This window comes from Belnapia moabensis DSM 16746 (assembly GCF_000745835.1).
Taxonomy (GTDB): Bacteria; Pseudomonadota; Alphaproteobacteria; order Acetobacterales; family Acetobacteraceae; genus Belnapia; species Belnapia moabensis.
In genome coordinates this window covers 1-46,445 of sequence record NZ_JQKB01000044.1, presented here as the reverse complement: position 1 = coordinate 46,445, position 46,445 = coordinate 1, and the positions used below count along the sequence as shown (strand labels likewise).

Sequence of the window (46,445 nt, the reverse complement as noted above, 5' to 3'; positions counted from 1 at the left end):
GAAGGCTCATGGCCAGCACCCCAGATGACCTGCGCGCCCGGATCGAGGCCTACCCCTGGCCAGCCGGGCGCGGTGGCATCGAGGTGGTGCGCGCCAACAGGGGCTACACGCTCTACAGCCAGCGCACCGGCGGACCTGTCGCCCGGCTGCGCCTAACCGGCCAGGGTGACAGAGTTCAGGTTCTCTGGTGGCGCCGCGAGGCTTGGGGCAACCCGGGCCCGTTCGGCCGCGAGGTCATGCCGCTCGACGACGCTCTCGCCTTTATCGCCGCCGAGGGCTTTTTCTGGATCCATGCATCATGACGAGATCGTCACAGCATGTGCAAACTCAAGCTTATCGCCTCGTTCAGAAACCAGATCGCCTCGTCAAAGCAGCGGATCTCGAGCAGGGCGGTACCGAGCAGCGCCTTCGCTGCGGGGTCCCAGGGCGTTGCCATCACCGCCGCTGCGGCATCGTCGATGCCCTGCTTCACCTCGCCGCGGGCAAGACGGATGCGGGCGCGGATCTGCCGCGCAGCAGACCATTCGGGATCTGCGGCGAGGGCCTGATCAGCCGCCGTCTCGGCCTCCGGCAGGCGCTCCAGCGTGGCGAGCGCCTCCGCCCGCATCAGTGCGGCGGCCGCGGCCAGCCCGGGCAGCCGGGCGAGCCGGTCGAGCATCGGCAGCGCCTCCTCCGGCCGGCGATCCTGCAGCAACTGGCGGGCGCCGGCATGGAGGCGGGCACCAAGCAACGCATCGGGCGCGGCGGGAATGGTCATCGCATTCCTCTCCTCAGCGCCAGAGCGCGGCGGCAAAGTGGTCGTTCATCTCGGCGATGAAGTCGAGATCGGGCTGCTCCGTCCCACATTCGCGCAGCACCGCCATGGCGACGCCGGCGATGCTGGCGCGCAGCTCGGTTGGCAGGGCGTTGCCCGGGTCGACCACCGCGGCCTGCACGGCATCCCAGAGCCGGCGGTTGTCGGCGACGGCGCGGGCGCGGGCGAGCGGGCCACCATCGTGGCTCTCGCGGATGGCGCGGTTGGCGCGGGCGAAGACCTCGGCCTCCATCTGCCGCGTCGACAGGCGGCGGCGATAGGCGGCGGCGCCGCGATTGGCTTGGGTCTCGGTCTCGGGGTTCATGCGCAGCATTCCTTCCTGGAGGGGTGCGCGGCCTCAGCCACGGGCCGGCCTCCTGCCGGCCTCGGCCGCCGCCTTAGCGGAACAGGCTCAGCAGCGTCTGCGGCGCCTGATTGGCGATCGACAGCGCCTGCGTGCCGAGCTGCTGGCGAATTTGCAGCGATTGCAGCGTCGCCGATTCCTTCGCCAGGTCGGCATCGACCAGCGCGCCGATGCCGGCCTGCTGCGCGTCCATCTTCGACTTGTTGTAGTTGATCTGGCTATCGATGAAGTTGGAGTAGCTGCCAAAATTGTTCAGCTGGCTGAGCGTGTTGGTGATGGCCGTCGAAATCTTGCCGGACTTGGTCAGCGCGTTGGAGGCATCGGCCCGCGACCAGGTATTGGCTGCGGAGTCCTCGTTGAAGATGCCGGTGATCGCCTTGTAGCCGCTGAAGCTGTAGGTCTCACCCTTGCCGTTGCGCACCACCTGGTTGGCGAGGGTGCCCGGATCGTCCAGCACGTTGGTGCCGTTGTAGGTCGCGTCCTTGATGAAGGACTTGATGTTGTTCGTCAGTTCCTTCGCCTGGTTCTGATACTGCGTCCGCTGCTCGCCGGAGATGGTGCCGTCGGCCAGCTTCACCGTCACCGTCTGCAGCTTCTGCAGGGTATTGGCGACGTTCTGCAGGCTGGCCGAAGTGACGTCGATCAGCCCCTTGGCGCCGCCGAGCTGCTCATTGGCCGAGGTGTTCGCCGCGATCTCGCCGCGCACGCGCTCGGCGACGGCGAAGGCGGCGCCGTCATCCTTCCCGTCGGCGACGCGATAGCCGGTGGAGATCCGCTTCTGCGTCACGGTGAGCGCTTCGGCGGTCTTGTTGAAGGAGGCCAGCGCTACCTGGGCGCCGGCGTTGGTGATGACGGAATTCAGCGGCATGCGGGTTTTCCCTCTGGTCGCTGGCCCGGCTCGTCCGGGACCATGCGAACAGTCTCCACCTCGGGAGTGAAAAGGCGGTTAAGGCGCGAGCCGAAATTACACGCCTCACCCAGGGTCGAAGGCATGGGCAATGAGGTCGACCGAAAGCATCGCCGGGTCGGGCATCGGTTTCGGCGTCAGCAAGGCCAGGGTGCCGGCACTGCCCGCCAGGTCGAAATGGCGAAGCAGCGGGGCGCGGTAGACGGCGCGGTCCCAGAAATCGTGCACCAGCAGCAGCGCGCCCGACGCAAGCCGCGGCCGCCCTGCCAACGCGGAATCGCCCGTCGACCAGCACGAAATCGACCTCGCCGGCAGCCTCCCAGGGGTCGCGCCAATAGGCGGGCCAGCGCGGCAGGCTGGCGGCATCGATGGGATAGCCCCAGGGCCCGGTCGGGCCGAGATCGACATGCAGCAGGCGCAGCCGGCCTTCGCCCATGGCGCAGGCATTGGCGGCGGCGACGCGCTCGAGCCAGGCGCGGTCGCTGTCGATGGAGAGCAGGCTGGGAAGGCCGGTGGCGAGCAACAGCCCGGTGCTGCCGCCGCAACCGAATTCCAGCCCGACGCGCCGGCCGGCGGCGGCGGCGGCGAGCAGGGCCTGCTCCTCCGCGCTCATGGCGGGGAACAGCCCGGTCTCGGTCATGGCGTTCACGCGGCGGCTCCATTCTGGGGCGCCGCCAATCTGCCGCCGCGATGGTTAGCGAAGCGCGAAGATCGCTAGGCTCAGGCGAAAAGAATGTCGCCCGGCGCCAGCGCCGAGACGCCGGGTAGCGCCAAGTTGTGCCCGGCGGCGTCGAAGACGATTAGGAGGCCGCCCTCCGCAGCCGGCGTGACGGCGAGGCTCTCTGCAGGGATCCCGGTGAAGATCAGATGATCCACCCCCGGGGTGAAACCCACGACAGTCGCGCCGCCGGCGCCGGGCGCCACCACCCATTGATCCGCCCCGTCGCCGCCCTGGAGGGTGGCCGAAGCCGCGACCGGCGCATGAATGACGCCATCCGCCGCGAGGCCGCGCGCATCGGCCCAGATCGGCATGCCCTGGTTGTCATAGACGGCATGGCCATGGCCGCTGCCATCCTCCCCGGCCAGCCGGCCGTACCCGTAGCCGTAGTAGAGCCGCGCATCGGCCGGCAGCGACGCGGCGAAGTCGAGCACCAGCGTATCCGGGCCGGTGAGCGTCACCGCGCGCGCTTCGAGCTTCGCCCCCCCGGCATCGCCGATCACGGTCCAGCCGGTGCCCTGCGCGGCATCGGCGTCGAGCGGGGCGAGGGCCTGCGCCGCGTCATGCGCCACGGTCAGGGCCAGCTGATGGTCGCCGACGCGGCTCGCCTGCACCACCTGCGGACCGAGGTCGTCGATCTGGCCGCCGGCCAGCGCGACCGGCGAGCCGGGCTTCGCATAGGCAGCCCATTCCTGCGCGAGGGAGAGAGCGAGGCGCTCGCCAGTCTGCATCTCGTCCGGGTTGGACTGGTGCGGCCCGCCATAGTCCCGGGTCTTCGAGTTCCCGTCGAGGTTGTTGAAGCTCATATCGGTGTCCAGCAGGCGGGCGCCGATGCGGGCGTTGAAACCCGGGTCGGCCGCCAGCTCCTCCATGCCGATGCGGATCGCCTGGTGGCCGGCATCGCTCCCATCGGAATAGGGAATGGCGCTGACGAAGTGGTAGGACAGCGCCGCAGCATCCTGGCCATAGGCGGCGCGGAGCTGCGCGGCCTCGCCGCGCACCGCGCCCTCCCACTCGGCCGGGGTCAGACCGGCATCCCGGCTGTCATACTCGCTGTGGAACCAGACGACGGCGGTCGGCTCCGCCTTCTGCGCCGCCGGCAGATGGCCGACATAGTCGAGCAGCCTCTGCTCCAGCCTGCCGGTGGCCCAGCCCTCATCCCCCGGGCCGGGCTTCAGCCAGTCGCCAAGCAGCGAGGTGCCGCTGAACACGGTATTCCCGCCGCGACCTTGGCTGGAATATTCCAGTTGTACCTTATCGGTGGTGCCGTCGAAGCCGAGCAATTCCTCGACCCTGTTCACCATCGCCTGGGCGCCGCCATTGTAATCGCCCATGAGCTGGGCGTTGGACTGGCCGCGGAGCAGGACATTCAACTGCAATGCTGTACCTCACGATGCTACCAATTCAGGCCAGGAACGGCCTTTGTGGGCGTCGTGATGGATCAATACTGCCGCTGCTCCTACACGCGATGCAGTGAGCAATTTAGGGTTGCAGCGCGGCGGAAAGGATCGCCCGCGGCGCCGCCTCGCGCCCCGCTTCCACCCGGAGCAGCAATTCGGCCGAGACCCAGGAGAGCGCCAGCGCCAGCATGCCGGCGAGGCAGGCCTCCTGCAGCGGCCCGAGGCCGACCACGGTGATACGGATGCCCCCCGCCACCGGCCCTGGCTTCGGGCGGCCCGGCGGCGGAGGGATGTGGTTTGGGTCCAGCGGATCGATTATCGGCATAGGCCAATGAGAACAAATACCGAACCTTGAATCAAGGGTTAATGTTCGCGGGACGTTCCCTAACCTTCCTTCGGCAACCTGATCCCGGTCAAGGCCTGGTAGGCCCGGATGACGAAGGCATCGTCCTTGCCGCCATGCCCCTGCGCGCTCGCCGAGATGAAGAGCTGCTGCGCCTGCGCCGCCAGCGGCGCCGGGAAGGCCACCTCGCGCGCCAGCTGCGTCACCAGCCCAAGATCCTTGACGAAGATGTCGACCGCCGAGCGCGGCGCCTCGTCGCCCTCCAGCACATGCGGCATGCGGTTCTCGAACATCCAGGAATTGCCCGCCGCATTGGTCACCACGTCGAACAGTGCCTGCGGCTCGATCCCCGACTTGATGCCGAGCGCCATCGCCTCCGCCGCGACGGCGATGTGCACCCCGGCCAGCAGCTGGTGCACCACCTTCATCGTGCTGCCGAGGCCGGGCGCCTCGCCGAGGGTCCAGACCTTCTTGGCCACGGCCGCGAAGACCGGCGCCGCCTTCGCCATCGCCGTCTGGCTGCCCGAGGCCATCACCGTCATCGCCCCGGCCCGCGCCCCGACCGCGCCGCCCGAGACCGGCGCATCGACATAGAGGAAGCCCATCGCTTCGGCCTTGGCCGCGAGCCGCCGCGCATCCTCCGGCGCCATGGTCGAGGAGACGATGAGCACCGCCCCGGGCGCCAGCCGCGGCGCGGCGCCATCCGGCCCGAACAGCGCCGCCTCCGCCTGCTGCGCGTTGACGACGAGAACGAGCACGGCCTCCGTCCCCTCCGGCACATCGGCCGCGCGGGCTGCGGCAATGCCCCCGGCCGCCGCGAATTCCGCCCGCGCCGTCTCGCGCGGATCGACGCCCGCGACCTGCATCCCCCCCGCCTTCACCAGGCTGAGGGCGGCGCCCATGCCCATGCTGCCCAGACCGATCACCCCGACGCGCATGGTACTGCCCTCCCTTGTCCGCTTTCGCGGCGAGGCTCAGGTGGCGCGGGGGCGGCGTCAAGCGCTAGCCTCCCCGACCGAAGAATCGGAGGAACCGGCCATGAACCTGCACGCCATGCTGCGCCGCCGCGCGGCCGAGGGCCGGCCCGTCACCGTCGGGGTCATCGGCGCCGGGAAATTCGGCTCGATGTTTCTCGCCATGGCGGTACGGATGCCGGGCATCCAGGTCGCCGGCATCGCCGACCTCTCCCTCCCCCGCACCCGCGACGCCCTCGCCCGCATCGGCTGGGAGGCGGAGCGCCATGCCCCCGCCTCGCTCGATGCCGCGCTCGCCACTGGCGGCACCCACCTCACCGAGGATGCGATGGCGCTGATGGCCGAGCCGCGCATCGAGGTCATCGTCGAATGCACCGGCCATCCGGCGGCTGGCATCCGCCATGCCCTCGCCGCCATCGCCCACGGCAAGCACATCGTCATGGTCAATGTGGAGGCCGATGTTCTCGCCGGCCCGCTGCTCGCCGCCCGCGCCCGGCAGGCCGGCGTCGTCTATTCGCTCGCCTATGGCGACCAGCCCGCCCTGGTCTGCGAACTGGTGGACACCATCCGCGCCATGGGCCTGCCCGTCACCGCCGCCGGCAAGGGCACCAAGTACCTCCCCGCCTATCACGAGAGCACGCCGGAGACGGTATGGGGCCATTACGGCCTGACCGAGGAGCAGGCGCGGCTCGGCGGGATGAACCCGCAGATGTTCAACTCCTTCCTCGACGGGACCAAGTCGGGCATCGAGATGGCGGCCATCGCCAATGCCACCGGCCTCGCCCCGCCCGAGGACGGGTTGCGCTTCCCACCCTGCGGCACCCAGGACCTGCCCCGCGTCTTCGCCGGCGCCGGCGGCGTCGTCGAGGTGATCTCCTCCCTCGAGCGTGACGGCCGCCAGGTCCTCAATGACCTCCGTTGGGGCGTCTACGCCGTCTTCGAGGGCGAGACCGACTACATCCGCCGCTGCTTCTCGGAGTACGGCGTGCACTGCGACCCCTCCGGCCGCTTCGCCGCGCTCTGGCGGCCCTACCACCTGATCGGGCTGGAACTCGGCGTCAGCATCGCCTCCGCCGCGCTCCGCCGCGAACCGACCGGTGCCCCCGAAGCCTGGCGCGGCGATGTCGCGGCGACGGCCAAGCGCGACCTCGCCGAGGGCGAGGTGCTGGACGGCGAGGGCGGCGCCATGGTCTGGGGCAAATGCCTCCCCGCCGAACGCTCCCTCGCCCTCGGCGCGCTGCCTATCGGCCTGGCCCATGGCGTGCGGCTGAAGCGGAAGGTGCCGCGCGGGGCGACGGTCGGCTGGGCCGATGTCGCCATCGACGAGTCGAGCGAGGCCGTACGCATCAGGCGCGAGATGGAGGCCAGCGCTCAGCCCAGCCGCAGCGCCATCAGCACGTCGTCATAGTCGCGCCCGGCGACGCGCAGCGCCCGTTCCTCCAGACCATAGGCGCGGAAGCCAAACCCTTCGTAGAGGCGGATCGCCGCCTCGTTGCCGGCTGTGACGGTGAGGCGCACCTCCTCGATGCTGCCGCGCGCCGCCGCCAGAGCCGCCCCAACCAGCGCGGGGCCGAGCCCGGTGCCGCGCGCCTCTTCCCGGACATAGACGCCCCAGAGCACCGCCTTGTGCCGCAGCTTGGCCGTCGCATGGCGCATCAGCCCCGCCATGCCGAGCAGCGCCCCATCCGGCCCTGCCGTGGCAAAGACCTCGTTCGCCGCCAGCCGCTCCGCGAACCAATCGAGCGGCCGCGCCGCTTCCTCGGCGAAGTCCGCGGCGAAGACCTCCGGGTGCCGCTGCAGCGCCTCCAGCCGCAGCGCCCGGAAGGCGGCGGCGTCATCGGGCCCGAGCCGGCACGGCGGGCCGCCCGTCACGGCCGGAAGGCGCCGAACAGCGCCGCCACGGCGCCGATGCGCTCCGGATGCCGCGCCATCTCCCACATCCCCGCCCAGCGCGCGCCATGCGTCGGCTCCACGCTGCGGCGGAATTTCTCCTGCAGCGCCGCCTCCGGCAGCGGCCGGTCCGGGTCACCCGGCGTCCCGCATACCACCCGCTCCCGCAGGTTGCCGTCCCGCAGCCGCAGCGTCAGCCGGCACAGCCGCTCCGCCGGCAACCGCGCCGTATAGTCCGGCTCCTCGACCACCCTTACCTTCGCCGCCAGCGCCCGCGTCGCCGGGTCGGCAATGGCCTCGGCCGAGAAGGCCTCGATCCAGGCATGCCCCCGCAGCATCCGCGTCGCCACGGTGAAGGGGATGGAGAACCGCCCCGCGATCGGCGCCACCGGCGCCCGCTCCGCCAGCAGCGCGGCGGAAGCGAAGGTCGCCACCTCGATCCCTGCGACATCCTGGGGATCGACCGGCGCCTCCGCCAGCAGAAGCTCTATGGCCTCCAGCGCCCCCTGCGTCTCGCGGCAGCAGCTTGCCTGCTTGAGGAAGCTCTCGAGGATGAACCAGCGTCCCTTCGCCGCCTCATAAGCGGCTGAATCGAAAGCCGAGCCCACCACCTCGCCGAACACGATGGCGGTGCCGCCCGGCTCCCCCGTCACCCCCGCCTCCAGCAGATCGACCGCCAGCAGCCCGTTCTGCGCCGCCGCCGCCGCATAGACATTGCGCACCGAGCCACCCCGCAGCGAGGCCGTCGCGCTCGTCGCCAGGCCGAGGCTCGCCGCCAGCTCCAGCGCCGCCCGCACCCGCCCCGCATCATACCCGCGCAAGCTGGCAACGGCCGCCGCCGCGCCGACCACCCCCCAGGTCCCATGCGGATGCGCCGCCGGCCGCAGCCGCATCGCATGGCCCACCCGCGAGCCCGCCTCATACCCGGCGATGACTGCACCCAGCAGCGCCTCGCCCGATGTCTCCCGCGCCGCCGCCTCGGCGAGCGCCGGCGCCACCGCATGGATCGCCGGATGCCCGCCCGCCGGGTAATTTCCCTCGTCCAGCTCCACCGCCGTCCCCGCGAAGCCGGTGAGGAAGGCCGCCATCGGCGCCGGCGCCGCGAGCCGCGTCCCGAGCAGCGGCACGCCCACGCCGGCATGCCGCTCGGCCATCGCGCGCACCTCCGGCTGCGCCTGCCCGGCGAGGATGGCGCCGAGCGTATCGGCCAGGATCAGCCCGGCATGGTCGCGGACATGGTCGGGGATGGGCATGGGGTGCGGCGCCTCACTCGATCCGCGCCAGCTTGCCCTCCCGCACCAGCCCCTGCCAACGAGCCACCTCGCCAGCATACCAGCGGCCGAACTCGGCGCCCGGCGCCGGCAGCGGCACCGCGCTCGCCTGCTGCAGCCTCTCCTGCACCGCGGGCGCGGCGAAGGCCCGAAGCAGCGCCGCCTCCAGCGCCCGCCGCGCCGGCTCCGGCGTGCCGCTGCGGACGAAGAAGCCGAACCAGGTGAGGAATTCGAAGCCCGGCACCCCCGATTCGGCGATGGTCGGCACCGCCGGGAAGGCCGGCGCGCGCGCCGCCGCGCTGATCGCCAGCGCCCGCACCGCCCCCGCCGTCACCTGCCCGGCCGAGCTGCCCATGACGTCGAGCAGGATGTCGATCCTGCGCGCGATCAGGTCCGGATAGACCGCGCCGGAGCCGCGATAAGGCACATGCGTCAGCTCCACCCCCGCCTGCGCCGCCAGCAGCGCCCCGGCGAGGTGACTCCCCGTCCCCGGCCCGGAGGAGCCATAGGTGATCGCCCCCGGCCGTGCCCGCGCCGCCGCCAACACATCGGCCAGGCTGCGATACGGGCTCTCGGGCGAGACGACCATCAGGCTCGGGATGGCACCCAGCCCTGCCACCGGCACCAGGTCGCGCAGCGGGTCGAAGCTCAGCCTTTGCAAGGCCGGCGCGGTCGAGAGCGAGATTGAAGCGAAGAGCAGCGTCGTGCCATCCGCCCGAGCCCCCTCCGCCACATGCGCCGCGCCGATATTCCCCCCGGCTCCCGGCCGCAGCTCTACCACCACGGATTGCCCCAGCGCCTCGCCCATGGCCGGGGCGATGGCGCGCGCCAGCACATCGGCCGAGCCGCCCGGAGCATAGGGTACGATCATCACCACCGGATGGTCCGGCAGGTTCGCCGCCTGCGCCAGGGCAGGCGCGGCGGCGAGGGCGAACAACATGCGTCTCTTCAAGGTCGTCATCCTCCCGGCTGGAGCGACGGCCGTTTCCTACCCTTGTGCGAGGCCCTCGCGCGCCCAGGCGGCGAGCTGCGCCTTGTCGATCTTGTTGGTTCCCATCAGCGGCAGCGCCTCCACGAACCAGATGCGCCGCGGGTGCATATAGGCCGGCGCATGGGCGAGGGAATGCGCCTTCAGCGCCGCCTCATCCACCTGTGCGCCCGTTTTACGGACGACGAAGGCGACCGGCTTGGTGCCCTTGATGTCATCCGGCACGGGGATGACGGCCGATTGCTCGACGGCAGGGTGCGTCTCCAGCACCTTCTCCACCTCGCTCGGGAAGATGTTCTCCCCACCCGAGATGAACATGTCGTCGACACGGCCAACCACGGTGAAGAACCCATTCTCGTCGACCGAGAAAACATCGCCGGTGACGTAGAACCCATCCGGCGTGACCGGCGCCCTGAGGTCCGGCCGGTTCCAGTAGCCATTCATCATGCCGGGGCATTTCTGCTCCAGTACACCCTGCGCGTTGAGGCGAAGCTCCACCGCCGGATGCGGATACCCGACCGAGAGCGGCGGCGTCGGGATGCCGTCGGGATGCGGCCCGAAGACCACCGGCCCGCATTCCGTCGTGCCATAGCCGTTGATGAAGCGTGCCTGCGGAAAGGCCGCCCTGATCGCCGCCAGCAGCGCCGGCGAGGTCGGCGCCGAGCCGCAGCGCACATGCCGCACGCAGGAGGTATCCGTCGACGCCAGCAACTCGCGTTCCTGCAGCAGCATCGCCATCATCGGCGGCACGCCGGTGATCCAGGTGGCGCGATGCTCGCCGATCGCGCGGATATAGGCCCGCGCCTCGAACTGCGGCAGCAGCACCACGGTGATGTGCGCCGCGCTCGCCAGCTGCGCCAGGGCAAGGCCATTCATGTGGTAGAGCGGCGCTGCGATCAACGCCCGCTCCTGCCGCATGTCGGCACCGGCCAGCCGCTGTTCCACAACCCAGAGATGCGACTGGTGCGACAGCACCACGCCCTTCGGCCTGCCCGTCGAGCCCGAGGTATAGAGGAACAGCGCCGCCTCCGCCGGCTCCGGCACCACCGCCTCGAAGGGCCCGGGGTCGAGCAGCGCCTCCCACTCCGCCCCGCCCAGGACGATGCCGCCCGACACCGCCCCGCGCCGTGCCTCGTCGATGAAGACGAGGCTCGCGCCGCTGTTCTCCAGCACGTAGTCGAGCGTCGCCTTCGGGAAGCGCCAGTTGACCGGCACGGCGACAAGCCCCGCCCGCATCGCACCGTTCAACGCCGCCAGGAATTCCGCCGAATTCGCGGCCAGGATGCCGACCCGGTCACCCCGCTTCAGTCCCCGTCGCAGCAGCCCGCGCGCCACCGCATTGCTCATCGCATCGAGCGCGGCGTAGCTGATGTGGCGCGCCTCGCCGGTTGAAAGGTCGATAAGCGCCGTCTTGTCCGCGTCGGCGGCCGGGTCGATCAGCGCGCCGAGATTGCGGAAGCCGGTCACTTCGGCGGGGCGGTGAGGTAGACGCCGCGGCCCGAGGCGCAGAGCTTGCCGTCGAGGTCGAAGATCGACGCCTCGGCGACCGAGAACATCCCGCCCTGCCGCACGATCTTCCCCTTGCAGATCAGGTCGCCCGGCATGGCCGGCCGATGGTAGTCGACCCTCATGTCCACGGTCGGGATGCCCCGCCCCAGCTCCGCACCGAGCGCCCAGTCGGCGGCGAGGTCCACGAGCGCTGCGAGGATGCCGCCATGGGTATAGCGCCGGTCCGGGTTCACCACCCATTCCTCGCGCCAGGTGGCGCGGATCTCGATCTCGCCCCCGCCGAAGGAGACCACCTTCAGCCCGAGCCACTGGTGATAGGGCGCACGGGTGACGAGCGCCTGCACTTCCTCCAGCGTCATGGCGTCACCACCACCTTGCCCATCACGCGCCGGTCGCGGATGAGCGCCAGCCCCTCCGCCGCCTGCTCCAGCGGCAGCACCTTGTCGATGACGGGATTCATCTTCCCCTGCTGGATCATCCCCATCAGCGAGGTGAAATCCTCGTTGTAGAAGCTGTTGCTGCCGATCACCTGCAACTCGAAGGTCCAGATGAAGCGCAGATCCTCCTTCGGGTCGAAGCCCGCCGTCGCGCCGCAGACCAGGATCTTGCCGCCCCGCTTCACGCAGCGCAGGCCCGGCCCCCAGGTCTCGCCCCCGGTGTAGTTGATGAGGACATCGACGCCGCCCTCGTAGCTCCGCCGCTGCGGCTTGCCAAAGCGCTCGATCGCCCATTTGGAGAAATCGACCTTCTGGTAATCGATCGCCTCGTCGGCGCCGATCTCCAGCATGCGCCGGCACTTCTCCTCGCCGCCGGCGGCGGCCACCACATAGGCGCCCAGCTGCTTCGCCAGCAGCACGCATCCCGTGCCGACGCCGCCCGAGGCGCCAAGGATCAGCACGTTGTCTCCCGCCTTGATCGTCTTGTGCGTCACGATCATCCGGTGCGCCGTGCCGTAGGCGACCGGCAGCGCCGCCGCCTGCTCGAAGCTGACGCCTTCCGGCAGGCGGATCAGCTGGTCGGCGGCGACGAGGCAGTACTCCGCCATGCCGCCATCCAGCATCTCGCCCATCAAACCCTTCTTCTTGTTGATGGGATTGACCAGCACCCTGTCACCGGCGGCCCAACCCTGCACCTCCGGCCCGACCTCGGCGATCTCACCCGCCATGTCGAGGCCGATGACGACCGGCATCGGCACCTTGATGCCCGGCATGCCCTTCACGGTGAAGACGTCATGATAGTTGAAGGATGAGGCGCGGACGCGGATGACGACATGCCCCGGCACCGCCTGGGGCGTCGGATAATCGCTCTCCAGCGCCAGCACATCGAGGTCGCCATGCTGGCGGAGTACGAGGGCTCGCATCGTCCCGGACCATCCTTCTTCGGCTTGGTCCGAAGACTGCGACGGGCGCGGCCGGGAATCAACCCGCCGCACCAACCAAATCAAAAGGCGAGTTGCACCTTCATTGCCCGGCTCTTGTCCGCCGCAAGCTCGAAGGCGGATACGGCCTCTGTCACCGGCACCGTCGCCGTCAGCAGCGGCGTCGGATCGATGTCGCCACGCGCCAGCACATCGACGGCAAGGGCGAATTCCTCATGGAAGCGGAAGGTGCCGCGCAGCGACACCTCCTTCGCCACGAGCGCCGAGAGCGGCAGGCCGACATCCCCGCCGAGGCCCAACTGCACGATCACAGCCCCCGGCCGCGCCGCCTGGATCGCCGAGGCCAGCGCCGCCCCGCTGCCCGAGGCCTCGAAGACCACGTCGAAATGCCCCTTGTCGAGCGTATAGGGCAGCAGCCCGTCCGGGTCCTCACTCATCGAGAGCGTGCGGTCCGCCCCCATGCGCCGCGCCGTCAGCAGCGGGGTGGAATGGAGGTCCGTCACCACCACCTCCCGCGCCCCGGCATGGCGGGCAACCGCGATGGCAAGATTGCCGATCGGCCCCGCCCCCGTCACCAGCACCCGCGCGCCCAGCATCGGCCCCGCCTGCCGCCCGGCATGCAGGCAGACGGCGAGCGGCTCGGCGAAGGCGGCAAGCTCCGGCGTCATCCCCTCCGGCAGCGGCACCGCGCGCGCCGCCTCGCAGACCAGGCGCTCGGAGAAGCCGCCTTGCACATGCGGCATCCGCATCGCGCTGCCGTAGAAGCGCATCTCCAGGCAGTGGTTCGGCCGCCCCGCCAGGCATTGCCGGCAGGCGCCGCAGGGCAGGCTCGGATTGACCGCGACGGCCTGGCCCGGCGAGAGTCCCTGCACCCCCTCCCCCAGCGCCTCGATCACGCCGGCGATCTCGTGCCCGAGCACCATCGGCTCGCGCAGCCTGACGGCGCCGAACCCGCCATGCAGGTAGTAATGCAGGTCGGAGCCGCAGATGCCCCCTGCCTTGATGCGGATGGCGACCTGGCCTGGGCCCGGCGCCCCCGCCTCGCGCTCCTCGACGCGAAGATCCTTCGGGGCGTGGATGACGACCGACTTCACGGCCTGATCTCCGTCGGCAGGGGCCGGCCGGCGAAATGCGCGGCCAGGTTCTCCTGCATCAGCGCACCCATGGCACGGCGGGTTTCCACCGTGCCGCTCGCCGCATGCGGGGCGAGGACGACATGCGGGAAGCTGGCGAATTCCGCGTCGATCGCCGGCTCGTTCCAGAACACGTCGAGCCCGGCCGCCGCGATGCGCCGGCTGCGCAGCGCCTCCAGCAGAGCCGTCTCATCCACCACCGAGCCGCGGCTGACATTGACGAAGATCGCCCCCGGCCGCAGCGCCTCGATCGTCGCCCGGTCGATCAACCCCTGCGTTGTCGGCCCGCCCATGGCGCAGCAGACAAGGATATCGACCTCCGGCGCCAGCGCCGCCGGGCTCGGATGGAAGGCATAGGGCACCCCCGGCTTCGGCGAGCGGCCGCTGTAGCTGATCGCCATCCCGAACCCCTCGGCCCGCTTCGCCACCGCCGAGCCGATCCGCCCGAGCCCGACGATGCCCATCCGCTTGCCCCAGACCCGCGTGGTCAGCGGCATCGAGCCCTCGCGCACCCAGGACCCGTCCCGCACCCAGGCATCGGCGGCCGGAATGCGCCGGGCGGCAGCGAGCAGCAGGGCGAAGGCAAGGTCCGCCACATCCTCGGTCAGCACGTCCGGCGTGTTGGTCACCGGAATGCCGCGCTTCGCGCAATAAGCCCGGTCGATGGCATCCACGCCCACGCCGTAGCAGGCGACAATCTCGAGCCGCGGCAACTGATCCATCAGCGCCGCCGAGGCACCGATCTCGCCCTTGGTCACGATGCCGCGGATCGCCGCGCCATGCTCGGCGATGAAGGCAGCCTCGTCCTTGGCCTCGTAGAGCAGGCGGAGGGTGTAGCGCTCGGCCATGGGCTCCAGGTCCCAATCCGGCAGGACGCCCATCACCAGAAGCTCCGGCTTGTCCAACTGCGCCTCCCCTGCAACTGTCCGGCCTGCTGTTAGGGGATGGGACCATGTCGCTCAAGCTCTTCGACCTCTCCGGCCGGCTGGCGCTGGTTACCGGCTCCAGCCAGGGAATCGGCCTGGCCCTGGCACGAGGCGTGGCGGAGGCGGGCGCCCGGGTGGTCCTGAACGGGCGCGACGCGGCAAAGCTGGAGCGCGCCGCCGCCAGCCTCCGCGCCGACGGCCTCCAGGCCGAAACCGCCGCCTTCGACGTGACCGACCCGGCGGCGGTCGAGGCCGGCATTGCGCGGATCGAGGCGGAGACGGGGCCGATCGACATCCTGTTCAACAACGCCGGGGTCAATCTCCGCGGCCCGCTCGACGAGATGCCGGACGAGACCTGGCGCGCGGTGATGTCCACCAACCTCGACAGCGCCTTCTACTGCGCCCGCGCCGTGGCGAAGCGGATGATCCCGCGCGGCCGCGGCAAGATCGTCAACACCTGCTCGGTGATGAGCATGCTCGGCCGCCCCGGCACGGGCCCCTACACCGCCACCAAAGGCGCGCTGGGGATGCTCACCAAGGCGATGTGCGCCGACTGGGCGAAGCACGGCATCCAGGCCAACGGCATCGCGCCTGGCTATTTCAGTACCGAGCTGACCGCCCCGCTCCGCGCCAACCGCGAATTCGACGACTGGCTCTGCAAGCGCACCCCCGCCGGCCGCTGGGGCGAGCTGCCGGAGCTGGTCGGCGCGGCCATCTTCCTCGCCTCCGACGCCTCGGCCTATGTCAACGGCCACCTGCTCTATGTGGACGGGGGGCTGACCAGCGTGGTCTGAGGATGCGCGCCGCGGCTTGACGCGGCGGCTGCTTCGGAGAACGGTAAGCCAGCTATCGATCAAAGAGGGAGGGCGTCCAGCCCCATGAGCATCAACGGCAAGGCCTATATCGTCGGGGCCTTCGAGCACCCGACCCGCAAGGCGGACGATAAGTCCGTGGCGCAGCTCCACGCCGAGGTCGCCTATGGCGCCCTGCAGGATGCCGGCCTCACCAAGGACGATGTCGACGGCTTCTTCTGCACCGGCGCCGCCCCGGGCCTCGGCCCGCTGAACATGGCGGATTATCTCGGCCTGACGAAGCTCCGGCATTTCGACAGCACGGATGTCGGCGGCAGCTCCTATGTCATGCATGTCGGGCATGCGGCCGAGGCCATTTCCATGGGCCTCTGCGACATCGCCCTCGTCACGCTGGCCGGCCGCCCCCGCGCCGAGGCGATGGCCACCGGCACGGCGCCGCGCAGCTGGGGCGTCAACGTACCCGACGATCCCTTCGAGATTCCCTACGGCCGCACCGTCGCCAATGCCTATGCGATGTGCGCCATGCGGCACATGTACGAGTTCGGCACGACCTCGGAGCAACTCGCCTGGATCAAGGTGGCGGCCAGCCACCATGCCCAATGGAACGAGCACGCGATGCTCCGCAAGGTGGTCACCGTCGAGGATGTCGTGAACTCCCCGATGGTCTCCGACCCGCTGCACCGCCTCGACTGCTGCGTCATCTCGGACGGCGGCGGCGCCCTCATCCTCGCCAAGCCGGAGATCGCCAAATTGCTGAAGCGCCCGCTGGTCAAGGTGCGCGGCCATGGCGAGGCGACCAAGAACCAGAATGCCGGCTACACCGACCTCACCTATTCCGGCGCCCGCTGGTCCGGCCCGCGCGCCTTCGAGGAGGCCGGCGTCACCCCGAAGGACATCCAGTACGCCTCGATCTACGACAGCTTCACCATCACGGTGCTGATGCAGCTCGAGGATCTCGGCTTCTGCGAGAAGGGCCAGGGCGGCAAATTCGTCGCCGACGGCAACCTGATCTCCGGCGTCGGCAAGCTGCCCTTCAACACCGATGGTGGCGGGCTCTGCAACAACCACCCGGCCAATCGCGGCGGCATGACCAAGGTGATCGAGGCGGTGCGCCAGCTCCGCGGCGAGGCACACCCCAAGGTCCAGGTCCCCGGCTGCACGCTCGCGCTGGCCCATGGCACGGGCGGCCTGCTCGGCACCCGTCATGGCAGCGCCACCGTCATCCTCGAGCGGGAGTAATCACCCATGGCAACCCCTGCCTCCAACCGCGCCCTCCCCGCCATCGCGGTGGACCCGACCAACAAGCCCTATTTCGACGCCGCCCGTGAGGGCCGCATGCTGATTGGGCTCTGCAAGGATACCGGCAAGCATTTCTGGTATCCGCGCGGCTGCTCCCCCTTCACCCTCTCGAACAATGTCGAGCTGGTGGAGGCCAAGGGCACCGGCACGGTCTACACCTTCACGGTGATGCGGACGAAGGAGCCCTACTGCGTCGCCTATGTCGAGCTGGACGAGGGCGTCCGCGTCTTCACCAACATCGTCGATTGCGATCTGGACGAGGTGAAGATCGGCCAGAAGGTGAAAGTGGTGTTCAAGCCGACCACGGGCGACAGCCCGCCGGCGACCATGTTCACGCCGGTCTGACCGGCCCTTGCCGCCGCCGCCCTCCCTGGCAATATTCCCGGCATTGTCAGGGAGGCAGCGATGGCCAATACGGGCGACAACACGCCCCCGGTGACGCGGCGCGACGAAGGCGCCGTCGCCATCATCACCCTCGACCGCCCGGCGGCCCGCAACAGCCTCTCGCGCGCCATGCTGGCCGCGCTGCAATCGGCGCTCGACGAGGTCGCGGAGGATGAGCGCATCCGCTGCGTCGTCCTCGCGGCCGAGGGCCCCGCCTTCTCCGCCGGCCACGACCTGAAGGAGATCACCGCCCGCCGCGCCGAGCCGGATTGCGGCACCGCATTCTTCGCCGAGACCATGGCCGCCTGCTCCGCCGTGATGCAGCGCGTCGTCACCCTCCCCCAGCCGGTCGTCGCCGCGGTCGAGGGCGTCGCCACCGCCGCCGGCTGCCAGCTTGCCGCCAGCTGCGACCTCCTCGTCGCCTCGGAGCGGGCGAAATTCTGCACCCCCGGCGTCGATATCGGCCTGTTCTGCTCCACCCCGGGCGTGGCGCTGGCCCGCGCCGTGCCGCGCAAGGCGGCGATGGAGATGCTCCTCCTCGGCGAGATGGTCCCGGCGGCGGAAGCGCACCGCATGGGCCTCGTCAACCGCGTCGTCCCCGCCGGCACCGCGCTCGACGCCGGGCTCGACTTGGCACAGCGTATCGCCGCCCGCTCCTCCGTCGCGCTGCGGATGGGCAAGCGCGGCTTCAACGCCCAGACTGCCCTCCCTCTCGCCGAAGCCTATGCAGCCGCCGGCCAGGTGATGGTCGAGAACCTGCTCGCCGAGGATGCGGCGGAGGGCATCGGCGCCTTCCTCGGCAAGCGCCCCGCCGAATGGCGCCATCGCTGAGGAGGACCGCCCGATGGCCGCCGCAGATTACGAGACCGGGCTGGAGCGCCGCCCCGCCAACCACCAGCCGCTGACGCCGCTGCTCTTCCTCGAGCGCGCCGCGGCCACCTTCCCCGACCACACCGCCGTCATCCACGGCGCGCTGCGCCGGAGCTATCGCGATCTGCGCGACCGCGCCGTCCGCCTCGCCTCCGCGCTCGCCGCACGCGGCATCGGCCGCGGCGACACGGTGGCGGCGCTGCTGCCCAATATCCCGGCGATGGTCGAGGCGCATTACGGCGTGCCGATGGCCGGCGCCGTGCTCAACACCATCAACACCCGGCTCGACGCCGACACCATCGGCTACATCCTGCAGCACGGCGAGGCGAAGGCGATCCTGGTGGACCGCGAATTCACCCCCGTCCTCCGCGCCGCGCTCGCCATGAGCGGCGCCAGCCCCCTCGTCATCGAGATCGACGATCCGGAAGCCCCCGGTGGCGCCCGCGCCGAGACCCTCGGCGGCCTCGACTACGAGGCTCTGCTGGCCGAGGGCGACCCGGCCTTCGCCTGGGCCATGCCCGCCGACGAGTGGGACGCCATCGCCCTCAACTACACCTCCGGCACCACCGGCCGGCCGAAAGGCGTCGTCTACCACCATCGCGGCGCGCAGCTTCTTGCCACCGGCAACGTCCTCTCCGCCAGCATGGCCCGGCACCCGGTGTATCTCTGGACCCTGCCGATGTTCCACTGCAACGGCTGGTGCTTCCCCTGGACGGTCTGCGCCGTCGCCGGCACGCATGTCTGCCTCCGCGCCGTGCGCGGCCCGGCGATGTGGGCGCTGATGGCCGAGCATGGCGTGACCCATATGTGCGGCGCCCCCGTCGTCATGGCGACGCTGCTCGACACGCCCGAGTCCGAGAAACGCCCCCTCCCCCACCAGGTGGAATTCGTTACCGCCGGCGCGCCGCCGCCTGAGGCGGTTCTCGGCCGTATGCGCGAGGCGGGCTTCGCCGTCCTCCACGTCTACGGCCTCACCGAATGCTACGGTCCTTCGGTCGTCAACGAGTGGAACCGCGCCTGGGATTCGCTCCCAGCCCCCAATCAGGCCCGGCTGATGGCCCGCCAGGGCGTCCGCTACCTCGCCCTCGAATCCCTCGACGTGCTCGACCCGGCGACGATGCAGCCCGTCCCCGCCGATGGCACGACGATGGGCGAGGTGATGATGCGCGGCAACGTCGTGATGAAGGGCTACTTCAAGGACCGCGCCGCGACCGAGGCCGCCTTCGCCGGCGGCTGGTTCCACACCGGCGACCTCGCGGTGAAGTATCCGGACGGCTACATCCAGCTCCGCGACCGCTCGAAGGACATCATCATCTCCGGCGGCGAGAACATCTCCTCGATCGAGGTGGAGGACGCGCTCTACAAGCACCCCGCCGTCGCCCTCGCCGCGGTGGTCGCCCGGCCCGACGACAAATGGGGCGAGGTGCCCTGCGCCTTCGTCGAGCTGAAGCCCGGTGCCACCGCGACCGAGGCCGAGCTGATCGCCCATTGCCGCGAGCGCATGGCCGGCTTCAAGGCGCCGAAATCCGTCCTCTTCACCGAGTTGCCGCGCACCAGCACCGGCAAGATCCAGAAGCACATCCTCCGCGCCCAGGCCCGTGGCGGCTGAAACCGGGTGTTAACCAGCCAGAAGCGATACTCCGCGGCAGGAATCGGGAATGCCGCGATGGATGGAATGCAGGTCACCGGGGAGGCCGCCACGCCCGAGCGCGTGCTGGCCCTCGCCGAGCAGGCGGAGGCGCTGGCGGCGGGCAAGGTCCGCGCCATCCAGTCGATCACCGGCCAGACCCGCATCCTGGCGCTGAACGCCACCATTGAGGCCGCGCGTGCCGGCGAGCAGGGCCGCGGCTTCGGCGTCGTCGCCGGCGAGGTGAAATCCGTCGCCGCCGAGGTCGCCCGCCTTGCCGCCGAGATGGATGGCGAGTTGCGCGGCGCCTTCGCCGCCCTCCGCCGCATCGGCGCCCGCATGGCCGAGGAGGTCGGCGGCCAGCGCCTGACCGACCTGGCGCTGAACGCCATCGAGATCATCGACCGCAACCTCTATGAGCGCAGCTGCGACGTCCGCTGGTGGGCGACCGACGCCGCCGTGGTCGATGCCGCGGCGGACCCCTCCCCGCCGCGCCTCGCCTATGCCGAGGCGCGGCTCGGCGTCATCCTCTCGGCCTATACCGTCTATCTCGACCTCTGGCTCTGCGACCTCTCCGGCCGCGTCATCGCCCATGGCCGGCCGGGCCGCTACCCCGATGTGCGCGGCCATGCCGCCGGCGCCGCGCCCTGGTTCCGCGCCGCGCTGGAGACGGCGAGCGGCGAGGACTACGCCGTCACCGACATCGCCCGCTGCGCCCCGCTCGGTGACGCGCCGGTCGCCACCTATGCCGCGGCGGTGCGCGAGGGCGGCGCCACCCATGGCCGGCCGATCGGCGTGCTCGGCATCCATTTCGACTGGGCCCCGCAGGCCGAGGCAGTGGTGCGCGGCGTCCGCCTCTCCCCCGCCGAACGCGCCCGCACCCGCGTCCTGCTGCTCGACGCGACCGGCCGCGTGCTGGCCTCGTCCTCCGGCGGCGGCGTGCTGACCGAGACCATCCGGCTCGCCCATGGCGGCCGCGAGGCCGGCGCCTACCGCGATGCCGAGGGCCGCGCCATCGGCTTCCACTGCACCCCCGGCTACGAGACCTATCGCGGCCTCGGCTGGTACGGCGCCCTCATCCAGGCCCCGCCCTCAACGCACCAGGACTAGCCGGCTCGCCAGCCCCGCCAGCGCGGCGAGCGCCATCACCACGGCCATCGGCACCGCCGTCCCGTTGTAGAGCGCCCCCACCAGCGCACCGGTCAATGCGCCGCCACCGAATTGCAGCGTCCCAATCAAGGCCGAGGCGCTCCCCGCCGCGCGCCCCTGCGAGGCCATGGCCAGCGCCGCGGCGATCGGCATCACCATGCCGATGCTGGCGACATAGACGAAGAGCGGAATGGCGATGCCCCAGAAGCTCCCCGTCCCCGACAGCGCCGCCATTGCGACGCCCGCCCCCGCCATGGCGCAAAGCCCCCAAAGCAGCACCCGCTCCGGCGGATGCCGCTGCGACAGCATCGCATTCAACTGCGAGACGCCCATGATGCCGAGCGCATTCGCCCCGAAGAGCAGCCCGTACTGCCCCGGCGCGATGCCATGCAGCTCCATGAAGACGAAGGGCGAGCCGGTGATATAGGCGAACAGCCCGCCCATCGGCAGCACCCCCGACAGCACCAGCCCCATGAAGCGCCGCGTGCCGAGCATCCGCGCATAGACCATCAGCACCCCGGCCAGCCCCTCGCGCCGCCGCCGCTCGGGCGGCAGCGTCTCCGGCAGCACCAGCCCTACCACGAGGGCGAGGGCGAGCCCATAGGCCACCAGCGCCCAGAAGATCGCCCGCCACCCTCCCCAGCCGAGCAGCACCCCACCCAGCGAGGGCGCCAGGATCGGCGCCAGCGTCACCACCAGCATGAGGCGCGACATCAGCCGGATCGTCTCCGTCCCTTCCGTCACGTCGCGCACGATGGCTCGCGCGGTCACCATCCCGGCGCAGCCGCCGAGCCCCTGGATGAAGCGCCACACCGCCAGCCAGCCGACCTCCCCGGTCAGCCCGCAGCCGATGGAGCCGAGGACGAAGATGCCAAGCCCCGCCAGCAACGGCAGCCGCCGCCCGAAGCGGTCCGTCAGCGGGCCGAAGGCGAGCTGCGCCAGCGACATCCCGGCGAAGAAGCTCGCCAGCGTCGTCTGCACATGCGTCGCATCCGTCCCGAGGCCGGCGGCGATGGCCGGGAAAGCCGGCAGGTACATGTCCGTGGACAGCGGCCCGAAGGCCGACATGGCGGCGAGGACCAGGACGAAGAGAGGCGTGACGCGCGGCATGGTCGAGGGGTTAGCACCCCATGCTGCACCGCACCATCGCATCTGATCAGGCCGCGCGGGCAAAAGCTGCCACATCGACCATCGGCAAGGCTTCCTCGTGGGGCACGCGCCTGGCGGCCGCTGACAAATGCGGAATGACCGCCGCCTGCCGCCACGATGGGCAGCGTCGCACCGCCTTTGCCCATTGCGATTGCGCCACCCGCCTTAGCTGCCGCTTTTCCCGGCGCCTGCCCCCTGCATCCCTTGTCCAACCGCCGCTAGCATGTCCGCCACCCGAAGCGGAGCGAGCCTCATGGATGTCGGCGTTTTCCTGCCCATCGGCAATAATGGCTGGCTGATCTCCAGCACCTCGCCACAGTATATGCCGAGCTTCGGCCTCAACCGAAAGGTGGCCGAGAAGGCTGAGAAATACGGCTTCGAATTCGCCCTCTCGATGATCAAGCTGCGCGGCTTCGGCGGCCCCAGCGAATACTGGGACCACAATCTCGAGAGCTTCAGCCTGATGGCCGGGCTGGCGGCGGTGACGAGCCGCATCAAGCTCTTCGCCTCGGTCGCGGTGCTGACCATCCCGCCCGCCGTGCTCGCGCGCATGGCCGTCACCATCGACAGCATCAGCCATGGCCGTTTCGGCGTGAACATCGTCTCCGGCTGGCAGAAAGCCGAGTACGAGCAGATGGGCATCTGGCCCGGCGAGGCACATTTCGCGCGGCGCTACGAGTTCTGCTCGGAATACGTGACGGTGATGAAGGAGCTCTGGGCCACCGGCCGCTCCGACTTCAAGGGCGATTTCTTCCGCATGGAGGATTGCCGAGTCAGTCCGCTACCCACGAAGAAGATCGAGATCATCTCCGCCGGCCAATCGAATCGCGGCATGCAATTCGCTGCCGAGTACGCCGATTACAACTTCATCAGCGCCGGCGGCATCAACGACATCTCCCAGGTTCGCCAGCACACCGACCGCCTCATCGCCGCCAACGCCGCCGCCGGCCGGCAATGCGGCGCTATGCTGCTGATGATGGTCATCGCCGACGAGACCGACGAAGCGGCGATGGCGAAATGGCACCACTACGTCGCCGGCACCGATCTCGAGGCGCTCGCCTGGCGCGACGCCCAGGCCGCCGCCGACGTCAAGGCGGAGGCGCACAGCACCGTCGGCCGCATGGTCCGCTCCGACCGCGTGCCGACCAACATGCTCCGCCTCATCGGCTCCTACGCCACGGTGGCGAAGCAGCTCGACGCGCTGGCCGAAACCCCCGGCTTGCAGGGTGTCATGCTGACCTTCGACGATTTCCTCATCGGCATGGAGCAATTCGGTACCCGCATCCAGCCGCTGATGCGGAGCCGCCGCCACGTCGCCCAGGCCGCCTGATGATCGAGGACGGCCGCAGCGCCCGCGCCCTCTACGCCGCGCTGCGGGCCGAGCAGCGCGCCCGCTTCGGCTTCGGCCGGCGGGCGGCGCTCGTCAATGTGGACGTGCAATGCGCCTACACCCAGCCCGCCACCTACGTCACCGCCTACGAGACCGATCCCGGCCAGATCGGCCACATCAACCGCCTCGCTGCGCTATGCCGCGCGCGGCGCCTTCCCGTGGTCTGGACCTATGTCGCCTACCTGCCGAGCGGCGAGGATTGCGGCGTCTGGGGCACCCGCACCGACACGCCGGACAGCCTGCAGAACATCAAGGAAGGCTCGCCCCGCGCCGCGCTCGACCCTCGGGCAGACCGCGCCCCGGGCGATATCCTCATCAACAAGCGCATGGCCTCCGCCTTTTTCGAGACCAATCTCCGCTCGCTGCTGACATTCCACCGCATCGACATCGTCATCGTCACCGGCGGCTCGACCTCGGGCTGCGTGCGGGCGACGGTGGTGGACGGCCTCTCCTGCGGCTTCCGCATGATCGTGCCGGAGGAGGCGGTGGCCGACCGGCACGAGAGCCCGCATTTCGCCAACCTCTACGCCATGGCGGCGAAATACGCCGATGTCCTGCCGGTCGCCGAGGTGGAAGCGGCGCTGGCCGCGATGACCGGTGACTGAGGCGGCGCGGCAGGCTATCACGCGGCAACCAAGGAGACCCTGACGATGCCCGACCAGGCCGCCATCGACGCACTCTTCCTCAAGGCGCGCACCCAGAACAAGTGGACCGACCAGCCCGTCTCCGAGGCGGAGCTGCGGCAAATCTACGACATTCTGAAGATGGGCTCCACCTCGGCGAATTGTTCGCCGGCCCGCTTCGTCTTCGTCACCACGAAGGAGGGCAAGGACAAGCTCGCCCCCTGCCTCTCCTCCGGCAACCTCGCCAAGACGATGAGCGCGCCGGTCTGCGTCATCGTCGCGCAGGACATGGAATTCTACGAGAAGCTGCCGCAGCTCTTCCCGCATGCCGATGCCCGCTCCTGGTTCACCTCCAGCCCGGAACTGGCGGCGGAGACCGCCTTCCGCAACGCGACGCTCCAGGGCGCCTACCTGATGATGGCGGCGAAGCTCGTCGGCCTCGATGTCGGCGCCATGTCCGGCTTCGACAAGGCGAAGTGCGACGAGGCCTTCTTCGCCGGCACCACGGTGAAGTCCAACTTCCTCGTCAATATCGGCCATGGCGACCCGAGCGGCGTCTTCGACCGCCTGCCGCGCCTCGCCTTCGAGGAAGCCTGCACCATCGCCTGATGGAATGTCTGGGGAGGCCACCGCCTCCCCGACTCAGGGCTGGTCGATCACCGGCCCGACCAGCGCCGCCACATCCAGCAGCGCCGCATCGCCGAAGCGCGGCCCCACGATCTGAACGCCCACCGGCATGCCATGCGGTCCGCGCGTGGTGGGGATGGCGATGCAGGGCACATGCAGCAGCGTCCACATGCTGTTGAAGACCGGGTTGCCGGTATCCTGCCGCCCGAGCGGCGCCTCGCCCACCGCCGCCGGCGTCAGCACCGCGTCGAAGCGCGGGAAGAGCGCGTCGAAGAGCTTCCGGCACTCCGCCGCCAGGTTGTAGGCCCCCGCCAGCTGCGCCCCGCTGATGCCGGCGAAATTCTCGACGCGATCGCGGAAGTCGGCATGCAGCCTGTCATGCGCCGCGACGTATTCCTGCAGGAAGGCACCGCGCCCCTCGCCCAGCAGCACCACGCGCTGCGCCTCGGTGATGCCCTCGAAGGCCTGCGGCAGCGCCAGCTCCTCGACGATGGCCCCCGCCGCCTCCAGCCGCCGCGCCGCCAGCAGCAGCGCCTCATGCGAGGACTGTTCGGCCAGATGCCAGTTCGGCCCCTGGCAGATGCCGATGCGCAATTGCGTCAGCGGCTTGCCGAACGGCTGGTCGAGGTCGAAGAGGCGGAAGGCCTCCGCCACCAGCCGCAGGTCCTCCGGCGCCCGCCCATACCAGCCGATGGTATCCAGCGTGTGCGAGTAGCGCTTGGCGCCCTCGGTGTTCACCACCCCATGCGTCGGCTTCATCGCGTAGACGCCGCAGAAGGAGGCCGGGCGGATCGTGCTGCCGCCGGTCTGGGTGCCGAAGGCCAGCGGCACCATCCCGTCCGCGACCGCCGCCGCCGAGCCGGAGGAGGAGCCGCCCGGCGTCCGCGCCGTGTCATGCGGGTTGCGGGTCAACGCCCGCCGCCCGGCCGCGGCGAATTCCACCGTATCCGTCTTGCCGAGGATCACCGCCCCTTCGCCGCGCGCGATGCCGACGCAGGCCGCGTCCCGCCCTTGCCGCAGCCCCTGGTAGATCGGCGAATTGTAGGTGGTCGGCATGTCCGCCGTCTCGATCATGTCCTTCACGCCAATCGGCAGCCCATGCAGCACGCCCATGGTGTGGGCCTTGTCCACCTCGCGCGCGCTGGCGATGGCGAGCAGCGGGTCGAGGAAGGTCCAGGCCTTCACCACCGGCTCCCGCTCGGCGATGCGCTCGAGGCAGGAGCGCACCAGCGCCTCGGCGGTGAGGCGGCCCTCCCGGAGCTTCGCCGCGGCGGCGGTGGCGGTGAGCTGCCAGGGTTCCATGCCTCTTCTCCCTCGGCCGCGCCCCCGCAAGACGGACGCCGGCTCCTCGACCATGTCGGCGGAGCCCCGCCATGCGCGCCCGCCGCCTCGGCGTCAATCCGCGGCGGCCGTGAGAAACAGTATGCAATGCATGGGCCGCCCGCGACAGGCCGAAGCGGCGCCCGCGTGCCGAAGCCACCGGGCGCCGCCCCGCAATCCCCGCCACCGGCCCGAAGCACCGGTGACGGCACGCGCCGTCAGCCTGCCTTCAGCGGCAGGGCGACGAAGGCCCGCCCGCCATCGCGCTCGATCTGCAGCGCGATCGCCGGCTTGTTGGCCCGCCGCGCGGCACCAACGGCCTCGGCCACGTCGCGCGGCGCGCTCACCGCTCGGTCCCCGGCACGGAGGATGACATCGCCCGGCTGCAAGCCCTGCGTCGCGGCCACGCTATCGGGCTGCACCTCGGCCACCACCGCACCCTGGCCACCCCGGTCACGCGGCGCCAGCGCCAGGCCGAGATTGCCCGAGGACTGCGACTGCCCTGGCCCGCCCTTCGCCTCCTGCTGGTCCGGGATGCCGGCCAGCGTCACCCGCTGCTCCACCGGCTTCCCATCCCGCAGCAGGCCGAGGGTGATGGTCGCGCCCGGCCGCTGCTCACCCACCGCCTCGGCCAGATCCCGCGGCGCGGCGACCGCATGGCCATCCACCGCCGTGACGACGTCGCCCGGCTGCAGCCCGGCCCTGGCCGCCGGCCCATCCGCCTCCAGCCCGCCGATCAGCGCGCCCTTGTTCCCTGGCAAGCCAAGCGCGCTCGCCAGCGCCGGGTCGATCGCCTGCATCGAGACGCCGAGCCAGCCGCGCTCGACCTTCCCATGCTCCTTCAGCTGGCCGATGACCGACTGCGCCAGCGAGGCGGGGATGGCAAAACCGATTCCGATATTGCCGCCCGAGGGCGAGAAGATCGCCGCATTCACCCCGACCACCTGGCCCTGCGAATTGAACAGCGGCCCGCCCGAATTGCCTGGGTTGATCGAGGCATCGGTCTGGATGAAGTCGTCATAGGGCCCTGCGCCGATCTGCCGCCCGCGCGCCGAGACGATGCCCGCCGTCGCCGTCCCGCCGAGCCCGAACGGGTTGCCCATCGCCAGCACCCACTCGCCGACCCGCAGCTGGTCGCTGTTCCCGAAGGCCACGGTCGGCAGGTCGCCGCCCGCCTCGATCTTGATGAGGGCGAGGTCCGTCTTCGGGTCGGTGCCGACGACGCGGGCCGGCAGCTGCCGGCCGTCCGCCAGCTCCACCTTCACCGAATCCGCCTGGCCGACGACATGGTTGTTGGTCACGACATAGCCGGCCGGGTCGATGATGAACCCGCTCCCCTGACCCATGACCCGCCGCTCGGTCGGCCCCTGGCGCTGCCGGAAGAAGCGCTCGAAAGGCGTGCCGCGAAGCTCGGGCGGCACCTGCGCCGGCGTCGCCTCGGTATGGCCGGTGATGCTGATGCGCACGACCGCCGGTGCCACCCGCGCCGCGAGATCGGCGAAATCCGGCCCCACCGGCCGCGGCAGCGCGACGGCCGTCGCCGGCTGGGCGGCCGATTGCGCCGTGGCCGGCGGGACGAAGGGCGTCAGCGCCGTGGTGCCGAGCGCCAGCGCCAGTGCGCCGCCGGCCAGGATCTTGGTGATGCGAGTCATCGATGGAGGCTCCTTCCTGAGGGGCGGCCGCTCCAGGGCGACCGCCATGCCCCCATCAAAGCCCCAGGCACCTGCGGGCTTCCTGCCCCGAACCATACGGATCGGTATGGAAGCGCCCGTTCAGCGCACCAGCACGCGGTCCACGATATGGACGACGCCGTTGCTGCACGGGATGTCGGCCTGCACCACATGCGCCGGCTCGACCTGGCGGATGCCGCCCGCGCCGAAGCCGCCGCGCTCCGGCACCAGCGTGTACTGCCCGTCCGCCCCACGCTGGATCAGCAGCATGTTGCCGTTGCGCGTCCTGACCGTCACGCGGTCGCGCCCCTCCACCTCGCGGGCCATGTGCCGCCCGTCGATCATCTGCGCATTGACCACCGCCGGCCCACGCACCGGGTCGACATCGGCACCGGGCTGCGAGCCCATCAGGTCGTCGCGGATATTCACCGGCACCCGGGCGATCGCGCCGTTATCGGGCGCGAGGATGGTGAAGGGCCCGCTGCCATGCAGCAGCTCGGCCTGGCCGGTACGGTTCAGCGCCTCGACGAAGCTGCTGAGCCGCGGGTCGCCGGCCATCACCTGCAGGCAGTCCTGGGCACGGGCGGCGCCGGCGCCGAGCAGCAGCCCGGCGGCGCCGAGCAGCAGCCCGGCGGCGGCGAGGAGGGGGAGGCGTCGCATGGGGGATTCCTTGTCTGGCGAGGGCAGAAGCCCCGTGGGCCAGGGGAGTTCGCATTCGATCCACCTCTGCCTATTGTCCGGTGAGGGACGAGGGACCGGGACAGCGTGAAGATCCTGCTGGTCGAGGACGATGCAGAGACCGCGGGCTTCATCCGCCGCGGCCTGACCGAGGCCGGCCATGTGGTCGACCACGCCGCCGACGGCCCGGACGGCCTCCATCTCGCCATGCAGGCGAGCCATGATGTGCTGGTGGTCGACCGCATGCTGCCGAAGCTCGACGGCCTCGCCCTCGTTCGGGCGCTTCGCGCCGCCGGCCTCCGCACCCCGGTCCTGTTCCTGACCGCCCGCACCGGCATCGGCGACCGTGTCGAGGGTCTGGAGGCCGGCGCCGACGACTATCTCGGCAAGCCCTTCGCCTTCGCCGAGCTGATGGCGAGGCTCAACGCCCTCGCCCGCCGCCCGCCCATGGCAACCGAGGCGACCACCCTCCAGGTCGCCGACCTCGAGATGGACCTGCTCCGCCGCGCCGTCACCCGTGCCGGCCGCCGCATCGAATTGCAGCCCCGCGAATTCCGCCTGCTCGAATACCTGATGCGCCGCACCGGCCAGGTGGTCACGCGGACCATGCTGCTGGAGGGCGTCTGGGACTTCCATTTCGACCCGAAGACCAGCGTGGTCGAGACGCATATGAGCCGGCTGCGCGCCAAGCTCGGCGAGCCGCCCCTCATCCACACCATGCGCGGCGCCGGCTATGCCATCCGCGCCCCGGACTGATTCTCCCCAAGGCGCCCCCGTTTCGGCCTCGGCCGCCACGGCCAGGCCGAGGGCCGCCCGATGAGCGAGCGCGCGACCCGCTGGTGGCGCACCACCACCTTCCGCGTCACCCTTCTGCACCTGCTGCTGACCCTGCTCGGCACCGCCGCCCTCTCCGGCATCGCCTGGTGGGCGACCACCGGCTTTGCCCTCCGCCAGCTCGCCCAGGAGGTCGATCGCGACCGCGGGTTGCTGGTCCAGGCCGCCCGCCTCGGTGGCCCCCGCTCGGCCGCCCTCTCCATCGAGGCTCGCCTCGCCGCCGACCGCAGCGGCACGCAATACTACCTGCTCGCCGGGCCGGAAGGCGAACGTCTCGCCGGCAACCTCGCCAGCGCTCCCGAATCCCCCGGCTGGTCCAGCCTCCGCCTCGAAGCCGCAGAGGAAGCCGACCCAGCCGAGTTGCTCGCCCTCGGCACCCCGCTCCCAGGCGGCGGCTTCCTCGTCGTCGCCCGCGACGTCGCCCCCGTCCGCCAGCTCGAATCGCTGCTGCTCGGTGCCGCCGGCTGGGTCGGCGGCGGCGCGGCGCTGCTCGGCCTGCTCGGCGGCCTGCTGATGGGCCGCGGCGTCACCCGCCGCGCCGCCGCCATGGATGCGGCGCTGGCCCGCGTCGAATCGGGCGAGATCGGCCACCGCCTCCCCATCCGCGCGGGCGGCGACGAGTTCGACCGCCTGGCCCGCCGCATCAACGCCGCGCTCGACCGGGTGCAGGCGCTGATGCAGACCCTCCGCCAGGTGACGGACGACATCGCCCACGACCTCCGCACCCCCCTCACCCGCCTGCGCGGCCGGCTGGAAGCCGCCCTCCGCGCCGAGGACGACGCCACCTGGCGCCCGGCCACCGAGGCCGCGCTGCGCGACTGCGAGCAGCTGCTGGAGATCTTCGCCGCCCTGCTCCGCATCGCCCAGATCGAGAGCGGCGCCCGCCGCGCCGGCTTCGCCCCCTTGGACCTCAGCGCCCTCGCCGCAACGGTCGCCGAAGTCTACGCCCCCGCCGCTGAGGACCGCGGCCAGCGCCTGGAAACCGACATCCCCCCCGGCATCGCGGGCTTCGGCGACCGCGAGCTGCTGACCCAGGCCCTCGCCAACCTGCTGGAGAACGCGGTGAAGCACGGACGCGAGGGCGGCCGCATCCGCCTCGCCCTTACCCCCGGCCGCGTGCTCACCGTGGAGGACGACGGCGAGGGCATTCCCCCCAATCAGCGCGAGGCCGCCCTCCGCCGCTTCCACCGGCTGGACGCCGCCCGCAGCCGCCCCGGTGCCGGCCTCGGCCTCGCCCTGGTCGCGGCGGTGGCGGAACTGCACGGCGCCCGCCTCACCCTCGGCGATGCCGCCCCCGGCCTCCGGGTGGAGCTGGCTTTGCCGCCCGGCCCGCCCGGCCCATAGTGCGCCGCATGACGGATCGGGAGCACATGGCGGCCGCGCTGGCCCTCGCGCGGCGCGGCCTCGGCAATACCTGGCCGAACCCGGCGGTCGGCTGCGTGCTGGTGAAGGACGGGCAGGTGGTCGGCCGCGGCTGGACCCAACCCGGCGGCCGCCCCCATGCCGAGACCCAGGCCCTCGACCGCGCCGGGGAGGCCGCCCGCGGCGCCACCGCCTACGTCACCCTGGAGCCCTGCTCCCATTGGGGCCGCACCCCCCCCTGCTGCGATGCCCTGATCCGCGCCGGCGTCAGCCGCGTCGTCGTCGCCACCGGCGACCCCGACCCCCGCGTCGACGGCCGCGGCCTGCAACGCCTGCGCGAGGCCGGCGTCATCGTCGAGCTCGGCCTGATGGGCGAGGAAGCCCGCCGCCAGAATGCCGGCTTCGCCCGCCGCATCACCACCGGCCTCCCCCTCGTCACCCTCAAGCTGGCGACGACGCTCGACGGCCGCATCGCCACCTCCACCGGCGAGAGCCAGTGGATCACCGGCTCCGCCGCTCGCCGCGAAGCCCATGCGCTGCGCGCCCGGCACGACGCCATCCTGGTCGGCAGCGGCACCGTCCTGGCCGACGACCCGGAGCTGACCGCCCGCCTCCCCGGCACCGCCCGCGTGCCGCTGGCCCGTGTCGTCGCCGACAGCCGCCTGCGCACCCCCCTCGCCTCCCGGCTGGTGCAGACGGCCCGCGAGGTGCCGACCTGGATCGCCACCCGCACCAACCAGCGCCCCGGCGTGCTGGCCCCTTTCCAGGAGGCCGGCGTCCAGATTCTCTCCGTCCCCCGCGCGAAGCCCGGCCTCGACCTCGCCGCCCTGCTCGGTGCCCTGGCCCAGCGCGGCGTCACGCGGGTGCTCGCCGAAGGCGGCGCCGGCCTCGCCGCCGGTCTGCTGCGCGGCGGCTTCGTCAACCGGCTCGCCTGGTTCCACGCCCCCGGCATCATGGGCGGCGATGGCTTGCCCGCCGTACAGCCCTTGCCGGTTGTTCTGCTTTCCGCCATGCCCAAGTTCCGCAGGGTGGCGAGCCGCCCGCTGGGCGATGACTGGCTGACCGAGTTCGAGGAGTGCGGGCCATGTTCACCGGGATCGTGACCGATCTGGGGACGGTGCGGGAGATACAGCCTTTGGGCGACGGGCAGGACATGCGCCTCGTCATCGGCACCTCCCCTCCCTTCCTCGCCGAACCCGCCCCGGTGGCGATCGGCGCCTCCATCGCCTGTTCCGGCTGCTGCCTCACCGCGGTGCAGCTCGGCGGCGACTGGTTCGCCGTCGACGCCTCGGCCGAGAGCCTGTCGAAGACGACGCTCGGCCGCCTCGCCCCCGGCAGCCGCATCAACCTCGAGCGCTCGCTCCGGATGGGCGACGAGCTCGGCGGCCATCTCGTCTCCGGCCATGTCGACGGCGTCGCCGAGGTGCTCTCGGCGGTGCCCGAGAATGGTTCCGTCCGCTATCGCTTCCGCCTGCCCGAGCACCTCGCCCCCTTCGTCGCCGCCAAGGGCTCGATCGCCGTCGACGGCATCTCGCTCACCGTGAACGAGGTCGAGGGCGCGGTCTTCGGCGTCAACGTCATTCCCCACACCGCCGCCGTGACCACCTTCGGCACGCTGCAGCCGGGCGGCTTCGTCAATATCGAGATCGACACGCTGGCGCGCTACGTCGCCCGGCTCGTCTCCTTCAAGGGGCTCCAGGCATGACCGGCCCGGCCATGACCAACACTATGGCGACCAAGACCGTCAATTTCGCCGACTTCATCTCCCCGACCGAGGAGCTGATCGAGGAGGCCCGCCGCGGCCGCATGTTCATCCTGGTCGATGACGAGGACCGCGAGAACGAGGGCGACCTCGTCATCCCCGCCCAGTTCGCGACTCCCGATGCGATCAACTTCATGGCCCGCTTCGCCCGCGGCCTGATCTGCCTGGCGATGGACCGCAGGCGCGTCGAGCAGCTCGGCCTGCCGCTGATGGCCGCCGCCAACGGCACCCGCCACTCGACCGCCTTCACCGTCTCCATCGAGGCGAAGGAGGGCGTCACCACCGGCATCTCGGCGGCCGACCGGGCACACACCGTCGCCGTCGCCATCAACCCTGAGATGGGCCGCGAGCACATCGTCACGCCCGGCCACGTCTTCCCCCTCGTGGCGCGCGATGGCGGCACCCTGGTCCGCGCCGGCCATACCGAGGCCTCCGTGGACCTCGCCCGCCTCGCCGGCCTCAACCCCTCGGGCGTGATCTGCGAGATCATGAACGACGACGGCACCATGGCGCGGATGCCGGACCTCGTCGCCTTCGCCCAGCATCACGGCCTGAAGCTCGGCACCATCGCCGACCTGATCGCCCACCGCCGCCGCACCGAACGCCTCGTCCGCCGCCTCTCCGAGGGCCGTATCGACCACCCGGTCGGCGGCGACTGGCGCCTCGTCGTCTACGGCAACACCCTCGCCCCTGGCGAGCACCTGGCTCTGATCCGCGGCGATGTCAGCGCCCCCGGCCCGGTCCATGTGCGGATGCACGCCGCCAACCTACTGCACGACATCGTCCTCGGCACCGGCACTGATGATCTGCACGACGCCATGCGGATGATCGACGCGGCCGGCCGCGGCGTCGTCGTCATCATCCGCGACTGGCGGCCGGACAATATGAGCGAGCAGGTGAGGAACAACCGCGACCGCCGGGTGGCGCCGCCCGAGATCCGGGACTATGGGATCGGCGCGCAGATCCTCGCCGATCTCGGCGTGCGGGACATGGTCCGGCTGTCGAACAACCCCCGGCCCATCGTCGGGCTGGAAGGCTACGGGCTGCGCGTGGTCGAGACCAAGCCGCTGCTCCAAAAGGACGGGTGAATGAGCACGATCGATGCGCCGGAACGCCAGGCGCGGCCGCTGGAAGGCCCGGCGCCGCATCTGCTGGTGATCCAGGCGCCCTATTACGCCGATGTCGTGGGCGGCATGCTCCGCGGCGCCCAGCGCGTCTTCGCCGAGGCGAAGGCGACGGCCGATGTGGTGGACGTCGCTGGCGCCTTCGAGCTGCCCGCCGCGCTGCGCATGGTCCTCAGCCAGCCGACCAAGGGCGGCAAGGCGGTGCGCTATGACGGCTTCCTGCTGCTCGGCTGCGTGGTGAAGGGCGAGACCGACCATTACGACTTCATCTGCTCGGCCGTCTGCCAGGGGGTGATGGACGTTTCCACCGACCGCGGCGCCGCCATCGGCTTCGGCCTGCTGACGGTGGACAGCCTCACCCAGGCCGAGGCCCGCTCCGCCGATGACCGCCACAACAAGGGCGCCGAGGCAGCCCATGCGCTGCTCGGCCAGGTGGCGCTGCGCCGCCGCTGGAGCCTCGCGTGAGCGGCAATTGGAAGACCACCGACCTCGGCACCAGCGAGCTCGACAAGCTCCGCGCCGAGATGGAGGCCGAGCAGTCTGGCACCCCCGCGGCGCCGAAGCCCGGCGCCAAGCCGCCCGCGGGTAAGTCCCCCGGCAAGCCCGGCAGCAAGTCCCGCAACCGCCGCCCCGGCCAGGCGCCCGGCGGCGCTCCGCAGGTCCGCGGCGGCCGCCCCCGCACCGGCGCCCGCGTCGCCGCCGTCCAGGCGCTCTACCAGAGCGAGCAGACCGGCGAGTCGGCCGAGGCCGTCATCCAGCAATTCCTCGCCCACCGTATCGGCGGCGGCTATGAGGAAGGCGGCGTGCCGGAAGCCGACCGCCCGCTCTTCGGCACCATCGTCCGCACCGCGGCCAAGAACGGCGACCGGCTCGACGGCCTCATCGCGCAGCACCTTGACCCCGACTGGCCGATGGCACGGCTCGACCCTGTGCTGCGCGCCCTGCTCCGCGCCGCCTGCGCCGAATTCGCCGAAGGCGGCGGCCAGCCCCCGGCCCGGGTGGTGATCAACGAGTATCTCGACATCGCCCATGGCTTCTTCGGCGGCGAGGAGCCGCGCTTCGCCAATGGCGTGCTCGACGCGCTGGCCCGCGCCCTGCGGCCCGAGGAATTCGCCGCCGGCCGGAAATAGCGCCGATGGCCGAGCCGCCCGCCGAATTCGCCCTCATCGCCCGGCACTTCCTGCCATTGGCCGGGCCGGGCGCGCTCGGCCTCGCCGATGACGCGGCGCTGCTCGACCCGCCGCCCGGCCGGCAACTGGTGCTGGCCGCAGACGCCATGGTCGCCGGCGTCCATTTCCTCCCCGAGGACCCGCCGGATACCATCGGCCGCAAGCTGCTGCGGGTGAACCTCTCCGACCTCGCCGCCATGGGCGCCACGCCGCTCGGCTACCTGATGACCACCGCCCTGCCCCGCGACCTGCCCGCCGGTTGGCTCGATGGCTTCGTCGCCGGCCTCGCCGAGGACCAGCGGCGCTTCGGCCTCACCGTCCTCGGCGGCGACACCGTCTCCATCCCCGGCCCGATCAGCCTCTCCTTGACCATCCTCGGCACCGTCGCCCCCGGCGCCGCCCTCCGCCGCACCGGCGCCCGCCCCGGCGACGGACTCTTCGTCTCCGGCACCATCGGCGACGGTGCCCTCGGCCTCCGCGTCCTCCAGGGCCGCCTGCCCGCCGATGCCGGGGGCCATCTCGCCGGCCGCTACCGCCTGCCGGAGCCCCGCCTCGCCCTCGGCACCGCGCTCGCCGGCCTCGCCCGCGCGGCCATGGATGTCTCCGACGGCCTCGTCCAGGACGCCGGCCATCTCTGCCGCGCCGCCGGCTGCGGCGCCGTCATCGAGGCGCAGAAGCTCCCCCTCTCCCCCGCCGCCCGTGCCCTCATCTTGAAGGACCCGGCCCTTCTGCCCCTGGTCCTCACCGGTGGCGACGACTACGAATTGCTCTTCGCCGCCCTGCCCGGCGCCGGCATCGAGGCCCTGGCCTCCGCCACCGGCACCCCGGTCACGAGGATCGGCGAGTTCACCGAAGGACCCGCCGAGGTCCGGGTCATCGACGCGGCGGGCGCCCCCATGGCGCTCCCCATGGGAGGATGGTCGCATTTCTGAAGACGATCGGCGCATGAAGCGCCAGGTCTGGCTGCTCTTCTGCTGCCAGGCCCTGATGCAGGCGGCGACCGTCGGCCAGGCGGTGATGGCGGCGCTGATCGGCCACAGCCTCGCCGAGGACAAGTCGCTCTCGACGCTCCCCGTCGCCATCCAGATGACGGCGACCATGGCCGCCTCCATCCCGGCCGGGATGGTCTTTGCCCGGCTCGGCCGCAGGCCCGGCTTCATCCTCGGCGCGCTCGGCGCCATGGCCGGCTCTCTCACCTTCGCCGCCGGCGTGTGGACGGGCGATTTCGTCCTCTACTGCGTCGGCGCCGTGCCCGCGGGCCTCGGCTTCGGCATCGCCCAGCACTACCGCTTCGCCGCCGCCGAGGTCGCCTCGCCCGGCTACCGCCCCCGCGCCATCAGCCTGGTGATGACCGGCGGCATCCTCGCCGCCAGCCTCGGGCCCGAGCTGGTGAAGGCAACGCGCGAGGCGCTGCCGCCCTACCTTTTCCTCGGCACCTATCTGGTGCTCGCCTGCCTGCCCGTGCTCTGCATGGCGCTGCTCTCCTTCACCCGCCTGCCGCCGCCCCCTGCCCGCCATGCCGGCGGCGCGCCCGTCTGGGAGATCATCGCCCGCCCCGCCTTCCTCACCGCCGCCGTCACCGGCATGGTGGCCTACGGCACCATGAACCTGCTGATGACCTCCACGCCGGTCGAGATGATGCTCTGCGGCTTCGGCATCGGTGCCTCGGCGACCGTCATCCAGATCCATGCGGTGGCGATGTACGGCCCCGGCTTCTTCACCGGCCGCCTCATTACCCGTTTCGGCGTCCGCCCCGTGATCGTTGCCGGCGCCGCCCTCACCGCCCTTTGCGTGCTGATCGGCCTCAGCGGCGAGAGCTTCACCCATTTCAGCCTCGCCCTCGGCCTGCTCGGCCTGGGCTGGAACTTCATGTTCGTCGGCGCGACGACGCTGCTGGCGACGGCCCATGCGCCGGAGGAGCGCGTCCGCGCCCAGGCCGCCAACGACACCATCGTCTTCGGCACCGTCGCCTGCACCGCCTTCCTCTCCGGCGCGGTCCATGCCCAGGCGGGATGGACGGTGCTGAACCTCACCGTCCTGCCTGCCCTGGCCCTCGCCCTCGGCGCCATCGCCTGGCAGCAGATCCGCGGCACGCGGGCAGCAGCCGGCTAAGGCGAACGCCGATCAGGCAGGACTACCTGATTGGAGCAACGTCTCGCCTCCCGGCAATCAGCGGGAGCGGCTGCCATCCGCTCGACGCATTCCTGACCGGGACTAGGCGCCGTGAGGCGAGGGCGACCCGAGACTGACCTTCGCATGTTTTCTGGGCGCGACGGTCAATGCCGCAGACCGAAAGGCAAATAATCGCCCCTGGCTACTCGTGTGCAGTATAGTACATACTCGTACTCCTTTTAGTTTAATTTTTCATTCCGATCATTTTCGGCAACCCCAGAATGCATGTCTTGTTTGACATCCCGAATCGGGATTGCCACGCATGCTGCGGATTTCCGCTCCGGCACTTTGCCTTCTTGCGACAGTCCTCCGCTTGGGTGGGTAGATGCTTCATATTCATTTTGGGGCCGGCAGGCTTGGCCTTGGCTTGGTCGTACCGTTCCTGCAGACGGCTGACACCGAAACCTTCATCGTCAATCGTGCGGTCTCGGCCGCCAAGCCGACCGGCAACACGGCGCTCGAGCCTCGCCGCCGCAACGATCTCCTCCGCGACAACCCCGACCGCCTCTACCTCCTGCGGCACCCCGAGGAGGAAGGCAGGCAAGGCTGTGCCATCCACTACGACGGCTTCCTGGAGTACGGCGCGGACGACATCGATGAGGTCATCCGCACGATTACGAGCCGCTCGCGCCGGCACCGCGACGGCATCGTAGTGACGGCCTCGGTCATCGCCGCCGCGAACTACCAGCCCGTGCTCGGCGCTTTGCGGGTCCTGGCGGGGATGCGGGCCCGTGGCGCCACCGGCCCGGTCTTCCTCGTCGCCTGCGAGAACACCCTCGATGCATCCGAAGTCTTCGCGGATGCGGATCTCGGCGGGATGATCTCCGACGAGATGCGCCAGCATGTAACCCGCGTCCATGCCCTGGTGGACCGCGTCTGCATCGGCCTGGAAGAAGGCCGCGAGGGGGCGCACCCCGTCGCCGTGGTCTCCACCGAGACCTATGGCTCCTTGAAGCTCGAGCTCAAGCCTGAAACGGAGGCGCTCGCCGGCCGGTTCGCCACGAGCCGCGTCGAGTTCACCCGCCACGTGGCGACCGAGAAGCAGATCAAGAGCTGGCTGCTGAACGGAAGCCACTGGCTGCTGGCGCTCGATGCCCTGCAGGCATGCGATGGCGACAAGGACGTCAGGCTGAACCATTTCCTCAAGGAAACGCCGGACCGCCTGAGCTTCGCCAAGGCCGTGATGGCCGAGATGAGCGAGGGCATCGCCGTGATCCTGCGCCGCGATCCGGCCTATGGCGGCTTCCTGCGCGACGTCGATCCCGACGAGTATCTGCGCGGCGCGGCAGAGGCGATCCTCGGGCGCTTCCTGAGCAGCGACGATCCGCTGAGCCGGATCCTCGCGCGCTTCCAGGCCCCGACGCCAGAGGCGCCCGGTTCCGTCCAGGCCTTCGCCAAGCGCTTCGCCGACCGCGTGGAAGACCCGATCGCCGCCTATTCGGACGGCAGGGGCTCCCCACCCCAGGCGGCCATGCGCTCCGTGAACAGCCTGGTCCGACTCATCGCATCGGGGTCGTATATCGATGCCGCGTGACCCCGATGCCGCCTTGCCGATCCTCTCGACGCCGGCCCCGGCCGGCGGGCGGCTTCCGCCACGGCCATGGCCGGGCCTTCTCGTCTTCGACTGCGACGGCGTGCTGATCGACAGCGAGATCGTCGTGTGCCGGTTGACCGCCGAGGAATTCACCCGGCTCGGCTACCGGGTCTCCACGGAGGAGGTCATCGCCCGCTTCGCCGGCCGGCCGGAAGGCGAGATGATCGCCGATGTCGAGGCCGACTGGGGCCGGCCCGTGCCGGCGGAGTTCTTCTCGCGCGTCAAAGCGCGGGTGGAACAGGCCTATGCCACCGAACTGCGGATCATGCCTGGCATCGCAGACCTGCTCGACCGCCTGCGCGTCCCCGCCTGTGTCGCCTCCAGCGCCTACCCGGCCAAGCTCAGGCTCGGGCTGGAGGTGGTCGGGCTGGCGCAACGCTTCGATCCGAACATCGTGAGCGCCTCGCTCGTCGCCCGCGGCAAGCCGGCGCCGGACGTCTTCGTCTACGCCGCCGGCTGGATGCGGACCCCCGTCGCCGACTGCCTGGTGATCGAGGACAGCATCCCCGGCATACGGGCAGCCCGCGCCGCCGGCATGCGCGCCTTCGGCTTCACGGGCGGGCGGCACTGCGGTCCTGGCCACCGGGAGCGCCTCCTCGAAGCCGGGGCGGAGCAGGTCATGGGACGCTTCGAGGAACTCCAGGGCCTGGCCCCCGGCGCCTTCTGAGCCGCCGGCGCGAGGGCTCGCGGCAACCGAAGCCGGCGCCCCGCCCCTACCGCCCCGTCCCCGACCCCGGCGCCCCCGGGCTGGTCGGGATCGACGCCCCCGGCCCGATCCGCCCCACATTGCCGAAGAGCGCCTGCAGCAGCGACCGGTCGTTGCCCGGCGTCGGCGTCACGCGCGAGACCATGGGCACCGGCTTGGCCTCGTCCTCGCCGACCACCTTCACCTCCCGCACCACGCCATTGGGGTCGAAGGCGATGACGACCGTCTGCTGGTCCGTCACCAGCAGCTCCCGCCCCGGCCGCTGCCGGGTGATGCTGCTGATGTAGTACCAGGTGGGGTCGCCGAAGGTGCTGGTCTGGGTCGGCGAGCCGAGCAGGGTCTGCACGTCCTGGCGCGTCTGCACGCCGGGGGTGATCTCCTTCAGCTGGTCCTCGGTCACCCGGTTGCCGCGCTGCACGGTCGGCGCGTCAAATATGCTGAAGATGCTGCAGCCGGGCAGCGCCAGCAGCAGGCCGAGCGCCAGCGCCGCCGCGCGCCGCCGGAGGGCGCCAACATGGGACGCTCCGGGCCGATTGACCGGATGGCAGGGGCGATCCATGTCTGGTCCCACTCTCGATCTCCGCCCGGGGCATCGTGCCGCGGGCCGCGCATGACTGTTCCGGCGCGAATGCCACCATGCCACGGCAGGGTCAACCGCGCCGTGGCCGGACCGTGAAGAGGACCGAACCACCATGGGCCTGCTCGCCCTGTTCCGCCGCAAGCCGCATGAGCGTACCGGCTTCGAACTCTACGGCGCCGCCGTCGCCGCCGCGCGTGACCCCTGGTTCTTCGGCAGCCTCGGCATCCCCGACACGCTGGACGGCCGCTTCGACGTGGTCGGCCTGCATGTCGCCCTGCTGATCCGCCGCCTCCGCACCGACCCGGACAAGCGCGGCGCCGCCCTCGCCCAGGCCGTCTTCGACGCCATGTTCGCCGATATGGACATCAACCTGCGTGAGATGGGCGCCGGCGACATGAGCATCGGCAAGCGGGTGAAGCGGATGTGGGAGGCTTTCCACGGCCGCTGCCTCGCCTATGAGGCCGCCCTCGATGCCGGCGACGAGGCCGCCCTCGCCGCCGCCCTCGAGCGCAATGTCTGGCGCGAGGCCGCCGAGGTGCCGCGCGAGGCCGCCCACAGCCTCGCCCGCCATGCCATGCGCGGCGCCGAGGCCCTGGCCGCCCTTCCTTTCGCCACCCTGCTGCGCGGCGAGGCTGCCTTCCCCGCCCCGCTGGAAGCCGCCGATGCCGCCTGACGCTGCCCCGGAATTCGCCCGCCCCCTGCCCCTCGGCACAGTCCGCGAGGGCGGCCGACGCCTCACCCTGACGGCGACGCCAGAGGAATGCACCGCGCTCGCCGCCCGATTCGGCATCCTCTCCCTTGAGAGCTTCGCCGCCGAGCTGCGCCTGACGCCGGAGGAGGAGGGCACGGTCCGCACCGAAGGCAGCATCGCCGCCAGCCTCACCCAGGCCTGCATCGTGACGCTGGAGCCGGTCGCCCAGACGGTGGACGAGCCGGTCGCCTTCCGCCTCCTCCCTCCCGGCCGCGAGCCGCAGGACGGGCCCGACGACATCGACGAGATCGAATGCCCGGACGGCATCGCCGATCTCGGCGAGGCGGTGGCCGAGCAGCTGGCCCTCGCCCTCGACCCTTATCCTCGCGCCCCCGGTGCCGAACTCCCCGAGGAAGCCACCGACCGCTCCGCCGACGCCTTCGCCGCCCTCGCCAGGCTGCGGAAGAACTAGCCCCGGACGGGGAGATGCGCTTGCGCCATGGGGGGTGCGGTGCTACAGCCCCGCCCTCCCGTTGAAACGCCTTGCGTGTTACAAAGAAAGGCTCGGCGCCATGGCCGTCCCGAAGAAGAAAGTTTCGCCCTCCCGTGCCGGCATGCGGCGGAGCCATCAGGCCCTGACCAGCATGGCCCATGCCGAGTGCTCCAACTGCGGCGAGCTGAAGCGCCCGCATCATGTCTGCTCCTCCTGCGGGCATTATGACGGCCGCGAGGTCGTGCCTGCCGGGGATGCGCTGAAGGCCGCCATCCGCCACTGAGCCGGAACGGGCACCCAGGCGAGGACCGGCAGAGCGTGTCGCAGAGCACAAGGCCGCAGGGCGCAGCCGCCCCAGGCTTTTCACTGGCGATCGACGCCATGGGCGGCGACAACGCGCCCGATTGCGTGCTCGACGGGCTGGAACTGGCCGCGGAACGTCATCCGCAGGCCCGCTTCCTGCTGGTCGGCGACGAGGCCCGCATCGGCGGGATGCTCGCCCGCCGCCCCCGCGCCGCCCGCGCCTGCAGCCTGCGCCACGCGCCGGACGTCATCTCCGCCGAGATGAAGCCGACGGCCGCGCTGCGCCAGGGCCGCCAGAGCTCCATGCGCATCGCCATCGATGCGGTCGCCGGCGGCGAGGCGAGCGGCGTCGTCTCCGCCGGCAATACCGGCGCCCTCATGGCGCTCGCCAAGATCGTGGTGAAGACCCTGCCGGAGATCGACCGGCCGGCGCTCGCCGCCATCGCCCCCTCGGCGCGCGGTGACGTGGTGTTGCTCGACCTCGGCGCCAATATCCAGTGCGATGCCCGCAACCTCGTCGAATTCGCCGTCATGGGCGACAGCTTCGCCCGTGCCGTGCTCGGCCTGACATCGCCGAGCTTCGGCCTGCTCAATGTCGGCTCCGAGGAGCTGAAGGGCGACGACCGCGTCCGCGCCGCCGCCGAGACGCTGCGCGAGAGCCATATCGGGGCCAATTTCCACGGCTTCATCGAGGGCCACGACATCGCCGCCGGCACCGTCGACGTGGTGGTGACAGACGGCTTCACAGGCAATGTCGCGCTGAAGACCGCCGAGGGCACGCTGAAGCTGATGCGCGACCTGCTCCGCCAGGTCTTCACCAGCAGCATTCCCGCCCGCGCCGGCTACCTGCTCGCCCGCCCCGCGCTCGACCGCCTGCGCGAATGGATGGACCCCCGTCGCTACAACGGCGCCATCCTGCTCGGCCTTAACGGCGTCGTGGTGAAGTCGCATGGCGGGACGGACGCGCTCGGCTTCGCCCATGCCGTCGACGTCGCCATGGACATGGTCACCCACCGCTTCAACGACCGCATCCGCGAGGGCCTGGCGCAGATCGGCAAGCCGGTCGCCGCAGCCTGAAGGAGGGCGCCCCCATGCTCCGTTCCGTGATCGCCGGCTGCGGCGGCTACCTGCCGGAACGCTGCGTGCCGAATGCCGCCCTCGCCGCCGAATTCGGCATCGAGACCTCGGATGAGTGGATCACCGAGCGCACCGGCATCCGCCAGCGCCACATCGCCGCCCCGGGCGAGACCTGCTCCTCGATGGGCGCCGCCGCCGCCCGCCAGGCGCTGGAGCGCGCCGGCATCGAGGCCGCCCAGGTCGATGCCGTCATCGTCGCGACCGCGACGCCCGACAGCGCCTTCCCCGCGACCGCCGTCCGCATCCAGCAGCATCTCGGCATCACCCGCGGCTTCGCCTTCGACATCGCCGCCGCCTGCACCGGCTTCGTCTATGCGATGGGCATGGCCGATGCGCTGCTGAAGACCGGCCAGGCCCGCTGCGTCCTCGTCATCGGGGCGGAAGTCTTCTCCCGCATCCTCGACTGGACCGACCGCAACACCTGCGTCCTCTTCGGCGACGGCGCCGGCGCGGTGGTGCTGACGGCCGAGGAAGGGACGGATCGTGGCATCCTCTCGACCCACCTCCATTCCGACGGGCGCCACGGCGACATCCTGCTGGTCGATGGCGGCGCCGGCTCCACCGGTGGCCCCGGCCTCCTGCGCATGGCAGGGAAGGAGGTCTTCCGCCACGCCGTCTCCAAGCTCGCCGCCGTGGTGGACGAGGCGCTGGCCGCGAATGGGCTGAGTCACGCCGATCTCCGCTGGCTGGTGCCGCACCAGGCCAATCTCCGCATCATCGAGGCGATGGGCAAGAAGCTGAACCTGCCCCGCGAGCGCGTCGTGGTGACGGTGGACCGCCACGCCAACACCTCCGCCGCCTCCATACCCCTCGCCCTGGCCGAGGTTGCCGGCTGCGGCCTGATCGAGCGCGGCGACCTGATGGTGCTGGAGGGCATCGGCGGCGGCCTCACCTGGGGCGCCTGCCTGCTGCGGTTCTGAGAAAGGCCACCGCCGGCCTCGAACCCCTCGCCTGCCCGGCTGGCCAGGCGTTATGCTCTTCGAGCCTGAAGCAGGAAGGTAGCGGGTGATGGCGATTCTGTCCGGCTTGCTGGGGCATGCGGGCGCGTTCGACCCGGCGCAGGCGCGGGAGGAGTATGGCCGCCTGCTGGCCGCCGACGAGCCGGTCGAAAGCGCCTACAAGATCGTCCGCGACGTGATCCTGCTGACGGATCGCCGGATCCTCCTGATCGACAAGCAGGGCATCACCGGCAGGAAGACCGAATACCTGTCGATCCCCTACCGGAGCATCGTCCGCTTCTCCGTCGAGAGCGCCGGCCATTTCGACCTGGAGGCCGAATTCAAGATTTGGGTCAGCGGAGCCTCGGCGCCCATCGAGCGGACCTTCAACACCAAGGTCGATGTCTATGCCTTGCAAGCCGCCATCGCCGGGCGCATCCCCAAATAGCCTGAGCAGCACGCGGCAACTGCGACATTCTCGCCACGCTGTTGCGCATTCGCCAGGGCGCGGTTGACGCACGCGGTGGATACCGGTTTCCTAACCGTCAGAATGGCTTGCGGGAACCGGTTGCCAGATGAATACGCTCACACGCGCGAGCCTGGCCGAGGCGATCTACAGCCAGGTCGGGCTGTCCCGGAACGAATCGGCCGCCCTGCTCGAATCCGTGCTGGAACGCATCTCCGCCGCCCTCGAAGCCGGCGAAGCGGTGAAAATCTCCGCCTTCGGCACCTTCATGGTGCGCCAGAAGGGCCAGCGCGTCGGCCGCAACCCGAAGACCGGAGTCGAGGTGCCGATCCTGCCGCGCAAGGTCCTTTCCTTCCGCCCCTCCCAGGTGCTGAAGGCCCGCATCAACGGCCAGGCCGACCCAGCCTCGGATAACGCTGCGTGAGCGACCAGCTCGCCCCGCGCCCCCGCAAGGCGCCGACCGCCTTCCGCACCATCAGCGAGGTCGCGGACGACCTGCATATCCCGCAGCATGTCCTGCGTTTCTGGGAGACGAAATTCCCCCAGCTCAAGCCGCTCAAGCGCGGCGGCGGCCGGCGCTACTACCGGCCGGAGGATATCGGCCTGCTGCGCCGCATCGCCGACCTGCTCTACACCCAGGGCTACACCATCAAGGGCGTGCAGCGGCTGCTGCGCGAGGGTGGCCTCGGCGAGGCCGACCTTCCCCTCCCCGAGCCCGCCGAGGCCGGCCCCGAGAGCCTCCGCAGCATCATCGAGGAGCTGGAGGACATCGCCGAGGAACTGCACGCCCTCGCCGGCCGATAATGACCGAAGCCCTCTAGCCTCCGCCGAGGCGCAGTGCTATCCCCGCGCCCGGCACGGATCGTAGCGCAGCCTGGTAGCGCACTTGTCTGGGGGACAAGGGGTCGTGGGTTCAAATCCCGCCGGTCCGACCACTCCTGTCTCATGAAATGAGATTCTTGCCTTGACTGGCGAGCCGCATGAGTGCAGCTTCAAGTTGCACAGCGCGGACAGGATGCCCGCATCACCCCGATGCTGAGGTCCCGCCCCATGACCACCATCTCCAACCTCGCCCCGCCCCACGCCGGCCCGCCTACCGGCCGCGAAGCCGCCCGCGAGGACGAGAAGTCCCACACCGCCTCGCCGGCCCCGCCGGCGCCCCCTCCGTCCCCCACCTCGCCCCAGCGCCTCGACATCCGCGCCTGAGCCCCTTGCATCTGCTGCCGCCCCCGATACGTAAGGGCAGCAGGAGATCGCCATGGCCGAAGACGAGGACATCCCCCTGAGCGGCGGCATCCGCCAGAAGCTGGTCGATACCAAGCAGGCCTGGGCCCGCGACGGCCGCCTCCTGACCGGCACCGCTGGCGACCCGACCCGCGACCGCCTCCCCCCCGGCCAGACCTTGGTGAAGGACTGGCCGGTCCTCGACCTCGGCGTGCAGCCGGACGTCTCGCCTGATCGCTGGCGCCTCCGCATCGAGGGGCTGGTGCAGGCGCCCGTCCGCCTCACCCTGCCCGAATTCATGGCCCTGCCGCAGACCGAGCTGGTCAACGACATTCACTGCGTCACGCAATGGAGCCGCTACGACAACCGCTGGCAGGGCGTCCGCGCCCGCGACCTGATCGAGTTGGCCCGCCCGAAGGCGGAGGCCCGCTTCGTCGCCTTCACCTCCTATGACGGCTACACCACCAACGTCCCGCTGGCCGAGTTCACCCGCGACGAGGTCCTCCTCGCCCATAGCTGGGAAGGCGAGCCCATCACCCGCCAGCATGGCGGCCCGGTGCGGGTCGTCCTCCCCCGCCTCTATTTCTGGAAAAGCCCGAAATGGGTGACGCGCATCGAGCTGCTGCGCGAGGACCGGCCCGGCTTCTGGGAAGTCCGCGGCTACCACAACAACGGCGACCCCTGGCTGGAAGAACGCTATGGCTGAGCCCGCTCGCCGCATCCTGCTCGGCCTCGGCGCGATGGCAATGACCGCCCCCCTCGCCGCCGCCGAGCCCACCGCCTTCGACTTCCGCATGGACTCGATCGATGGCGGCCCGCTCGACCTCGCCGGCTTCCGCGGCCGGCCGATGCTCATCGTCAACACCGCCAGCTTCTGCGGCTTCACCCCGCAATATGCCGGCCTGCAGAAGCTCCATGACCGCTTCGCCCCGCGCGGCCTGGTGGTGCTCGGCGTCCCTTCCAACGACTTCAACCAGGAGAGCGCCGACGCCCGCACGATCAAGCATTTCTGCGAGGCGAACTACTCTGTCACCTTCCCGATGACGACGCCCGCCCGCGTGCGCGGCGCCCAGGCTGCACCGCTCTTCGCCTTCCTCGCGGCGCATGGCGGCGGCCCGCCGCGCTGGAATTTCCACAAATACCTGGTCGCTCGCGACGGCCGCCGCGTCCAGGGCTTCCCCACCGCGACCGAGCCCGACGCCCCGGCCCTCATCCGTGCCGTGGAAACCGTCCTCGCTGCGCCTACAGCGGCTTAGGCAAAAACAATTCCCCCATCGATCTGGGGCAGGGTTTTGTTGATGAACTCGCCGCTGTCGGCGAAAAGCTGGAGCAACTCGACCCGGCTATGGCCCGCGTTCATGTAGCCGAGCCAGGCATCGTAGCCGCCCTGATCCGGCTCGCGGCCGAGCGTGTTCTCGTAGAGCAGCCTGACATAGCCGGCATTGTCGACGCTCGGGTATCGGGCCTGGAACTCGACGCTGGCGGGGAAGGCCGCCGCCAGGTCGGAGGCGGAGTGGCCAGCCTTCACGTAGCTGGTCCAGGCCTGCCAACCACCCGCATCCGGCGCCCGCCCGAGCGCGGCATAGTACAGGCGCGCCACCCCCGCCCCGGTCTCGTCCATGTCCCAGATGCCGTTGGTCCAGAGGCTGGCCGTGCGGTTGTAGTGCTCGGCGCTCTCGGAGAAGGCGGTGAGCAACT

The 46,445-nt window shown here is 70.9% G+C and carries 56 protein-coding genes and 1 tRNA gene; 35 read left to right on the top strand and 22 right to left on the bottom strand.

The annotated features are described in order from the left end of the window. Positions 1–302, top strand: a 302-nt coding sequence (locus EP26_RS36330; protein WP_211259497.1) for a hypothetical protein, incomplete at its 5' end; no start/stop codon positions are given. Between the two features lie 8 nt (positions 303–310). Here EP26_RS36330 and EP26_RS20955 read toward each other — a convergent pair. From EP26_RS20955 to EP26_RS20940, 4 genes are all read right to left on the bottom strand, one after another. Next, the gene (locus tag EP26_RS20955) at positions 311–757 is read right to left on the bottom strand and encodes a tetratricopeptide repeat protein (RefSeq protein WP_043341545.1); all 447 of its coding nucleotides are present in this window, start codon (positions 755–757) and stop codon (positions 311–313) included. A 13-nt stretch (positions 758–770) separates the two neighbouring features. Next, complete coding sequence (locus EP26_RS32185; RefSeq protein WP_169747438.1) at positions 771–1,118, bottom strand: flagellar biosynthesis regulator FlaF; 348 nt, start codon at positions 1,116–1,118, stop codon at positions 771–773. A 73-nt stretch (positions 1,119–1,191) separates the two neighbouring features. Then, the gene (locus tag EP26_RS20945; RefSeq protein WP_043341544.1) at positions 1,192–2,025 is read right to left on the bottom strand and encodes a flagellin; all 834 of its coding nucleotides are present in this window, start codon (positions 2,023–2,025) and stop codon (positions 1,192–1,194) included. A 105-nt stretch (positions 2,026–2,130) separates the two neighbouring features. Next, a complete protein-coding gene (locus EP26_RS20940) occupies positions 2,131–2,334 on the bottom strand; it encodes a hypothetical protein (protein WP_043341540.1) in 204 nt (67 codons plus the stop codon). A 136-nt stretch (positions 2,335–2,470) separates the two neighbouring features. Between EP26_RS20940 and EP26_RS20935 the strand changes: the two genes are divergently transcribed. Then, positions 2,471–2,782, top strand: a complete 312-nt coding sequence (locus EP26_RS20935; protein ID WP_043341538.1) for a hypothetical protein — start codon at positions 2,471–2,473, stop codon at positions 2,780–2,782. Positions 2,783–2,784: 2 nt separating this feature from the next. Here EP26_RS20935 and EP26_RS20930 read toward each other — a convergent pair whose 3' ends face one another. The 3 genes from EP26_RS20930 to ltnD form a co-directional block, all read right to left on the bottom strand. Next, positions 2,785–4,161 carry a hypothetical protein gene (locus EP26_RS20930; RefSeq protein ID WP_043341537.1) on the bottom strand — a complete coding sequence of 459 codons (1,377 nt, stop codon included), beginning with the start codon at positions 4,159–4,161 and terminating at the stop codon, positions 2,785–2,787. Between the two features lie 103 nt (positions 4,162–4,264). Further along, positions 4,265–4,507 carry a hypothetical protein gene (locus EP26_RS20925; protein WP_043341534.1) on the bottom strand — a complete coding sequence of 81 codons (243 nt, stop codon included), beginning with the start codon at positions 4,505–4,507 and terminating at the stop codon, positions 4,265–4,267. A 59-nt stretch (positions 4,508–4,566) separates the two neighbouring features. Continuing rightward, entirely contained in the window at positions 4,567–5,463 is an 897-nt protein-coding gene (gene ltnD / locus EP26_RS20920; RefSeq protein ID WP_043341532.1) for an L-threonate dehydrogenase, read from the bottom strand. A 100-nt stretch (positions 5,464–5,563) separates the two neighbouring features. On the opposite strand from ltnD, the gene EP26_RS20915 reads away from it, so the two are divergent. Then, positions 5,564–6,907: an NAD(P)H-dependent oxidoreductase gene (locus tag EP26_RS20915; RefSeq protein ID WP_043341531.1), complete on the top strand. Its 1,344-nt coding sequence runs from the start codon at positions 5,564–5,566 to the stop codon at positions 6,905–6,907. Here EP26_RS20915 and EP26_RS20910 read toward each other — a convergent pair. The 8 genes from EP26_RS20910 to EP26_RS20875 all read right to left on the bottom strand — a co-directional run bounded on the left by EP26_RS20910 (position 6,871) and on the right by EP26_RS20875 (position 14,573). After that, positions 6,871–7,371 (bottom strand): GNAT family N-acetyltransferase, encoded by a 501-nt coding sequence (locus EP26_RS20910; RefSeq protein ID WP_043341530.1) that lies wholly within the window; start codon positions 7,369–7,371, stop codon positions 6,871–6,873. The two genes, EP26_RS20915 and EP26_RS20910, sit on opposite strands and share 37 nt — an antisense overlap. Further along, positions 7,368–8,642 (bottom strand): MmgE/PrpD family protein, encoded by a 1,275-nt coding sequence (locus tag EP26_RS20905; RefSeq protein WP_052389449.1) that lies wholly within the window; start codon positions 8,640–8,642, stop codon positions 7,368–7,370. The genes EP26_RS20910 and EP26_RS20905 overlap by 4 nt, the downstream gene beginning before the upstream one ends. A 13-nt stretch (positions 8,643–8,655) precedes the next feature. Continuing rightward, on the bottom strand, positions 8,656–9,612 hold the full coding sequence (locus EP26_RS20900) for a tripartite tricarboxylate transporter substrate binding protein (protein ID WP_169747437.1): 957 nt from the start codon (positions 9,610–9,612) through the stop codon (positions 8,656–8,658). Between the two features lie 36 nt (positions 9,613–9,648). Continuing rightward, on the bottom strand, positions 9,649–11,115 hold the full coding sequence (locus EP26_RS20895; protein WP_043341525.1) for a class I adenylate-forming enzyme family protein: 1,467 nt from the start codon (positions 11,113–11,115) through the stop codon (positions 9,649–9,651). Further along, positions 11,112–11,516 (bottom strand): PaaI family thioesterase, encoded by a 405-nt coding sequence (locus tag EP26_RS20890; protein ID WP_043341524.1) that lies wholly within the window; start codon positions 11,514–11,516, stop codon positions 11,112–11,114. The genes EP26_RS20895 and EP26_RS20890 overlap by 4 nt, the downstream gene beginning before the upstream one ends. After that, positions 11,513–12,517: a zinc-binding dehydrogenase gene (locus EP26_RS20885; protein ID WP_043341521.1), complete on the bottom strand. Its 1,005-nt coding sequence runs from the start codon at positions 12,515–12,517 to the stop codon at positions 11,513–11,515. Before EP26_RS20885 ends, EP26_RS20890 begins: the two co-directional genes overlap by 4 nt. 80 nt (positions 12,518–12,597) lie before the next feature. Continuing rightward, positions 12,598–13,629, bottom strand: coding sequence for an L-idonate 5-dehydrogenase (locus EP26_RS20880; RefSeq protein ID WP_043341520.1), 1,032 nt, complete (start codon positions 13,627–13,629; stop codon positions 12,598–12,600). Then, on the bottom strand, positions 13,626–14,573 hold the full coding sequence (locus EP26_RS20875) for a 2-hydroxyacid dehydrogenase (protein WP_043341519.1): 948 nt from the start codon (positions 14,571–14,573) through the stop codon (positions 13,626–13,628). Before EP26_RS20875 ends, EP26_RS20880 begins: the two co-directional genes overlap by 4 nt. A gap of 47 nt (positions 14,574–14,620) precedes the next feature. Between EP26_RS20875 and EP26_RS20870 the strand changes: the two genes are divergently transcribed. The 6 genes from EP26_RS20870 to EP26_RS38210 all read left to right on the top strand — a co-directional run bounded on the left by EP26_RS20870 (position 14,621) and on the right by EP26_RS38210 (position 20,696). Further along, positions 14,621–15,388, top strand: a complete 768-nt coding sequence (locus EP26_RS20870) for an SDR family oxidoreductase (RefSeq protein ID WP_043341518.1) — start codon at positions 14,621–14,623, stop codon at positions 15,386–15,388. An 84-nt stretch (positions 15,389–15,472) separates the two neighbouring features. Further along, positions 15,473–16,645 (top strand): thiolase domain-containing protein, encoded by a 1,173-nt coding sequence (locus EP26_RS20865; protein WP_043341517.1) that lies wholly within the window; start codon positions 15,473–15,475, stop codon positions 16,643–16,645. A gap of 6 nt (positions 16,646–16,651) precedes the next feature. After that, positions 16,652–17,050, top strand: coding sequence for a Zn-ribbon domain-containing OB-fold protein (locus EP26_RS20860; RefSeq protein ID WP_043341516.1), 399 nt, complete (start codon positions 16,652–16,654; stop codon positions 17,048–17,050). 60 nt (positions 17,051–17,110) lie between these two features. Beyond that, a complete protein-coding gene (locus EP26_RS20855; protein WP_043341515.1) occupies positions 17,111–17,920 on the top strand; it encodes an enoyl-CoA hydratase in 810 nt (269 codons plus the stop codon). Between the two features lie 13 nt (positions 17,921–17,933). After that, complete coding sequence (locus EP26_RS20850) at positions 17,934–19,568, top strand: acyl-CoA synthetase (protein WP_043341514.1); 1,635 nt, start codon at positions 17,934–17,936, stop codon at positions 19,566–19,568. A gap of 57 nt (positions 19,569–19,625) precedes the next feature. Then, a complete protein-coding gene (locus EP26_RS38210; RefSeq protein WP_052389447.1) occupies positions 19,626–20,696 on the top strand; it encodes a cache domain-containing protein in 1,071 nt (356 codons plus the stop codon). Here EP26_RS38210 and EP26_RS20840 read toward each other — a convergent pair. Next, complete coding sequence (locus tag EP26_RS20840; protein ID WP_043341512.1) at positions 20,679–21,845, bottom strand: multidrug effflux MFS transporter; 1,167 nt, start codon at positions 21,843–21,845, stop codon at positions 20,679–20,681. The genes EP26_RS38210 and EP26_RS20840 overlap by 18 nt on opposite strands. A 292-nt stretch (positions 21,846–22,137) precedes the next feature. On the opposite strand from EP26_RS20840, the gene rutA reads away from it, so the two are divergent. From rutA to EP26_RS20825, 3 genes are read left to right on the top strand one after another with little or no spacing between them, the layout of a single operon-like run. After that, complete coding sequence (gene rutA / locus EP26_RS20835; protein WP_043341509.1) at positions 22,138–23,214, top strand: pyrimidine utilization protein A; 1,077 nt, start codon at positions 22,138–22,140, stop codon at positions 23,212–23,214. Beyond that, positions 23,214–23,879 (top strand): isochorismatase family protein, encoded by a 666-nt coding sequence (locus EP26_RS20830; RefSeq protein WP_043341507.1) that lies wholly within the window; start codon positions 23,214–23,216, stop codon positions 23,877–23,879. Before rutA ends, EP26_RS20830 begins: the two co-directional genes overlap by 1 nt. A gap of 45 nt (positions 23,880–23,924) precedes the next feature. Further along, on the top strand, positions 23,925–24,506 hold the full coding sequence (locus tag EP26_RS20825; protein WP_043341504.1) for a malonic semialdehyde reductase: 582 nt from the start codon (positions 23,925–23,927) through the stop codon (positions 24,504–24,506). Positions 24,507–24,539: 33 nt separating this feature from the next. On the opposite strand, the gene EP26_RS20820 is transcribed toward EP26_RS20825, so the two are convergent. From EP26_RS20820 to EP26_RS20810, 3 genes are all read right to left on the bottom strand, one after another. Next, positions 24,540–25,826, bottom strand: a complete 1,287-nt coding sequence (locus tag EP26_RS20820; RefSeq protein WP_043341497.1) for an amidase — start codon at positions 25,824–25,826, stop codon at positions 24,540–24,542. A 236-nt stretch (positions 25,827–26,062) separates the two neighbouring features. After that, positions 26,063–27,496, bottom strand: a complete 1,434-nt coding sequence (locus EP26_RS20815) for a DegQ family serine endoprotease (RefSeq protein WP_084112706.1) — start codon at positions 27,494–27,496, stop codon at positions 26,063–26,065. A gap of 120 nt (positions 27,497–27,616) precedes the next feature. Then, the gene (locus EP26_RS20810; protein WP_043341495.1) at positions 27,617–28,174 is read right to left on the bottom strand and encodes a fasciclin domain-containing protein; all 558 of its coding nucleotides are present in this window, start codon (positions 28,172–28,174) and stop codon (positions 27,617–27,619) included. A 105-nt stretch (positions 28,175–28,279) separates the two neighbouring features. Between EP26_RS20810 and EP26_RS20805 the strand changes: the two genes are divergently transcribed. From EP26_RS20805 to EP26_RS20765, 9 genes are read left to right on the top strand one after another with little or no spacing between them, the layout of a single operon-like run. Further along, positions 28,280–28,948: a winged helix-turn-helix domain-containing protein gene (locus EP26_RS20805; protein ID WP_043341493.1), complete on the top strand. Its 669-nt coding sequence runs from the start codon at positions 28,280–28,282 to the stop codon at positions 28,946–28,948. Positions 28,949–29,008: 60 nt separating this feature from the next. Continuing rightward, positions 29,009–30,370, top strand: a complete 1,362-nt coding sequence (locus EP26_RS20800) for a sensor histidine kinase (RefSeq protein ID WP_043341489.1) — start codon at positions 29,009–29,011, stop codon at positions 30,368–30,370. Between the two features lie 26 nt (positions 30,371–30,396). Continuing rightward, positions 30,397–31,491 (top strand): bifunctional diaminohydroxyphosphoribosylaminopyrimidine deaminase/5-amino-6-(5-phosphoribosylamino)uracil reductase RibD, encoded by a 1,095-nt coding sequence (ribD, locus tag EP26_RS20795; RefSeq protein WP_043341488.1) that lies wholly within the window; start codon positions 30,397–30,399, stop codon positions 31,489–31,491. Further along, complete coding sequence (locus tag EP26_RS20790; RefSeq protein WP_043341487.1) at positions 31,473–32,093, top strand: riboflavin synthase; 621 nt, start codon at positions 31,473–31,475, stop codon at positions 32,091–32,093. The genes ribD and EP26_RS20790 overlap by 19 nt, the downstream gene beginning before the upstream one ends. Beyond that, positions 32,090–33,238 (top strand): 3,4-dihydroxy-2-butanone-4-phosphate synthase, encoded by a 1,149-nt coding sequence (ribB, locus tag EP26_RS20785; protein ID WP_084112698.1) that lies wholly within the window; start codon positions 32,090–32,092, stop codon positions 33,236–33,238. Before EP26_RS20790 ends, ribB begins: the two co-directional genes overlap by 4 nt. Then, the gene (gene ribH, locus EP26_RS20780; RefSeq protein WP_043341485.1) at positions 33,239–33,739 is read left to right on the top strand and encodes a 6,7-dimethyl-8-ribityllumazine synthase; all 501 of its coding nucleotides are present in this window, start codon (positions 33,239–33,241) and stop codon (positions 33,737–33,739) included. After that, entirely contained in the window at positions 33,736–34,404 is a 669-nt protein-coding gene (gene nusB / locus EP26_RS20775) for a transcription antitermination factor NusB (RefSeq protein ID WP_408735105.1), read from the top strand. Before ribH ends, nusB begins: the two co-directional genes overlap by 4 nt. Before the next feature lie 5 nt (positions 34,405–34,409). Then, positions 34,410–35,375 (top strand): thiamine-phosphate kinase, encoded by a 966-nt coding sequence (gene thiL / locus EP26_RS20770; protein ID WP_043341484.1) that lies wholly within the window; start codon positions 34,410–34,412, stop codon positions 35,373–35,375. A 13-nt stretch (positions 35,376–35,388) separates the two neighbouring features. Continuing rightward, positions 35,389–36,555, top strand: a complete 1,167-nt coding sequence (locus tag EP26_RS20765; RefSeq protein WP_043341482.1) for an MFS transporter — start codon at positions 35,389–35,391, stop codon at positions 36,553–36,555. A gap of 244 nt (positions 36,556–36,799) precedes the next feature. On the opposite strand, the gene EP26_RS35045 is transcribed toward EP26_RS20765, so the two are convergent. Beyond that, positions 36,800–37,459, bottom strand: coding sequence for a hypothetical protein (locus tag EP26_RS35045; protein WP_157033650.1), 660 nt, complete (start codon positions 37,457–37,459; stop codon positions 36,800–36,802). Here EP26_RS35045 and EP26_RS35040 point away from each other — a divergent pair. Both EP26_RS35040 and EP26_RS20755 read left to right on the top strand, forming a co-directional pair. Further along, positions 37,433–38,149: a hypothetical protein gene (locus tag EP26_RS35040; protein WP_157033649.1), complete on the top strand. Its 717-nt coding sequence runs from the start codon at positions 37,433–37,435 to the stop codon at positions 38,147–38,149. The two genes, EP26_RS35045 and EP26_RS35040, sit on opposite strands and share 27 nt — an antisense overlap. Then, positions 38,139–38,876: an HAD family hydrolase gene (locus EP26_RS20755; protein ID WP_084112697.1), complete on the top strand. Its 738-nt coding sequence runs from the start codon at positions 38,139–38,141 to the stop codon at positions 38,874–38,876. The genes EP26_RS35040 and EP26_RS20755 overlap by 11 nt, the downstream gene beginning before the upstream one ends. A 46-nt stretch (positions 38,877–38,922) precedes the next feature. On the opposite strand, the gene EP26_RS20750 is transcribed toward EP26_RS20755, so the two are convergent. Continuing rightward, positions 38,923–39,474, bottom strand: a complete 552-nt coding sequence (locus EP26_RS20750; RefSeq protein ID WP_084112696.1) for an outer membrane protein assembly factor BamE — start codon at positions 39,472–39,474, stop codon at positions 38,923–38,925. Between the two features lie 133 nt (positions 39,475–39,607). Here EP26_RS20750 and EP26_RS20745 point away from each other — a divergent pair, with 133 nt between their 5' ends. The 12 genes from EP26_RS20745 (at position 39,608) to EP26_RS20695 (ending at position 46,003) form a co-directional block, all read left to right on the top strand. Further along, positions 39,608–40,168, top strand: coding sequence for a ubiquinol-cytochrome C chaperone family protein (locus tag EP26_RS20745; protein WP_043341479.1), 561 nt, complete (start codon positions 39,608–39,610; stop codon positions 40,166–40,168). Continuing rightward, the gene (locus EP26_RS20740; protein ID WP_043341475.1) at positions 40,158–40,658 is read left to right on the top strand and encodes a YceD family protein; all 501 of its coding nucleotides are present in this window, start codon (positions 40,158–40,160) and stop codon (positions 40,656–40,658) included. Before EP26_RS20745 ends, EP26_RS20740 begins: the two co-directional genes overlap by 11 nt. A gap of 100 nt (positions 40,659–40,758) precedes the next feature. Beyond that, entirely contained in the window at positions 40,759–40,962 is a 204-nt protein-coding gene (gene rpmF / locus EP26_RS20735) for a 50S ribosomal protein L32 (protein ID WP_043341472.1), read from the top strand. A 35-nt stretch (positions 40,963–40,997) separates the two neighbouring features. Next, positions 40,998–42,059, top strand: coding sequence for a phosphate acyltransferase PlsX (gene plsX / locus EP26_RS20730; RefSeq protein ID WP_043341470.1), 1,062 nt, complete (start codon positions 40,998–41,000; stop codon positions 42,057–42,059). 14 nt (positions 42,060–42,073) lie between these two features. Next, positions 42,074–43,039, top strand: coding sequence for a beta-ketoacyl-ACP synthase III (locus EP26_RS20725; protein ID WP_043341469.1), 966 nt, complete (start codon positions 42,074–42,076; stop codon positions 43,037–43,039). Positions 43,040–43,127: 88 nt separating this feature from the next. Continuing rightward, on the top strand, positions 43,128–43,505 hold the full coding sequence (locus EP26_RS20720) for a PH domain-containing protein (protein WP_043341468.1): 378 nt from the start codon (positions 43,128–43,130) through the stop codon (positions 43,503–43,505). A 127-nt stretch (positions 43,506–43,632) separates the two neighbouring features. Then, on the top strand, positions 43,633–43,947 hold the full coding sequence (locus EP26_RS20715; RefSeq protein WP_043341467.1) for an integration host factor subunit alpha: 315 nt from the start codon (positions 43,633–43,635) through the stop codon (positions 43,945–43,947). Then, positions 43,944–44,327 (top strand): MerR family transcriptional regulator, encoded by a 384-nt coding sequence (locus EP26_RS20710; RefSeq protein WP_043341466.1) that lies wholly within the window; start codon positions 43,944–43,946, stop codon positions 44,325–44,327. Before EP26_RS20715 ends, EP26_RS20710 begins: the two co-directional genes overlap by 4 nt. A gap of 54 nt (positions 44,328–44,381) precedes the next feature. Next, positions 44,382–44,458 (top strand) — tRNA-Pro (locus EP26_RS20705). Positions 44,459–44,573: 115 nt separating this feature from the next. Continuing rightward, positions 44,574–44,729: a hypothetical protein gene (locus EP26_RS35035; protein ID WP_157033647.1), complete on the top strand. Its 156-nt coding sequence runs from the start codon at positions 44,574–44,576 to the stop codon at positions 44,727–44,729. A gap of 52 nt (positions 44,730–44,781) precedes the next feature. Further along, positions 44,782–45,453: a sulfite oxidase-like oxidoreductase gene (locus EP26_RS20700; protein WP_043341465.1), complete on the top strand. Its 672-nt coding sequence runs from the start codon at positions 44,782–44,784 to the stop codon at positions 45,451–45,453. Further along, positions 45,446–46,003 (top strand): glutathione peroxidase, encoded by a 558-nt coding sequence (locus tag EP26_RS20695; RefSeq protein WP_084112695.1) that lies wholly within the window; start codon positions 45,446–45,448, stop codon positions 46,001–46,003. The genes EP26_RS20700 and EP26_RS20695 overlap by 8 nt, the downstream gene beginning before the upstream one ends. Here EP26_RS20695 and EP26_RS20690 read toward each other — a convergent pair. Beyond that, a partial coding sequence (locus EP26_RS20690; RefSeq protein ID WP_043341464.1) for a DUF4214 domain-containing protein occupies positions 46,000–46,445 on the bottom strand: 446 nt, incomplete at its 5' end. The two genes, EP26_RS20695 and EP26_RS20690, sit on opposite strands and share 4 nt — an antisense overlap.

Bases quoted from the DNA above. Each gene is read 5' to 3' on its own strand.
- EP26_RS20715 (WP_043341467.1), top strand. From the start codon at position 43,633: ATGAATACGCTCACACGCGCGAGCCTGGCCGAGGCGATCTACAGCCAG.
- EP26_RS20860 (WP_043341516.1), top strand. From the start codon at position 16,652: ATGGCAACCCCTGCCTCCAACCGCGCCCTCCCCGCCATCGCGGTGGAC.
- ribH (WP_043341485.1), top strand. From the start codon at position 33,239: ATGAGCACGATCGATGCGCCGGAACGCCAGGCGCGGCCGCTGGAAGGC.
- EP26_RS20765 (WP_043341482.1), top strand. From the start codon at position 35,389: ATGAAGCGCCAGGTCTGGCTGCTCTTCTGCTGCCAGGCCCTGATGCAG.
- EP26_RS20745 (WP_043341479.1), top strand. From the start codon at position 39,608: ATGGGCCTGCTCGCCCTGTTCCGCCGCAAGCCGCATGAGCGTACCGGC.
- rutA (WP_043341509.1), top strand. From the start codon at position 22,138: ATGGATGTCGGCGTTTTCCTGCCCATCGGCAATAATGGCTGGCTGATC.
- EP26_RS20870 (WP_043341518.1), top strand. From the start codon at position 14,621: ATGTCGCTCAAGCTCTTCGACCTCTCCGGCCGGCTGGCGCTGGTTACC.
- EP26_RS20700 (WP_043341465.1), top strand. From the start codon at position 44,782: ATGGCCGAAGACGAGGACATCCCCCTGAGCGGCGGCATCCGCCAGAAG.
- EP26_RS20935 (WP_043341538.1), top strand. From the start codon at position 2,471: ATGCAGCAGGCGCAGCCGGCCTTCGCCCATGGCGCAGGCATTGGCGGC.
- EP26_RS32185 (WP_169747438.1), bottom strand. From the start codon at position 1,118: ATGAACCCCGAGACCGAGACCCAAGCCAATCGCGGCGCCGCCGCCTAT.
- EP26_RS20915 (WP_043341531.1), top strand. From the start codon at position 5,564: ATGAACCTGCACGCCATGCTGCGCCGCCGCGCGGCCGAGGGCCGGCCC.
- EP26_RS35045 (WP_157033650.1), bottom strand. From the start codon at position 37,459: ATGCTGGCGCATCTCGTCGGAGATCATCCCGCCGAGATCCGCATCCGC.
- EP26_RS20750 (WP_084112696.1), bottom strand. From the start codon at position 39,474: ATGGATCGCCCCTGCCATCCGGTCAATCGGCCCGGAGCGTCCCATGTT.
- EP26_RS20720 (WP_043341468.1), top strand. From the start codon at position 43,128: ATGGCGATTCTGTCCGGCTTGCTGGGGCATGCGGGCGCGTTCGACCCG.
- EP26_RS20890 (WP_043341524.1), bottom strand. From the start codon at position 11,516: ATGACGCTGGAGGAAGTGCAGGCGCTCGTCACCCGTGCGCCCTATCAC.
- ribB (WP_084112698.1), top strand. From the start codon at position 32,090: ATGACCGGCCCGGCCATGACCAACACTATGGCGACCAAGACCGTCAAT.
- EP26_RS20810 (WP_043341495.1), bottom strand. From the start codon at position 28,174: ATGCGACGCCTCCCCCTCCTCGCCGCCGCCGGGCTGCTGCTCGGCGCC.
- thiL (WP_043341484.1), top strand. From the start codon at position 34,410: ATGGCCGAGCCGCCCGCCGAATTCGCCCTCATCGCCCGGCACTTCCTG.
- EP26_RS20840 (WP_043341512.1), bottom strand. From the start codon at position 21,845: ATGCCGCGCGTCACGCCTCTCTTCGTCCTGGTCCTCGCCGCCATGTCG.
- EP26_RS20945 (WP_043341544.1), bottom strand. From the start codon at position 2,025: ATGCCGCTGAATTCCGTCATCACCAACGCCGGCGCCCAGGTAGCGCTG.
- ltnD (WP_043341532.1), bottom strand. From the start codon at position 5,463: ATGCGCGTCGGGGTGATCGGTCTGGGCAGCATGGGCATGGGCGCCGCC.
- EP26_RS20905 (WP_052389449.1), bottom strand. From the start codon at position 8,642: ATGCCCATCCCCGACCATGTCCGCGACCATGCCGGGCTGATCCTGGCC.
- EP26_RS20865 (WP_043341517.1), top strand. From the start codon at position 15,473: ATGAGCATCAACGGCAAGGCCTATATCGTCGGGGCCTTCGAGCACCCG.
- EP26_RS20855 (WP_043341515.1), top strand. From the start codon at position 17,111: ATGGCCAATACGGGCGACAACACGCCCCCGGTGACGCGGCGCGACGAA.
- EP26_RS20800 (WP_043341489.1), top strand. From the start codon at position 29,009: ATGAGCGAGCGCGCGACCCGCTGGTGGCGCACCACCACCTTCCGCGTC.
- EP26_RS20850 (WP_043341514.1), top strand. From the start codon at position 17,934: ATGGCCGCCGCAGATTACGAGACCGGGCTGGAGCGCCGCCCCGCCAAC.
- ribD (WP_043341488.1), top strand. From the start codon at position 30,397: ATGGCGGCCGCGCTGGCCCTCGCGCGGCGCGGCCTCGGCAATACCTGG.
- EP26_RS20925 (WP_043341534.1), bottom strand. From the start codon at position 4,507: ATGCCGATAATCGATCCGCTGGACCCAAACCACATCCCTCCGCCGCCG.
- rpmF (WP_043341472.1), top strand. From the start codon at position 40,759: ATGGCCGTCCCGAAGAAGAAAGTTTCGCCCTCCCGTGCCGGCATGCGG.
- EP26_RS20955 (WP_043341545.1), bottom strand. From the start codon at position 757: ATGACCATTCCCGCCGCGCCCGATGCGTTGCTTGGTGCCCGCCTCCAT.
- EP26_RS20830 (WP_043341507.1), top strand. From the start codon at position 23,214: ATGATCGAGGACGGCCGCAGCGCCCGCGCCCTCTACGCCGCGCTGCGG.
- EP26_RS38210 (WP_052389447.1), top strand. From the start codon at position 19,626: ATGGATGGAATGCAGGTCACCGGGGAGGCCGCCACGCCCGAGCGCGTG.
- EP26_RS20885 (WP_043341521.1), bottom strand. From the start codon at position 12,517: ATGCGAGCCCTCGTACTCCGCCAGCATGGCGACCTCGATGTGCTGGCG.
- EP26_RS20820 (WP_043341497.1), bottom strand. From the start codon at position 25,826: ATGGAACCCTGGCAGCTCACCGCCACCGCCGCCGCGGCGAAGCTCCGG.
- EP26_RS20815 (WP_084112706.1), bottom strand. From the start codon at position 27,496: ATGACTCGCATCACCAAGATCCTGGCCGGCGGCGCACTGGCGCTGGCG.
- EP26_RS20740 (WP_043341475.1), top strand. From the start codon at position 40,158: ATGCCGCCTGACGCTGCCCCGGAATTCGCCCGCCCCCTGCCCCTCGGC.
- EP26_RS20790 (WP_043341487.1), top strand. From the start codon at position 31,473: ATGTTCACCGGGATCGTGACCGATCTGGGGACGGTGCGGGAGATACAG.
- EP26_RS20725 (WP_043341469.1), top strand. From the start codon at position 42,074: ATGCTCCGTTCCGTGATCGCCGGCTGCGGCGGCTACCTGCCGGAACGC.
- EP26_RS20695 (WP_084112695.1), top strand. From the start codon at position 45,446: ATGGCTGAGCCCGCTCGCCGCATCCTGCTCGGCCTCGGCGCGATGGCA.
- EP26_RS20825 (WP_043341504.1), top strand. From the start codon at position 23,925: ATGCCCGACCAGGCCGCCATCGACGCACTCTTCCTCAAGGCGCGCACC.
- EP26_RS35040 (WP_157033649.1), top strand. From the start codon at position 37,433: ATGATCTCCGACGAGATGCGCCAGCATGTAACCCGCGTCCATGCCCTG.
- EP26_RS35035 (WP_157033647.1), top strand. From the start codon at position 44,574: ATGACCACCATCTCCAACCTCGCCCCGCCCCACGCCGGCCCGCCTACC.
- EP26_RS20755 (WP_084112697.1), top strand. From the start codon at position 38,139: ATGCCGCGTGACCCCGATGCCGCCTTGCCGATCCTCTCGACGCCGGCC.